This window comes from Streptomyces bauhiniae, assembly GCF_004784475.1.
Lineage (GTDB): Bacteria > Actinomycetota > Actinomycetes > Streptomycetales > Streptomycetaceae > Streptomyces > Streptomyces seoulensis.
Map to the genome: position 1 here is coordinate 679,097 of NZ_SRRT01000001.1, position 55,304 is coordinate 734,400.

At 70.6% G+C, this 55,304-nt stretch carries 53 protein-coding genes, 1 tRNA gene, 2 pseudogenes and 1 riboswitch (1 of these 57 cut by a window edge); of the genes and pseudogenes, 30 read left to right on the forward strand and 26 right to left on the reverse strand.

Annotated elements, in window-relative coordinates; all coding sequences use genetic code 11:
* Nucleotides 1-134: 134 nt before the first annotated feature.
* Both E5083_RS03240 and E5083_RS03245 read left to right on the forward strand, forming a co-directional pair.
* Nucleotides 135-1,967, forward strand: coding sequence for a tetratricopeptide repeat protein (locus E5083_RS03240; protein ID WP_208753935.1), 1,833 nt, complete (start codon nt 135-137; stop codon nt 1,965-1,967).
* Nucleotides 1,968-2,049: 82 nt separating this feature from the next.
* Nucleotides 2,050-2,123: transfer RNA gene (locus E5083_RS03245), tRNA-Met, on the forward strand.
* 69 nt (nt 2,124-2,192) lie between these two features.
* On the opposite strand, the gene E5083_RS03250 is transcribed toward E5083_RS03245, so the two are convergent.
* The 3 genes from E5083_RS03250 to hisN all read right to left on the reverse strand — a co-directional run bounded on the left by E5083_RS03250 (nt 2,193) and on the right by hisN (nt 4,076).
* The gene (locus E5083_RS03250; protein WP_030807398.1) at nt 2,193-2,609 is read right to left on the reverse strand and encodes a Fur family transcriptional regulator; all 417 of its coding nucleotides are present in this window, start codon (nt 2,607-2,609) and stop codon (nt 2,193-2,195) included.
* Between the two features lie 96 nt (nt 2,610-2,705).
* The gene (locus tag E5083_RS03255; protein WP_135784048.1) at nt 2,706-3,131 is read right to left on the reverse strand and encodes a CBS domain-containing protein; all 426 of its coding nucleotides are present in this window, start codon (nt 3,129-3,131) and stop codon (nt 2,706-2,708) included.
* Nucleotides 3,132-3,281: 150 nt separating this feature from the next.
* On the reverse strand, nt 3,282-4,076 hold the full coding sequence (gene hisN, locus E5083_RS03260) for a histidinol-phosphatase (RefSeq protein ID WP_135784049.1): 795 nt from the start codon (nt 4,074-4,076) through the stop codon (nt 3,282-3,284).
* 164 nt (nt 4,077-4,240) lie between these two features.
* On the opposite strand from hisN, the gene E5083_RS03265 reads away from it, so the two are divergent.
* Nucleotides 4,241-4,849 (forward strand): TetR/AcrR family transcriptional regulator, encoded by a 609-nt coding sequence (locus E5083_RS03265; RefSeq protein ID WP_135784050.1) that lies wholly within the window; start codon nt 4,241-4,243, stop codon nt 4,847-4,849.
* Here E5083_RS03265 and E5083_RS03270 read toward each other — a convergent pair.
* The 4 genes from E5083_RS03270 to E5083_RS03285 form a co-directional block, all read right to left on the reverse strand.
* Nucleotides 4,846-5,169, reverse strand: a complete 324-nt coding sequence (locus tag E5083_RS03270) for a DMT family transporter (RefSeq protein ID WP_086693118.1) — start codon at nt 5,167-5,169, stop codon at nt 4,846-4,848. The genes E5083_RS03265 and E5083_RS03270 overlap by 4 nt on opposite strands.
* Before the next feature lie 84 nt (nt 5,170-5,253).
* The gene (rsgA, locus tag E5083_RS03275; RefSeq protein WP_135784051.1) at nt 5,254-6,264 is read right to left on the reverse strand and encodes a ribosome small subunit-dependent GTPase A; all 1,011 of its coding nucleotides are present in this window, start codon (nt 6,262-6,264) and stop codon (nt 5,254-5,256) included.
* A gap of 17 nt (nt 6,265-6,281) precedes the next feature.
* Nucleotides 6,282-7,598, reverse strand: coding sequence for a 3-phosphoshikimate 1-carboxyvinyltransferase (gene aroA, locus E5083_RS03280; RefSeq protein ID WP_135784052.1), 1,317 nt, complete (start codon nt 7,596-7,598; stop codon nt 6,282-6,284).
* A 60-nt stretch (nt 7,599-7,658) separates the two neighbouring features.
* A complete protein-coding gene (locus E5083_RS03285; protein WP_135784053.1) occupies nt 7,659-8,381 on the reverse strand; it encodes a M50 family metallopeptidase in 723 nt (240 codons plus the stop codon).
* 50 nt (nt 8,382-8,431) lie between these two features.
* Here E5083_RS03285 and E5083_RS03290 point away from each other — a divergent pair, with 50 nt between their 5' ends.
* From E5083_RS03290 to E5083_RS03335, 10 genes are all read left to right on the forward strand, one after another.
* Nucleotides 8,432-9,286, forward strand: a complete 855-nt coding sequence (locus tag E5083_RS03290; protein ID WP_135784054.1) for an SOS response-associated peptidase — start codon at nt 8,432-8,434, stop codon at nt 9,284-9,286.
* 13 nt (nt 9,287-9,299) lie between these two features.
* Entirely contained in the window at nt 9,300-9,926 is a 627-nt protein-coding gene (locus E5083_RS03295; protein WP_135784055.1) for an alpha/beta hydrolase family protein, read from the forward strand.
* Between the two features lie 258 nt (nt 9,927-10,184).
* Nucleotides 10,185-10,880 carry a sigma-70 family RNA polymerase sigma factor gene (locus tag E5083_RS03300; protein WP_208753938.1) on the forward strand — a complete coding sequence of 232 codons (696 nt, stop codon included), beginning with the start codon at nt 10,185-10,187 and terminating at the stop codon, nt 10,878-10,880.
* Nucleotides 10,877-11,179, forward strand: coding sequence for a mycothiol system anti-sigma-R factor (gene rsrA, locus E5083_RS03305; RefSeq protein ID WP_030807430.1), 303 nt, complete (start codon nt 10,877-10,879; stop codon nt 11,177-11,179). Before E5083_RS03300 ends, rsrA begins: the two co-directional genes overlap by 4 nt.
* A gap of 109 nt (nt 11,180-11,288) precedes the next feature.
* The gene (locus E5083_RS03310; protein WP_135784057.1) at nt 11,289-12,599 is read left to right on the forward strand and encodes an HD-GYP domain-containing protein; all 1,311 of its coding nucleotides are present in this window, start codon (nt 11,289-11,291) and stop codon (nt 12,597-12,599) included.
* The gene (locus E5083_RS03315; RefSeq protein ID WP_425276685.1) at nt 12,596-13,837 is read left to right on the forward strand and encodes an HD-GYP domain-containing protein; all 1,242 of its coding nucleotides are present in this window, start codon (nt 12,596-12,598) and stop codon (nt 13,835-13,837) included. Before E5083_RS03310 ends, E5083_RS03315 begins: the two co-directional genes overlap by 4 nt.
* Nucleotides 13,838-13,947: 110 nt before the next feature.
* Nucleotides 13,948-14,928 carry a hypothetical protein gene (locus E5083_RS03320; protein WP_030807439.1) on the forward strand — a complete coding sequence of 327 codons (981 nt, stop codon included), beginning with the start codon at nt 13,948-13,950 and terminating at the stop codon, nt 14,926-14,928.
* A 127-nt stretch (nt 14,929-15,055) separates the two neighbouring features.
* Nucleotides 15,056-15,706, forward strand: coding sequence for a peptide deformylase (gene def / locus E5083_RS03325; protein ID WP_135784058.1), 651 nt, complete (start codon nt 15,056-15,058; stop codon nt 15,704-15,706).
* Nucleotides 15,707-15,961: 255 nt separating this feature from the next.
* Nucleotides 15,962-17,044, forward strand: a complete 1,083-nt coding sequence (gene cyc1, locus E5083_RS03330; RefSeq protein ID WP_135784059.1) for an epi-isozizaene synthase — start codon at nt 15,962-15,964, stop codon at nt 17,042-17,044.
* Nucleotides 17,041-18,411, forward strand: a complete 1,371-nt coding sequence (locus E5083_RS03335) for a bifunctional albaflavenone monooxygenase/terpene synthase (protein ID WP_135784060.1) — start codon at nt 17,041-17,043, stop codon at nt 18,409-18,411. Before cyc1 ends, E5083_RS03335 begins: the two co-directional genes overlap by 4 nt.
* A 28-nt stretch (nt 18,412-18,439) precedes the next feature.
* On the opposite strand, the gene E5083_RS03340 is transcribed toward E5083_RS03335, so the two are convergent.
* The 7 genes from E5083_RS03340 to E5083_RS03375 all read right to left on the reverse strand — a co-directional run bounded on the left by E5083_RS03340 (nt 18,440) and on the right by E5083_RS03375 (nt 26,741).
* Entirely contained in the window at nt 18,440-19,402 is a 963-nt protein-coding gene (locus E5083_RS03340) for a GlxA family transcriptional regulator (protein ID WP_135784061.1), read from the reverse strand.
* 262 nt (nt 19,403-19,664) lie between these two features.
* Nucleotides 19,665-20,681, reverse strand: coding sequence for a ribonucleotide-diphosphate reductase subunit beta (locus E5083_RS03350; RefSeq protein ID WP_135784063.1), 1,017 nt, complete (start codon nt 20,679-20,681; stop codon nt 19,665-19,667).
* On the reverse strand, nt 20,681-23,062 hold the full coding sequence (locus tag E5083_RS03355) for a ribonucleoside-diphosphate reductase subunit alpha (protein WP_135784064.1): 2,382 nt from the start codon (nt 23,060-23,062) through the stop codon (nt 20,681-20,683). Before E5083_RS03355 ends, E5083_RS03350 begins: the two co-directional genes overlap by 1 nt.
* Before the next feature lie 125 nt (nt 23,063-23,187).
* Nucleotides 23,188-23,313: riboswitch (cobalamin riboswitch) on the reverse strand.
* Between the two features lie 63 nt (nt 23,314-23,376).
* Nucleotides 23,377-23,883: a GNAT family N-acetyltransferase gene (locus E5083_RS03360; RefSeq protein ID WP_135784065.1), complete on the reverse strand. Its 507-nt coding sequence runs from the start codon at nt 23,881-23,883 to the stop codon at nt 23,377-23,379.
* An 81-nt stretch (nt 23,884-23,964) separates the two neighbouring features.
* Entirely contained in the window at nt 23,965-25,575 is a 1,611-nt protein-coding gene (mctP, locus tag E5083_RS03365; protein WP_135784066.1) for a monocarboxylate uptake permease MctP, read from the reverse strand.
* Nucleotides 25,572-25,835, reverse strand: a complete 264-nt coding sequence (locus E5083_RS03370) for a DUF3311 domain-containing protein (RefSeq protein WP_167513442.1) — start codon at nt 25,833-25,835, stop codon at nt 25,572-25,574. The genes mctP and E5083_RS03370 overlap by 4 nt, the downstream gene beginning before the upstream one ends.
* 141 nt (nt 25,836-25,976) lie before the next feature.
* A complete protein-coding gene (locus E5083_RS03375) occupies nt 25,977-26,741 on the reverse strand; it encodes a GntR family transcriptional regulator (RefSeq protein ID WP_030807463.1) in 765 nt (254 codons plus the stop codon).
* Nucleotides 26,742-27,070: 329 nt separating this feature from the next.
* Between E5083_RS03375 and E5083_RS03380 the strand changes: the two genes are divergently transcribed.
* From E5083_RS03380 to E5083_RS03395, 4 genes are all read left to right on the forward strand, one after another.
* On the forward strand, nt 27,071-28,345 hold the full coding sequence (locus E5083_RS03380; RefSeq protein ID WP_135784068.1) for an extracellular solute-binding protein: 1,275 nt from the start codon (nt 27,071-27,073) through the stop codon (nt 28,343-28,345).
* 86 nt (nt 28,346-28,431) lie between these two features.
* Nucleotides 28,432-29,421, forward strand: coding sequence for a carbohydrate ABC transporter permease (locus tag E5083_RS03385; RefSeq protein ID WP_135784069.1), 990 nt, complete (start codon nt 28,432-28,434; stop codon nt 29,419-29,421).
* On the forward strand, nt 29,418-30,260 hold the full coding sequence (locus E5083_RS03390) for a carbohydrate ABC transporter permease (protein ID WP_135784070.1): 843 nt from the start codon (nt 29,418-29,420) through the stop codon (nt 30,258-30,260). The genes E5083_RS03385 and E5083_RS03390 overlap by 4 nt, the downstream gene beginning before the upstream one ends.
* Nucleotides 30,261-30,269: 9 nt before the next feature.
* Complete coding sequence (locus E5083_RS03395) at nt 30,270-31,751, forward strand: glycoside hydrolase family 3 protein (RefSeq protein ID WP_135784071.1); 1,482 nt, start codon at nt 30,270-30,272, stop codon at nt 31,749-31,751.
* A gap of 46 nt (nt 31,752-31,797) precedes the next feature.
* Here E5083_RS03395 and nagB read toward each other — a convergent pair whose 3' ends face one another.
* On the reverse strand, nt 31,798-32,583 hold the full coding sequence (nagB, locus tag E5083_RS03400; protein ID WP_135784072.1) for a glucosamine-6-phosphate deaminase: 786 nt from the start codon (nt 32,581-32,583) through the stop codon (nt 31,798-31,800).
* A gap of 494 nt (nt 32,584-33,077) precedes the next feature.
* On the opposite strand from nagB, the gene E5083_RS03405 reads away from it, so the two are divergent.
* A complete protein-coding gene (locus E5083_RS03405) occupies nt 33,078-34,544 on the forward strand; it encodes a sensor histidine kinase (protein WP_208753973.1) in 1,467 nt (488 codons plus the stop codon).
* A gap of 238 nt (nt 34,545-34,782) precedes the next feature.
* Here the strand turns inward: E5083_RS03405 and E5083_RS03410 are convergent, their stop codons facing one another.
* Nucleotides 34,783-35,040 carry a WhiB family transcriptional regulator gene (locus tag E5083_RS03410; protein WP_016639615.1) on the reverse strand — a complete coding sequence of 86 codons (258 nt, stop codon included), beginning with the start codon at nt 35,038-35,040 and terminating at the stop codon, nt 34,783-34,785.
* Nucleotides 35,041-35,360: 320 nt separating this feature from the next.
* Nucleotides 35,361-36,329, reverse strand: coding sequence for a diacylglycerol/lipid kinase family protein (locus E5083_RS03415; RefSeq protein WP_135784074.1), 969 nt, complete (start codon nt 36,327-36,329; stop codon nt 35,361-35,363).
* Nucleotides 36,330-36,453: 124 nt separating this feature from the next.
* Between E5083_RS03415 and E5083_RS03420 the strand changes: the two genes are divergently transcribed.
* Nucleotides 36,454-36,918: a hypothetical protein gene (locus E5083_RS03420; RefSeq protein ID WP_135784075.1), complete on the forward strand. Its 465-nt coding sequence runs from the start codon at nt 36,454-36,456 to the stop codon at nt 36,916-36,918.
* Between the two features lie 18 nt (nt 36,919-36,936).
* Here the strand turns inward: E5083_RS03420 and E5083_RS03425 are convergent, their stop codons facing one another.
* The 3 genes from E5083_RS03425 to E5083_RS03435 form a co-directional block, all read right to left on the reverse strand.
* Complete coding sequence (locus E5083_RS03425; RefSeq protein WP_425276686.1) at nt 36,937-38,025, reverse strand: RNA polymerase sigma factor SigF; 1,089 nt, start codon at nt 38,023-38,025, stop codon at nt 36,937-36,939.
* A gap of 17 nt (nt 38,026-38,042) precedes the next feature.
* The gene (locus tag E5083_RS03430; RefSeq protein WP_018544439.1) at nt 38,043-38,459 is read right to left on the reverse strand and encodes an ATP-binding protein; all 417 of its coding nucleotides are present in this window, start codon (nt 38,457-38,459) and stop codon (nt 38,043-38,045) included.
* A 264-nt stretch (nt 38,460-38,723) separates the two neighbouring features.
* A complete protein-coding gene (locus tag E5083_RS03435; protein ID WP_031181152.1) occupies nt 38,724-38,984 on the reverse strand; it encodes a UBP-type zinc finger domain-containing protein in 261 nt (86 codons plus the stop codon).
* 60 nt (nt 38,985-39,044) lie between these two features.
* Between E5083_RS03435 and E5083_RS03440 the strand changes: the two genes are divergently transcribed.
* Nucleotides 39,045-40,640 carry a Na+/H+ antiporter gene (locus tag E5083_RS03440; RefSeq protein ID WP_135784413.1) on the forward strand — a complete coding sequence of 532 codons (1,596 nt, stop codon included), beginning with the start codon at nt 39,045-39,047 and terminating at the stop codon, nt 40,638-40,640.
* Here E5083_RS03440 and E5083_RS03445 read toward each other — a convergent pair.
* A complete protein-coding gene (locus tag E5083_RS03445; RefSeq protein ID WP_135784077.1) occupies nt 40,622-41,542 on the reverse strand; it encodes a 1-aminocyclopropane-1-carboxylate deaminase/D-cysteine desulfhydrase in 921 nt (306 codons plus the stop codon). The two genes, E5083_RS03440 and E5083_RS03445, sit on opposite strands and share 19 nt — an antisense overlap.
* Before the next feature lie 28 nt (nt 41,543-41,570).
* On the reverse strand, nt 41,571-42,164 hold the full coding sequence (locus tag E5083_RS03450; protein WP_208753941.1) for an N-acetylmuramoyl-L-alanine amidase: 594 nt from the start codon (nt 42,162-42,164) through the stop codon (nt 41,571-41,573).
* Between the two features lie 321 nt (nt 42,165-42,485).
* Between E5083_RS03450 and E5083_RS03455 the strand changes: the two genes are divergently transcribed.
* The 3 genes from E5083_RS03455 (at nt 42,486) to E5083_RS03465 (ending at nt 45,661) form a co-directional block, all read left to right on the forward strand.
* On the forward strand, nt 42,486-43,892 hold the full coding sequence (locus E5083_RS03455; protein ID WP_135784078.1) for a family 2B encapsulin nanocompartment shell protein: 1,407 nt from the start codon (nt 42,486-42,488) through the stop codon (nt 43,890-43,892).
* Nucleotides 43,893-43,968: 76 nt separating this feature from the next.
* On the forward strand, nt 43,969-45,090 hold the full coding sequence (locus E5083_RS03460) for a family 2 encapsulin nanocompartment cargo protein polyprenyl transferase (protein WP_135784079.1): 1,122 nt from the start codon (nt 43,969-43,971) through the stop codon (nt 45,088-45,090).
* 214 nt (nt 45,091-45,304) lie between these two features.
* On the forward strand, nt 45,305-45,661 hold the full coding sequence (locus E5083_RS03465; RefSeq protein WP_135784415.1) for a DUF952 domain-containing protein: 357 nt from the start codon (nt 45,305-45,307) through the stop codon (nt 45,659-45,661).
* A gap of 24 nt (nt 45,662-45,685) precedes the next feature.
* Here E5083_RS03465 and E5083_RS03470 read toward each other — a convergent pair whose 3' ends face one another.
* Nucleotides 45,686-46,729: a YihY/virulence factor BrkB family protein gene (locus E5083_RS03470; RefSeq protein WP_135784080.1), complete on the reverse strand. Its 1,044-nt coding sequence runs from the start codon at nt 46,727-46,729 to the stop codon at nt 45,686-45,688.
* A gap of 681 nt (nt 46,730-47,410) precedes the next feature.
* Nucleotides 47,411-47,815, reverse strand: a complete 405-nt coding sequence (locus E5083_RS03480; protein WP_135784081.1) for a hypothetical protein — start codon at nt 47,813-47,815, stop codon at nt 47,411-47,413.
* 180 nt (nt 47,816-47,995) lie between these two features.
* Here E5083_RS03480 and E5083_RS31955 point away from each other — a divergent pair, with 180 nt between their 5' ends.
* The 3 genes and pseudogenes from E5083_RS31955 (at nt 47,996) to E5083_RS03490 (ending at nt 50,614) form a co-directional block, all read left to right on the forward strand.
* Complete coding sequence (locus E5083_RS31955; RefSeq protein WP_279632432.1) at nt 47,996-48,118, forward strand: hypothetical protein; 123 nt, start codon at nt 47,996-47,998, stop codon at nt 48,116-48,118.
* Nucleotides 48,119-48,517: pseudogene (locus E5083_RS32195) on the forward strand (hypothetical protein); the annotation flags it as partial.
* Nucleotides 48,518-48,829: 312 nt separating this feature from the next.
* Nucleotides 48,830-50,614, forward strand: coding sequence for a DUF262 domain-containing protein (locus E5083_RS03490; RefSeq protein ID WP_135784082.1), 1,785 nt, complete (start codon nt 48,830-48,832; stop codon nt 50,612-50,614).
* Between the two features lie 77 nt (nt 50,615-50,691).
* Here the strand turns inward: E5083_RS03490 and E5083_RS03495 are convergent, their stop codons facing one another.
* The gene (locus tag E5083_RS03495) at nt 50,692-51,225 is read right to left on the reverse strand and encodes an NUDIX domain-containing protein (protein ID WP_135784083.1); all 534 of its coding nucleotides are present in this window, start codon (nt 51,223-51,225) and stop codon (nt 50,692-50,694) included.
* Between the two features lies 1 nt (nt 51,226).
* A complete protein-coding gene (locus tag E5083_RS03500; protein WP_135784084.1) occupies nt 51,227-52,582 on the reverse strand; it encodes a helix-turn-helix domain-containing protein in 1,356 nt (451 codons plus the stop codon).
* Nucleotides 52,583-52,804: 222 nt separating this feature from the next.
* On the opposite strand from E5083_RS03500, the gene E5083_RS03505 reads away from it, so the two are divergent.
* From E5083_RS03505 to E5083_RS03520, 4 genes and pseudogenes are all read left to right on the forward strand, one after another.
* Nucleotides 52,805-53,554, forward strand: a complete 750-nt coding sequence (locus E5083_RS03505; RefSeq protein ID WP_135784085.1) for a hypothetical protein — start codon at nt 52,805-52,807, stop codon at nt 53,552-53,554.
* Between the two features lie 76 nt (nt 53,555-53,630).
* Nucleotides 53,631-54,542: a phosphotransferase family protein gene (locus E5083_RS03510; RefSeq protein ID WP_135784086.1), complete on the forward strand. Its 912-nt coding sequence runs from the start codon at nt 53,631-53,633 to the stop codon at nt 54,540-54,542.
* 1 nt (nt 54,543) lies between these two features.
* Nucleotides 54,544-55,232, forward strand: a pseudogene (locus E5083_RS03515) (class I SAM-dependent methyltransferase).
* A gap of 32 nt (nt 55,233-55,264) precedes the next feature.
* On the forward strand, nt 55,265-55,304 hold the 5' end (the start) of the coding sequence (locus tag E5083_RS03520; protein WP_167513443.1) for an HAD domain-containing protein. The gene runs 569 nt beyond the window's last position; the window shows 40 of its 609 coding nt (coding positions 1-40); the start codon lies at nt 55,265-55,267; its stop codon lies beyond the right edge, outside the window.

Consider the following 55,304-nt stretch of genomic DNA (forward strand, 5'->3'; position numbering starts at 1 on the left):
CATCGGCCGCGCCGCCGCCCGGAGTTGGGCCAACTGTGTTTGACTTGTCTCTCTGTGGGCATGTCGACAAAACGCTGAAGTGACCTCACGGGCTGCGGTACACCGGGTGTACCCAGGTTGCAGGTGGTGCGACGATGGACGTTATGGGGGACAAGGCAACTCTGTTCGAGACAGGGCGATTTGTGCAGCCTTCGGGTGAGGAACCGTCCCGCGACGTGGACGAGATGGGGGAGGACGCCGAGGAGGTGCGCCTCGGGATGGCGGCGCGCACCGGCGACGCCGAGGCCGCCAGCGTCCTCGGGGCCATGCTGCTGCGCCGCGGCGACCTCGACGCGGCCGAACCCCAGCTCCGTGCCGCCGCGTCCGCCGGTGACCGGCCCGCCGCCAACAACCTGGGCGTCCTGCTGCACCAGCGCGGGTACGCCGACGAGGCCGCCGACTGGTGGCGGATCGCCGCCGTCGCCGGCTCGGCCGCGGCCGCGCACGCGCTCGGCCGCCACCACCGCGAGCGCGGCGACGAACCCGCCGCCGAGTACTGGCTGCGCCAGTCCGCCGAGCAGGGCCATGTGCTCGGCGCCTACGCCCTCGCCGACCTGCTGGAGCACCGCGGCGACTCCCGCTCCGCGTACTGGATGCGCGCCGCCGCCGAGCGCGGCCACCGCGAGGCCGCCTACCGGCTCGCCCGCTCCCTGGACGGCGGCGACACCGAGCCCGGCATGGGGCGCGAGGAGGAGGCCGGTGCGGCGAAGGCGTCCACCGAGGCCGAGCAGTGGTACCGCCAGGCCGCCGCACGCGGCCACCGCCGGGCCGCGCTGCACCTCGGCGCCATCCTGGAGAAGCGCGGCGAGCTGAAGGAGGCCGGGCGCTGGTACCTCACCTCCGCCAAGGACGGCGAGGCCCGAGCCGCCTGCGCGCTCGGCTTCCTGCTGCGCGACGCGGGGGACACCGAGAGCGCGGCCGTGTGGTGGCTGCGCGCCGCCCAGGACGGCGACGGCAACGCGGCCAACGCGCTGGGCGCCCTGCACGCCGAGCGCGGCGAGACCCAGACCGCCGAGCGCTGGTACCGGGCCGCGCTGGACGCCGGGGATGACAACGGCGCCTACAACCTCGGGCTGCTCTGCGCCGAGCAGGGCCGCACCGCCCAGGCCGAGCAGTGGTACCGGCGCGCCGCCTACGCGGGCCACCGGGAGGCGGCGAACGCGCTGGCCATCCTGCTGCTGCGGGGCGGCGACACCAGCGGCGCCGAGCCCTGGTTCTCCAAGGCCGCCGAGGCCGGCAGCGTGGACGCCGCGTTCAACCTGGGCATCCTGCACGCGGGCCGCGACACCGCGGAGGACAGCGAGGCCGCGGTGCGCTGGTACGAGCGGGCGGCCGCCGCCGGGCACACCGAGGCCGCCCTCCAGGTGGGCATCGCCCGGCTGCGCGAGGGCGACGAGCAGACCGCCGAGCGCCATCTGCGGTGCGCGGCCGGCGGCGGCAGCGCGGAGGCCGCGTACCGGCTGGCCACCGTGCTGGACGCGCGCCGTCCGCCGGAGCCCGCGCACGAGCTGGGCGAGAGCGTGCACGACAAGACCGAGTGCGAGGAGTGGTACGAGCGGGCGGCCGGCCAGGGCCACCGGCGCGCCCAGGTGCGGGTCGGCATGCTCGCGGCGGCGCGCGGTGACGTGGTCGAGGCGGCGCGCTGGTACCGGGCGGCCGCCGAGGCCGGGTCCCGCAACGGCGCCTTCAACCTGGGGCTGCTGCTGGCCCGCGAGGGCAGCGAGCCCGAGGCCGCCGTGTGGTGGACCCGGGCCGCCGACGCCGGGCACGGCCGGGCCGCGCTGCGCCTGGCCCTGGTGTACGCGCGCCGGGGCGAGCTGGCCGAGGGACAGCGCTGGGCGGCCCGCGCGATGGAGCTGGGCCCGAAGGAGGTCGGCGAGCGGGCGGCCCGGCTGGAGGGGGCGCTGCGCGAGGAGCTGTCGGCCTGAGCTGGGCGGACGGTGCGCGGAGGGATGCGAGGGAACGGATTTGCCTTCGCGGCCAGGGGTCCCGTAGTGTCGTGTTCACCGACGCGGGGTGGAGCAGCTCGGTAGCTCGCTGGGCTCATAACCCAGAGGTCGCAGGTTCAAATCCTGTCCCCGCTACTGAAGGCCGAGGGCCGGAATCCGAATGGATTCCGGCCCTCGGTCGTATGCAAGCCCCAAGGCGGTGCGTCAGGCGGCCGCGCACTCCGGGCACAGGCCCCGGTAGGTCACCTCGACGTCGGAGACGGCGAAGCCGAAGCGCTCGGTGTCGGGGAGGTCGGTGAGCGGGTCGCCGGTGGGGTGCACGTCACGGATCGCGCCGCAGCGGGAGCAGACCAGGTGATGGTGCGGGCGGTGCGCGTTGGGGTCGTACCGCTTGGCGCGGTGGTCCGTGCTGACCTCCAGCACCTCGCCGAGCGAGACCAGCTCGCCCAGGGTGTTGTAGACGGTCGCGCGGGAGATCTCGGGCAGCTTCACCACGGCGCGCGCGTGGACCTCGTCGGCCGTGAGGTGGACGTGTTCGCCGTCCAGCACCTCGGCCACCACTCGGCGCTGCGAGGTCAGCCGCCATCCGCGTCCACGCAGCCGGTCCAGAAGGTCACTCATGGCAGCCAGGGTAACAGCAGGCAGAACAGATCCCGAACAGGTGTGACTTTGGAATCGGAGCAGGATTGGACTCGGTCCAACCCGGCTCCGGCGGGGTCAGAGGGCCGGTTCGGGGGCGCGGGCCGGGGCCCAGCAGCGGATGATGTCGCGGACCGAGACGATGCCGGCGGGCTCGCCCCCGTCCAGGACGACCAGGTGCCGGAAGCCGCCGTGCGTCATGGCGCTCGCGGCCTCGCGCAGGGTCCAGGCCGGGGCGGCGAAGACCACGGACGTGGTGGTGTGGGCCTGGGCGGACTCCGCGTCCGGGTCCTGGCCGAGGCCGACGGAGTTGAGGATGTCCCGTTCGGTGAGGATGCCGATGCCGCCCGCGTCCGGGTCGAGCACCACGGCGGCGCCGACCCGGCGGGCGGACATCAGGGCTGCGGCCTGGCGGAGGGTGTGGGCGGGGCCGATGGTGAGGACCACCGTGCTCATGGCGTCCTTGACGAGCGTGGGGGGCGATGCGGGGGCGGGAACGAGCATGGGCTTCAGCCACCTCCTGCGGAACCCGCGCCGCACCAGCACGGATTCACGAATTCACAAGTGAGGGAGGCTTCAGAGTGCCAGGTAAAAGGGAGGTCAACAAGGGGGCGCGCGCGGCCTGTTGAGGGCGCGCGGCCCCGGCGGGTGCGCTCAGTCGCCGAGGCGTCCCAGCAGCGCGTCGTGCAGCAGGCCGTTGGAGGCCGCCGCGTTGCCGCTGTGCGGGCCCGGACGGCCGTCGAGGCCGGTGAAGGTGCCGCCCGCCTCGGTGACGATGATCGCGTTGGCCGCCATGTCCCACAGCGACAGCTCCGGCTCGGCGCACAGGTCCACCGAGCCCTCCGCCACCATCATGTACGGCCAGAAGTCGCCGTACGCGCGCGTGCGCCACACCTCGCGGGACAGCTCCAGGAAGCCGTCGAGCCGGCCGCGCTCCTCCCAGCCGGTGAGCGAGGAGTAGGCGAAGGAGGCGTCGGCCAGGTCGCTCACCCCGGAGGCGTGGATACGGCTCGCCGAGGTCAGGCTGCGCCCGGTGAAGGCGCCGTGGTCCTTCGCGGCCCACCAGCGGCGGCCCAGCGCGGGCGCCGAGACCAGGCCCACGACCGGATGGAACCCGCCCGGACCCGCCTCCATCAGCGAGATCAGGGTCGCCCACACCGGGACCCCGCGCACATAGTTCTTGGTGCCGTCGATCGGGTCGATCACCCAGCGGCGCGGGCCCGAGCCCTCGGCGCCGTACTCCTCGCCCAGTACCGAGTCACGGGGGCGGGCGCGCTGGAGGTGGTTGCGGATCAGCTCCTCGGCGGCCTTGTCCGCCTCGCTGACCGGGGTCATGTCCGGTTTCGTCTCGACCTTCAGGTCGAGGGCCTTGAAGCGCTCCATGGTGGTCGCGTCGGCGGCGTCCGCGAGGACATGGGCGAGGCGCAGATCGTCGAGATAGTCCGGCATGTGACGACCGTATCGGCCGCGGGTGTCCGGAAGCCACCAGGGGGAGCGCGGGCGCGGCGCACGGCGCACTGGCCGAACCGCGCCCCCGGTACGCCCCCGGACCCTTGACAGCGCCGGTGGGCGAGTCAAATCTAAGCGCCACAGCTCGCCCCAGGGAGGCGAAGATGCCCGCAGCCCGCGAATCGCTGCTGGACGCCGCTGGCAGAGCGCTCGCCCATCGGCCGTGGTCGACGGTACGGATGGTCGACGTGGCCGCGGCCGCCGGAGTGTCCCGGCAGACGCTCTACAACGAGTTCGGCAGCAAGGACGGCCTGGCCCGCGCCCTGATGCGGCGCGAGGCCGACGGCTACCTCGCCGGCGTGGAACGCGCCCTCGCCACCCACACAGACCCCCGCGACCGGCTCGCCGCCACCGCCGAGTGGACCGCCACCGCCGCCCGCGGCAACGCGCTGGTACGGGCCATGCTCACCGGAAGCTGGACCGAACGGCTCCCCGAGCCCGCCCGCCCCGGCGTGCCCTCCACCTCCACCGTGCCCGCGCAGCGCCGGGCCGACGGGCCGCTGCCCGCGCCCGGAGACTTCCTGCGGATGGTGCGCGACCGGGCCGTGGCCGTCCTCGCCGCACCCGGCGTCCCCGCGTCCGACACCGCGAAGCTGGCCTTCGCCTGCGAACTCGCCCTCCGGCTCGGCCTGTCCTGCGTGGCGGCACCGGCCGGCGAGGGCGGCACCGCGGCCCTCGTCCACCACGCCCTGCACCGGGACCTCGACAGTTAGTGCGCCGACCCCGACAACTGGAGGCCGATCACCCCGACGATCACCAGGGAGATGGAGACGATCTTCAGGGTGGAGACCAGGTCGCCGAGGAAGACCATGCCGTAGATCGCGGTGCCCGCCGCGCCGATGCCGGTCCACACCGCGTAGGCCGGGCCGACGTCGAGCTTCTTCAGGGCCAGGGTCAGCAGGCCGAAGCTGCCGAGGGCGAAGGAGGCGAAGGCGATGGTCGGCCAGAGCCGGGTGAACCCGTGGGACAGCTTCAGGCACACGGCGAAACCGGTCTCCAGCAGCCCGGCGACGATGACCAGCAGCCACGCCATGCGCTGTCCTCCCCTAGGTCCGGATCTCCGGCTCGGTGCGATTATGCACTTACCGAACCCGCGCTCCGGCAAACCACGCGAGCCTCAGTCGCCCTCGCGGCGCTCCCTGGTCGCCAGCAGCCGGCGCAGCGAGTACAGCCGGGCCTGGCGCGCGTGGCCCTCGGCCACCCAGGCGTCCAGCGCGCAGTCCGGCTCGTCGTGGCTGCACGCGCGCGGGCAGCCGGCCGTCCCCGGCACCAGGTCCGGGAAGGCGTTGATCACCCGTGAGGGGTCGATGTGCGCCAGCCCGAAGGACCGTACGCCCGGTGTGTCGACGACCCAGCCCTCGCCGTCGCCGAGCGGCAGCGCCAGCGCGGAGGTGGTGGTGTGCCGGCCCCGGCCGGTCACCGCGTTGACGTGTCCCGTGCTGCGCCGGAGGTCCTTCGGGACCAGGGCGTTGACGAGGGTGGTCTTGCCGACGCCGGAGTGGCCGACGAACGCCGTTATCTTCCCGTCCAGTTGCTCGCGGACCCGGTCGGCCGCGTCGCCGTTCTCCAGCTCCTCGCGGCTGGTCACCACGTAGGGGATGTCCAGGTCGCCGTACAGCTCCAGCAGCTTGTCCGGGGAGGCCAGGTCCGACTTGGTCATGACCAGCAGGGGCGTGAGGCCGCCGTCGAAGGCCGCGACCAGGCAGCGGTCGATCAGCCGGGGGCGGGGCTCGGGGTCCGCGAGGGCGGTGACGATGGCGAGCTGGTCGGCGTTGGCCACCACGACGCGCTCGTAGGGATCGTCGTCGTCGGCGGTGCGGCGCAGCAGGGAGGAGCGCTCCCCGATGCGCACGATCCGCGCGAGGGTGTCCTTCTGGCCCGACAGGTCACCGACGATCGAGACCCGGTCGCCCACCACGGCCGCCTTGCGGCCCAGCTCGCGGGCCTTCATCGCGGTGATGGTCCGCCCCTCGACCAGACAGGTCAGCCGGCCCCGGTCGACGGTGAGGACCATGCCCTCCGCCGCGTCCTCGTGCTTGGGCCGGATGTTGGTCCGCGGGCGGTTGCCCTTGCGGTTGGGACGCGTGCGGATGTCGTCCTCGTCGGTGTGCTTGCCGTAGCGGCGCATGATCTCGTCCCGACCGTTCAGTTACCGAGCATCCCGGCCCACAGCTCGGGGAAGTCCGGGAGGGTCTTCGCCGTCGTCGCCACGTTCTCGATCCGCACCCCCGGCACGGCCAGGCCGATGATCGCGCCCGCCGTCGCCATCCGGTGGTCGTCGTAGGTGTGGAACACCCCGCCGTGCAGCGCGCGCGGCCGGATGTGCAGGCCGTCGGCGGTCTCGGTGACGTCGCCGCCGAGTTCGTTGATCTCCTTGGTGAGCGCGGCCAGCCGGTCCGTCTCGTGCAGCCGGAGGTGGGCCACGCCGCGCAGGGTGGAGGGGGAGTCGGCGAGGGCGGCGACCGCGGCGATGCCGGGGGTCAGCTCGCCGACGTCGCCCAGGTCCACGTCGATGCCGTGCACCGCGCCGGAACCGGAGAACACCAGCCCGTACTCGGTCAGCTCGCAGGAGCCACCCATCTCGGTGAAGATCTCCCGCAGCCGGTCACCCGGCTGGGTGGTGCGCTCCGGCCAGTCCGGGATCGTCACCTTGCCGCCGGTGACCAGGGCGGCCGCCAGGAACGGCTGGGCGTTGGACAGGTCCGGCTCGACCGTGAGGTCCCGGCCCAGCAGCGCGCCCGGCGTCACCCGCCACACGTTGGGCTCGCCGCCCGACTCCGGGGTGTCGACCTGGGCGCCGACCGCGCGCAGCATGTCCACCGTCATCCGGATGTGGGGGAGCGAGGGCAGGGTCGCGCCGGTGTGGCGGACCTCCACGCCCTGGTTGAAGCGCGGCGCGGACAGCAGCAGCGCCGAGACGAACTGGGACGACGAGGACGCGTCGACCGACACCGGGCCGCCCTCCAGCGCCCCGCCGCCGTGCACGGTCAGCGGCAGCGCGCCCCGGCCGTCGTCGTCGATCCGGGCGCCCAGCACGCGCAGCGCGTCGATCACGCCGTGCAGCGGGCGCTCGTAGGAGCGGGGGTCGCCGTCGAAGCGGACCGGGCCGTCGGCCAGCGCGGCGACCGGCGGCAGGAAGCGCATGACCGTGCCCGCGTTGCCGACGTCCACCGTGGCCGGGCCGCGCAGCCCCGTCGGCAGCACCCGCCACGCCTCGCCGGACCCGTCCGGGCCGACGCCCTCCTCGATCTCCACGCCCATCGCGCGCAGCGCCCCGGCCATCAGCAGGGTGTCCCGCGACCGCAGCGGACGGCGCAGCCAGCCCGGCTCGGAGGCGAGGGCGGCCAGCACCAGGGCCCGGTTGGTGACCGATTTGGAACCGGGCACGTGGACCGTCGCGTCGACGGCCCCGGTCGCGTGCGGGGCGGGCCAGAGGGCGGTGTGAGCGGGGTTCACGGTCATGCGCCCCACTTTAGTGGCTGGGACCGCACCCAGATCTTGATCGAACCCGCCCGGCGGCGCTCAGAGCCGCAGCAGCCACTGCCCGCCGCCGATCAGCGAGCACAGCGACACCGCGTGGAACAGGAACAGCCACAGCCCGGCCGGCACATGGGTCAGCCGGGAGAGCTGGTCCGCGTCGGAGTCCCCGGCGCCGCCCCGCATCCGCTTGGCCTGCAGCTCGAAGGGCGGACGCACCCCGCCCAGCAGCAGGAACCACACCACCGCGTACGCGAACGCCGCCTGCACCTGCGGTCCCGCCAGCCACGACACCAGCAGGAACGCCCCGCCGGTCAGCACCACGGTCAGCACCCCGTAGGCGTTGCGGATCATCACCAGCATCGCCAGCAGCAGGGCGGTCGCCACCCACAGCAGCAGGGTGATGCGCCCGGCGGCCAGCAGCGCGGCCCCGCCGAGCCCGAGCAGCGAGGGCGCGGTGTAGCCCGCGGCGGCCGTCAGGATCATGCCGAGCCCGTACGGCTTGCCCCGGCTCACCGTGAGGCCGCTGGTGTCGGAGTGCAGCCGTATCCCGGTCAGCTTGCGGCCGGTGACGAGCGCGATCAGCCCGTGGCCGCCCTCGTGCGCGATGGTGATCGCGTTCCGGGCCACCCGCCACACCGGGTGCGGGGCGACCACGGCGAGCGCGGCGGCCAGGGTGGCGAGGACCACCCACAGGTCGGGACCGGACTGGGTGCCGCTGAGCCGGTCCCAGAGATCGGGCAGCGCGGTGGTCGTGTTGCTGTCCATGTCTGCGGGTGGCTCCCTGTCGTCGGACGGACTCTGGCACTGTGGCTGGTATGTGCGGACGGTATGCGGCCAGTCGTAGCCCAGAGGATCTCGCGGGAGTCTTCGACATCGAGGTGGGGGTCCCCCCTGCCCCGGCGGACGGGGGCGACCGTACCCCGGAACCCGAGGAGACCCTGGCGCCGGACTGGAACGTGGCCCCGACCAAGGAGGTCTACGCGGTCCTGGACCGTCCGCTGAAAGACGCCGCCGACCGCCGTCCGGTTCGCCAGTTGCGCCGGCTGAAGTGGGGACTGGTGCCGTCCTGGGCCAAGACCCCCGAGGGTGCCGCCCGGATGATCAACGCCCGCGCGGAGACCGTGCACGAGAAGCCGGCCTACCGCCGCGCCTTCGCCGCCCGCCGCTGCATCCTGCCCGCCGACGGCTACTACGAGTGGGTCACCGGCGAGCAGGAGCGCGACCTGGAGGTGGAGGGCAAGAAGAAGCGGGCCCGCAAGCAGCCGTACTTCGTGACCCCCGCCGACGGCTCGGTGTTCGCCATGGCCGGGCTGTACGAGTTCTGGCGCGACCGCACCCTGCCCGACGACCACCCCGGCGCCTGGTGGGCGACCTGCTCGGTGATCACCACCGAGGCGGAACAGGGTCCGCTCGCCGTCGCCCCCGCCGAGGGCCCCGGCTCGCTCGCCGACATCCACCCCCGGATGCCCCTGATGCTCACCCCGGACCGCTGGGACGCCTGGCTGGACCCCGCCCGCACCGACCCCGAGGAGCTGCGGGAGCTGCTGGCCCCGCCGCCGGAGGGCCTGATGCGGGCCTACCCGGTGCCGACGGCCGTCAGCAACGTCCGCAACAACGGGCCGGAGCTGCTGAAGGAGCTGGAGGGGCCCGAGGAGGGCACACTCTTCTGATGTGATCCCCAGCATGATCGAGACCGTCGAGACCGAGGCCGGGACCGCCCGCGTCACCTGGCACCACGCGCCCGAACCCCGCCTCGTCCTGGCCGTGAGTCACGGCGCCGGGGGCGGCATCGAGGCCCGCGACCTCCAGGCACTCGCCGCCGCGCTGCCCGCGCACGGGGTGAGCGTCGCCCTGGTCGAACAGCCCTGGCGGGTCGCCGGGCGCAAGGTCGCCCCCGCGCCGAAGACGCTGGACACCGGCTGGCGTGGCCTGTGGCCCGCGCTGACCCGGCCCGGCCTGCCGGTGATCTCCGGCGGGCGCAGCGCGGGCGCCCGCGTCGCCTGCCGCACCGCCACCGAGCTGGGCGCCCACGCGGTGCTCGCGCTGAGCTTCCCGCTCCATCCGCCGGGCAAGCCCGAGAAGTCCCGCGCCGACGAGCTGCTCGGCGCCGGGGTGCCCACGCTCGTCGTGCAGGGCGGGAACGACCCCTTCGGCCGCCCCGAGGAGTTCCCCGAGGGCGGATTCGAGCTGGTCGAGGTGCCCTACGGCGACCACTCCTTCGCGGTGCCCAAGCGGGCCCCCGTGACGCAGGAGGCCGCGCTGCAGACCGTGACGGACGCCGTCACCAGGTGGGCCGCGTCACTCGGGTGACCCTCGGGAATGCCGGACGGGGCACCGCTGTTGTGGCGGACAGAAGTACTGGAGCGCCGGTGAGGCGTCGTCGCGGGAGAGGAAGTCAGCCGCATGGGTTCGACCGCATGTCCGAGTCGCAGCAGCCGCACTGACCTGGACTGGACGGTGCTGCACGCGGCCAAGACCGCTCCGATTCGAGCGGCGGCGGGTACGGGTCGTGTTCTATCCTCCGAAACGAGTGGGGCCGGTCTCGGCCTCGCGCGGGAACTTGAGGAGGTGGGTCCGGTCACCGGTACCGACGCAGGGGCCGGCAGCGGCCAGGCGGAGCAGCCCGAGGGCCAGGGCGTGAGCGCGGAGACGGGCGCCGAGAGCAGCACGGAGCGCAGCGCGCGCTTCGAGCGGGACGCGCTCGAATTCCTCGACCAGATGTATTCGGCCGCCCTGCGCATGACGCGCAACTCGGCCGACGCCGAGGACCTGGTGCAGGAGACGTATGCCAAGGCGTACGCGTCGTTCCACCAGTTCCGCGAAGGCACCAACCTCAAGGCGTGGCTGTACCGGATTCTCACCAACACCTTCATCAACTCGTACCGCAAGAAGCAGCGCGAACCCCAGCGCAGCGCGGCCGAGGAGATCGAGGACTGGCAGCTCGCGCGTGCCGAGTCGCACATGTCGACGGGGCTGCGCTCCGCCGAGTCCCAGGCGCTGGACCACCTGCCGGACTCGGACGTGAAGTCCGCGCTCCAGTCGATCCCCGAGGAGTTCCGCATCGCGGTCTACCTCGCGGACGTAGAGGGCTTTGCGTACAAGGAGATCGCGGACATCATGGGGACACCCATCGGTACGGTGATGTCCCGGCTGCACCGGGGCCGTCGCCAACTGCGCGGCATGCTGGAGGACTACGCGCGCGAGCGCGGCCTGGTCCCCGCGGGCGCCGGAGAGTCGAACGAAGCGAAAGGCTCGGGCTCATGAGCTGCGGAGAGCCGCACGAGACGGACTGCAGTGAGGTCCTGGACCATCTGTACGAGTTTCTCGACAGCGAGATGCCGGACGTCGACCGCGACAAGTTCCAGCACCACTTCGAGGAATGCCACCCGTGCCTGGAGAAGTACGGCCTGGAGCAGGCCGTCAAGAAGCTGGTCAAGCGGTGCTGCGGACATGACGACGTCCCCGCCGACCTGCGCGCCAAGGTCATGGGCCGGATCGAGCTGATCCGCTCCGGCGGCACCGTCCCCGAGCATGACGTGACCGCGGCCGCCCGCGAGAGCTGACCGCCGCTTCCGTCACCCGAACGTGCTAATCCCAGCGGACTAGCCCCCGCCTCCCCCGTACCCCGTCCTACGCTCCACCCCGGACGGGGCACGGTCGGGGAGGGCGTCAATGGAGGCGGTTCCGGCAAGAGCACGGGTCTGCGTGGCCGGTGCCGCCCTGCTCGCCGCGCTCTGCGCACTGCCCGCCCTCGGCGGCCCCACCCCCTGGGGCGCCCTCGGACTCCTCGCCGCGCTCTACGCGCTCTGCGACCAGGTCGTCCGCCGCCGGTTCGGCGGCACCTTCTACCCCGTCCTGCTCGCCGCGGCCTTCCTCCTGACCCCGGCCGCCGCCGCGCTCGTCCCGCTGCCCGCCGCCCTGCTCTCCCCGGTCGAGCACACGCCGGCCCTGCCGCGCCGCGTCTGGCGCGCCGCCCGGCCCGCCCTCGCCGTGTGGGCCGCCGCCCGGACACATCACGCGCTCGACGGCGGCGCGGCCGTCGACGACTCCGTCTTCCCGTACGCGCTGCTGCCGGCCGGCGCGGCCGTGCTTGCCTTCTGCCTGGTGCTCACCCTGCTCGACGGCGCCATGCACGCCGCCGCCGACCGGGTGCCGCTCCGCCGGGCCTGGCGCGGGCTGTTCACCCGCTCCCTCGCCCCGGTCGGCGTGCACGGGCTGGCCGGACTGATGACCGCCGTGCTCTGGCGCAGCCCCTACGGGCCCGTCGCAGCCCTGCTGGTGCTGCTGCCGATGGGCGTCTCCTGCTGGGTGTTCGCCCAGTACCACCGCGAGCGCGCCGCCCACCAGGCCACCATCCGCGCCCTGGTCCAGGCCGTCGACATCAAGGACGGCTATACGCGGGGCCACAGCGAGCGCGTCGGCCGGGCGTCCGTGATGATCGCCCGCCAGCTCGGCCTGGACGACGAACGCGTGGAGGTGCTGCGCTTCGCGGGCATCCTGCACGACGTCGGCAAGCTCGGCGTCCCCACCCGGCTGCTGCGCAAGGACGGCCCGCTCACCCCCGAGGAACGCCGGATCATCGAACTCCACCCCGAGTACGGCCACGAGATGACCCGTGGCATCTCCTTCCTCGGGGAGGCCCGCGCGGCGATCCTGCACCACCACGAACGCCTCGACGGCAGCGGCTACCCCTACGGGCTCGCCGGCACCCAGATCCCCGAGTGCGCCCGCGTGGTCGCCGTCGCCGACGCCTTCGACGCGATGACCTCCACCCGCTCCTACAGCCGGGCCCGCCCGGTCGAGGCCGCCGTCGCCGAGCTGGAGCGGTGCGCGGGCGCCCAGTTCGACCCCCGGATGGTCGGCGCGCTCGCCGCCGCCCTGCGCCGGCACGGCTGGCGGCCCGAGGTCACCGCCGACGAACCCGCCCCCGGCGTCCCGCCGCGCCAGCGCACCCACGGCCGGACCACCGGGGCCCATCGGTGACCGCCCGCCTGACCGCTCGCCGCCTGATCCACGGCGCCGCCGCGCTCCTCGCCGCCGTCGCGTTCGGCGCCACCCTGTGGAACGGCGTCGACGAGCGGGGCACCGCGCTCGCCTTCGGCGTCCTCATAGCCGTCGGCGAACTCACCCGCTGGCAGGGCGGCGGCTCCCGCCGCGCCGCACCGCTCGGCACCGCGGGCTCCCTCTCGTACGCCCTGCTCGGCGCCGACGCCGGGCACCCCGCCGAGCACGGCGCCGATCAGATCCTCACCGTGGTGCTGGTCGCCTCGCTGCTCGGTGGGGTGCCGCACATCTGGCGCGGCAGCAGCCCCACCCTGGACCACCTCGCCCGCCGCGTCCTCACCGTCGGCTTCGCCGCCGTCTGCTTCCAACCCCTGTACAGCCGGGGGGTGTTCGAGCACTGGGACGGCTCCGCCTACGCCCTGACGCTCGTCGCGCTGCTCGTCCTGACCGCGCTGTGCGACGCCGTACTGGCCGCCGCGCTCGCCCGCTCCCGCACCGGCTGGCCCTTCGGTCCGCTGCTGCGCGAGGAGCTGCGCGGGCTGCTCGGCATCGGGTCCGCCGTCTGCGCGACCGGCGCGGTGATGGCGCTCGCGGTCGCCGTCGCCGGACTCTGGGCGCTGCCGGTGTTCTGCCTCCCGCTGCTGCTCACCCAGTTGTCGCTGCGCCGGTACGCGGCCGTGCGCGCCACCTACCGGCAGACCATCACCTCGCTGGCCCGCGCCACCGAGATCGCCGGGTACACCCCGGCCGGCCACGCCCGCCGGGTCGCCGCCCTCAGCCTCGCGGTGGGCCGGGACCTCGGGCTCACCGGCACGGAGCTGACCGTGCTGGAGCACGCGGCGCTGATGCACGACATCGGCCAGCTCAGCCTGGTCGACCCGGTCCCCGCGGGCGCCACCGCGGAGCTGCCCGGCGCGGAGCAGCGCCGGATTGCCCTGCTCGGCGGGGCCGTGGTCCGGCAGACCGGGGTGGCGGCGGCCGTCGCCGTAGTGGTGGAGCGGCAGGCCGACCCCTACCGGGACCAGCCGGTCGCCGCCCGCATCGTGCGCGCGGTCAACGCCTACGAGGAGAAGTCCCGCGACGCCGGGGTGGAGGGCCCCCTGCGCGCACTGGAGGAACTGCGGCTGGCCACGGCCGGGGACTACGCCCCCGAGGTGGTGGAATCACTGGCGCGGGTCCTGTCCCGCGACTGTCTGACCCTGCCGGTTGCTGGGTAACCGATGGGTAATGAGCGCCTCTCCCATGCGACGTGGTTGGATGCGAGGGAGAGGCAGTCCGGGGGCAAAAGCCAGCCCACTGAGCGGAACGGAACTGGCAGGCGGGAATCGTGAGGATCTTCGGCAAGGTACGGAACCGGCCCTCCGCCTCCTGGCGGCAGGCCACCGACCGGGCGTTCACGCTCATCGGCGACGGCCGGTACGAGGACGCGGGCGAACTGCTGACCCGCGCCGCCGATCTGGAGCCCTGGCTCGCCGAGTCCTGGTTCAACCTGGCCCTCCTGCACAAGTTCCGGCACGACTGGGAGCAGGCCCGCGCCGCCGGGCTGCGCGCGGTCGCCCTGCTGGACCGGGAGACCGGCGCGCCCGACTGGTGGAACGTCGGCATCGCCGCCACCGCGCTCCAGGACTGGCCGCTGGCCCGCCGCGCCTGGCAGGCGTACGGACTGAAGGTGCCCGGCGGCGCCACCGCGCTCGGCGAGCCGCTCGGCATGGAGCTGGGCAGCGCGGCCGTACGGCTCTCCCCGGAGGGTGAGGCCGAGGTGGTCTGGGGGCGCCGGCTGGACCCGGCGCGGATCGAGGTGCTGTCCATCCCGCTGCCGTCCTCGGGGCGGCGCTGGGGCGAGGTCGTGCTGCACGACGGGGTTCCGCACGGTGAGCGGACCACGTCCACCGGGCACTCCTATCCGGTCTTCGACGAGATCGAGCTGTGGGCGCCCTCGCCGGTGCCGACCTGGGTGGTGCTGCTGGAGGCGGCGACCGAGGCGGACCGGGACGCGCTGGAGCAGCTCGCCGCGGACGCGGGGTTCGCGGCGGAGGACTGGTCCTCTTCCGTGCGGTTGCTGTGCCGGATGTGTTCGGAGTCGCGGATGCCGTCCGACGAGGGGGAGGGTGTGCATCTCGATCCCCACGATCACAGTGAGCCGGGTCATCCCGGTCCGCTGGGGCATCGGACCGATGGGCAGCTTTGGGTACCGGAGCGGGAGTGTGGGATTGCTGCGCCGGCTTCGCTGGTTCGGGGGTTGCTGGACGGGTGGGTTGCGGACAGTCCGGACTCGCGGGACTGGCGGGATCTCGAAGAGGTTTGTTGATCGGCGTTGCCGGGTGCGGGTGCGTCGTGGCTGGTCGCGCAGTTCCCCGCGCCCCTGACAGGGCGCTACCCGTACCCTGTATCAGCATTCACCCCCCAGTTTTTGTGCAGGAAGGCGTCACTCGGTCATGGCTCAGCAGGACACCGATCAGCAGCGCGTGGGCGTGCTCCCCGTCGATGACGAGGGCTATGTCGTCGACACGGAGGACTGCGAGGAGCGCGAGGCCGGCTGGCGCGAGCGCGGGACCTCGCGGCCGATCACGGTCGTCGGGAACCCGGTGCTGCACAAGGAGTGCGCGGACGTCACCGAGTTCGGCCCCGAGCTGCAGGAACTGGTCGCGGACATGTTCGCCAGCCAGCGCACCGCCGAGGGTGTGGGCCTGGCCGCCAACCAGATCGGCGTCAGCAAGAAGGTCTTCGTCTACGACTGCCCGGACGACGACGGCGTGCGCCACACCGGCGTGGTCGTCAATCCCAAGCTGGTCGAACTCCCCGCCGCCGCCCGCCGCCTGGACGACAGCAACGAGGGCTGCCTGTCCGTGCCCACCGCGTACGCGCCGCTCGCGCGCCCCGACTACGCCGAGGTGACCGGGCAGGACGAGCAGGGCAACCCCATCAAGGTGCGCGGCACCGGCTACTTCGCCCGCTGCCTCCAGCACGAGACCGACCACCTGTACGGGTACCTCTACATCGACCGTCTCTCCAAGCGGGACCGCAAGGACGCGCTGCGGCAGATGGCCGAGAACGAACCGCGCTACGACGTGGTCGCCAACGACTGACGCGACCGCGCGGAACCGGCGCCACCGCACCGAACAGCCACGACGCCCGGCCGGAGACCATTCCGGCCGGGCGTCGTGGCTGTTCGTTCATCTGTTCGCCGAAAGAATCCCGGCGACTTGGGGTAGTGAAAGGAGCAAATCCGTTCCCCAGACGGTCAGTTGTAGTGCTGAATAGGGGTGCGGGGATACGCAACGGCGCACGCCCGGCACGGCAGGGAGGGGCGTGTGCTCCTGGCGGTCGAGAGGGGACTGTTCGTGCATGCTTTCTCACGCGGCACCACATCGGCGACTGCGGTCGCGGTACCACCGTCCCTCGCGCTCCCGGTGATCGAGGACGCCTTTCCCCGGCGGCTGCACCCGTATTGGCCGAGGCTCCAGGAGAACACCCGGCGGTGGCTGCTGGAAAAACGGCTGATGTCCCCGGACAAGGTCCGCGAGTACGCCGACAACCTGTGCTACACGGACCTGATGGCCGGCTACTACCTGGGCGCGCCCGACGACGTCCTCCAGGCCATCGCCGACTACAGCGCGTGGTTCTTCGTCTGGGACGACCGGCACGACCGGGACATCGTGCACGGCAGGACCGAGGACTGGCGGCGGCTGCGGCAGCGTCTCCATACGGCGCTCGACGCACCCGAGGACCATCTGCACCACCAGGACGCGCTGGTAGCCGCTTTCGCGGACAGCGTGCTGCGGCTCTACGCGTTCCTGCCGCCCGCCTGGAACCAGCGGTTCGCCCGGCACTTCCACGAGGTGATCGAGGCGTACGACCGGGAGTTCGGCAACCGGGTCGCGGGCCGGGTGCCCGGTGTGGAGGAATACCTCGCGCTCCGGCGGCTCACCTTCGCGCACTGGATATGGACCGATCTCCTGGAACCGAGCGCCGGATGCCAACTCCCGGACTCGGTACGGAAGAACCTGGCCTTTCGGCGCGCGGCCCTGCTGAGCCAGGAATTCGCCGCCTGGTACAACGACCTGTGCTCGCTGCCGAAGGAGATAGCGGGCGACGAGGTGCACAATCTCGGAATAAGTCTCATCACTCATTCCGGGCTCACCCTCGAAGAAGCCGTCGAAGAACTCAGGCGGCGCATCGAGAATTGCATCGCGGAATTCATCGAGGCCGAGCGCGAGGCGCTGGAGTTCGCCGGGGAACTCGACGACGGCACCGTGCGCGGAAAGGAACTGAGCGCCGCCGTACGGACCTGCGTCGGCAATATGCGGAACTGGTTCAGCACCGTCTACTGGTTCCACCACGAGTCCGGCCGCTACATGGTCGACACCTGGGAGGACCGGTCCACACCCCCGTACGTCAACAACGAAGCGGCAGGTGAGAAATGACCGTCGACGCCATCGATCCCGAGACGCGGGAAGTGGCCGAACTCAAGGACCCGCCCCTCGCCGGGGGCGCCGTCCCGGTGCTCGGGCACGGCCTGAAACTGGCCCGCGACCCGCTCGCGTTCATGTCCCAACTGCGCGACCACGGCGAGGTGGTGCGCCTGAAGCTCGGCCCCAAGACGGTGTACGCCGTCACCGCGCCGGCGCTCACCGGCGCACTCGCGCTGAGCCCCGACTACAAGATCGACGGACCGGTGTGGGAGTCGCTGGAGGGGCTCCTCGGCAAGCAGGGCGTGGCCACCGCCAACGGCCCGCTGCACCGGCGGCAGCGGCGCACCATCCAGCCCGCGTTCCGGCTCGCCGCGATCCCCGCCTACGGGCCGATCATGGAGGAGGAGGCGCACGCCCTCACCGAGCGCTGGCGGCCCGGCGTGCCCGTCGACGCCACCTCGGAGTCCTTCCGGGTCGCGGTGCGCGTCGCGGCCCGCTGCCTGCTGCGCGGCCAGTACATGGACGAGCGCGCCGAACGCCTCAGCACCGACCTCGGCGCCGTCTTCCGGGGCATGTACCGGCGCATGGTGCTGCCGCTGGGACCGCTGTACCGGCTGCCGTTCCCGTCCAACCGCGAATTCAACCGGGCACTGGCCGATCTGCATCTGCTGGTGGACGAGATCATCACCGAGCGGAGGGCATCCGGTCAAAAGCCGGACGATTTGCTGACGGCTTTGCTGGAGGCGAAGGACGACAATGGCGATCCCATCAGCGAACAGGAGATCCACGACCAGGTCGTCGCCATACTCACCCCCGGAAGCGAGACAATCGCCTCCACGATCATGTGGCTGTTGCAGATCCTCGCGGACCATCCCGGGCACGCGGAGAAGGTGCGCGCGGAAGTTGAATCGGTAACCGGCGGTGCGCCGGTCGGATTCGAGCACGTACGCAAGCTGAGCCACACCAACAATGTCGTCGTCGAGGCCCTCCGACTCCGGCCGGCGGTATGGATATTGACGCGTCGCGCGCTCACCGACACGGCACTCGGTGCCTATCGCATTCCGGCCGGGGCGGACATCATCTACAGCCCCTACGCGATTCAGCGCGACGCCCGCTCCTACGCCCGTCACCTCGACTTCGACCCCGACCGGTGGCTGCCGGAGCGGGCCGAGGAGGTGCCGAAGTACGCCATGGCGCCCTTCAGCATCGGCAACCGCAAGTGCCCCAGTGACCACTTCTCGATGGCCCAGCTCAGCCTGATCGTCGCGGCGATCTCGGCGAAGTACCGGTTCCGTCAGGTGGAGGACTCGGACGCCAGCACCCGTGTGGGCATCACCCTGCGTCCCCACCGGCTGCTGGTCGAGCCCCTGGAGTGGTGAGGAGCGGTACGCCCCGACCGGCGTGCGTTCAGGCGGCCTGCGGGCCCCGGAACGCACGCCGGTAGGCGTTCGGGGTGGTGCCGAGCGCCCGGACGAACTGGTGGCGCAGCGCGGCCGCGTTGCCGAACCCGGTCCGCCAGGCGATCGAGTCCACCGTCTCGTCCGTCCCCTCCAGCAACCGCTGGGCCAGCAGCACCCGTTGGCGCAGAATCCAGCGGTACGGGGTGGTGCCGGTCTCCTGCTGGAAGCGGCGGGCGAAGGTGCGCGGGGACATGTGGGCGCGGGCGGCGAGCTGCTCGACGGTGACCTCCTGGTCGAGGTGCTCCTCCATCCACACCAGCACCTCGCCGACCGTGTCGCAGGGGCCCTTGGGCAGCGGGCGCTCGATGTACTGGGCCTGGCCGCCGTCCCGGTGCGGGGGTACGACCATCCGGCGGGCGATCTTGTTGGCGACCTCGGGCCCCTGCTCCTTGCGGACCAGGTGGAGGCAGGCGTCGATCCCGGCCGCCGTGCCGGCGGAGGTGATCACCGGGTCCTCGTCGACGTAGAGCACGTCCGGCTCGACCGTGACGCGCGGGTGGCGCCGGCTCAGCTCCTCGGCGTTGTGCCAGTGCACCGCGCACCGGCGTCCGTCCAGCAGTCCGGCCTCGGCCAGCACGAACACCCCCGTGCACACGCTGAGCACCCGCGCGCCGCGGGCCACGGCCCGGCGCAGGGCGTCCAGCAGGGCGGGGGGATAGTCGCGGGAGGTGTAGGACTCGCCGGCCGGGACGGCGATCAGATCGGCCTCCTCCAGCCGCTCCAGACCGTGCGGGGTGGAGACGGTGAAGCCGCAGTGGGTGCGCAGGGTGGGCCCCTCCGCCGAGGCCACGGCGAAGTCGTACACCGGGAGTCCGTCGTCGCTGCGGTCGATGCCGAACACCTCGCACACCACCCCCAGCTCGAAGGGGTGCACTCCGTCCAGCAGGACCGCGACCACGTTCTTCAGCATGCTGCCAGTGTGCCTCGGCGCTGGCAGGAATTCGAGGGCCCACGGCAGTCCTGCCAGTGTTGGACAGGAGCGTTCAGCGCGAGGCTGATGACATGAACGGAAACCAGATCGAAGGTCTCATCGGAATGGTCGCCACGCTCGGCATCCTGGTCCTCCTGGTCCTGCCCTCGGTGATCGGCATCGTGCGCGAACGGCGCGTCGACCGACAGCTCGGGCAGGCCCAGAAGGACCGCGGACGTCAAGGCTCAGTGCGAGAGGAGGCTCAGAAGTCCTCGTCCAGGTCCACGGTGCCCTCCACCGCGACCTGGTACGCCGACGGACGGCGCTCGAAGAAGTTCGTCAGCTCCTGAACACCCTGCAGCTCCATGAAGGAGAACGGGTTCTCCGAGCCGTACACCGGGGCGAAGCCGAGGCGCGTGAGGCGCTGGTCGGCGACGCACTCCAGGTACTGCCGCATCGACTCGGTGTTCATGCCGGGCAGGCCCTCACCGCACAGGTCGTGGCCGAACTGCAGCTCGGCCGCGACGGCCTCCCGGATCATGTCCGTGACCTGCTGCTCCAACTGCTCGTCGAACAGCTCCGGCTCCTCCTTGCGGACGGTGTCGACCACGTCGAAGGCGAAGGACATGTGCATCGTCTCGTCGCGGAACACCCAGTTGGTGCCGGTGGCGAGGCCGTGCAGCAGGCCCCGGCTGCGGAACCAGTAGACGTACGCGAAGGCGCCGTAGAAGAACAGGCCCTCGATGCACGCGGCGAAGCAGATCAGGTTCAGCAGGAACTTGCGGCGGTCCGCCTTGGACTCCAGGCGGTCCAGCTTGTCGACCGAGTCGATCCACTTGAAGCAGAACTCGGCCTTCTCGCGGATGGAGGGGATGTTCTCCACCGCCGCGAACGCGGCCGCGCGGTCCTCCGGGTCGGGCAGGTAGGTGTCGAGCAGCGTCAGATAGAACTGGACGTGCACGGCCTCCTCGAAGAGCTGCCGGCTCAGGTAGAGCCGCGCCTCGGGGGAGTTGATGTGCTTGTACAGCGTCAGCACCAGGTTGTTCGCCACGATCGAGTCACCCGTGGCGAAGAACGCCACCAGGCGGCCGATCAGGTGCTGCTCCTCGGGGGAGAGCTTCGCCAGGTCGGCGACGTCCGAGTGGAGGTCGACCTCCTCGACGGTCCAGGTGTTCTTGATCGCGTCCCGGTAGCGCTCGTAGAAGTCCGGGTAACGCATGGGGCGCAGCGTCAGCTCGAAGCCGGGGTCGAGCAGATTCTTGGTGGTGGCGTCGGACATTACTGGCAGGCCTCGCAGGACTCGGGGTTCTCAAGGGAGCAGGCGACGGCGTCGGGGTCGGCCGCCTGCTGGACGGGGATGGTCTTGGTCTCCTGGGCGCGGCCGGCCGCACGGGCGATCCGGGTCGCCGGGCGCGAACGCAGGTAGTACGTGGTCTTCAGACCCGACTTCCAGGCGTAGGAGTACATCGAGGAGAGCTTGCCGATGGTCGGCGTCTCCAGGAACAGGTTCAGCGACTGCGCCTGGTCGAGGAACGGGGTACGGGCGGCGGCCATGTCGATCAGGCCGCGCTGCGGGATCTCCCACGCCGTGCGGTACAGGTTCCGCACGTCCTCGGGAATCCACGCGAAGCCCTGCACCGAGCCGTTGGCCTCGCGCAGCTCCTCCCGGGTGCGGGCGTCCCACACGCCGAGGTTCTTCAGCTCCTGCACGAGATACGCGTTGACCTGGAGGAACTCGCCCGACAGCGTCTCGCGCTTGAACAGGTTGGACACCTGCGGCTCGATGCACTCGTACACGCCCGCGATGGAGGCGATGGTGGCCGTCGGCGCGATCGCCAGCAGCAGCGAGTTGCGCATGCCGGTCTCGGCGATCCGGGCGCGCAGCGCGGCCCAGCGCTCCGGCCAGGTCAGCTCGACGCCGTAGTGGTCGGGGTGCAGCACGCCCTGGGCGGTACGGGTCTGCTCCCAGGCGGGGAGCGGGCCGTTGCGCTCGGCGAGGTCGGCGGACGCCTCGTAGGAGGCCAGCATGATGCGCTCGGCGATCTTCGTGGACAGCGCCTTCGCCTCGGGGGAGTCGAAGGGGATGCGCAGCTTGAAGAAGACGTCCTGCAGGCCCATCGCGCCGAGGCCCACGGGGCGCCACTTGGCGTTGGAGCGGCCCGCCTGCTCGGTCGGGTAGAAGTTGATGTCCACGACCCGGTCGAGGAAGGTCACGGCGGTGCGGACGGTGTCGTCCAGCCGCTCCCAGTCGATGTCACCGTCCGCCACGAAGGCGCCCAGGTTCACCGAGCCGAGGTTGCAGACCGCGGTCTCCCCGTCGTCGGTGACCTCCAGGATCTCCGTGCACAGGTTGGAGGAGTGGACCACGTTGCCCGGCAGCGCCGTCTGGTTGGCGGTGCGGTTGGCGGCGTCCTTGAAGGTCATCCAGCCGTTGCCGGTCTGCGCGAGGGTGCGCATCATGCGGCCGTACAGCTCGCGGGCCGGCATGGACTTCTTCGCCAGGCCCGCCTCCTCGGCCTTGCGGTAGGCCGCGTCGAACTCCGGGCCCCACAGGTCGACCAGCTCGGGCACGTCGGCCGGGGAGAACAGCGACCAGGGCTCGTCGGCGTTGACCCGGCGCATGAACTCGTCCGGAATCCAGTGCGCGAGGTTCAGGTTGTGCGTACGGCGCGCGTCCTCACCGGTGTTGTCGCGCAGCTCCAGGAACTCCTCGATGTCGGAGTGCCAGGTCTCCAGGTACACCGCGGCCGCGCCCTTGCGCCGGCCGCCCTGGTTCACCGCGGCCACCGAGGCGTCCAGCGTCTTCAGGAACGGGACGATGCCGTTGGAGTGCCCGTTGGTGCCCCGGATCAGCGAACCCCGGCTGCGGATGCGGGAGTACGAGAGGCCGATGCCGCCGGCGTGCTTCGAGAGGCGGGCGACCTGGTGGTAGCGGTCGTAGATCGAGTCCAGCTCGTCCAGCGGGGAGTCCAGCAGGTAGCAGGACGACATCTGGGGGTGCCGGGTACCGGAGTTGAACAGGGTGGGGGAGGACGGCAGGTAGTCCAGGCGGCTCATCAAGCCGTACAGCGCGGCCACTTCGTCCACGGCGGGGGCGCTGTCGTTCTCCGCCAGACCGCTCGCCACGCGCAGCATGAAGTGCTGGGGGGTCTCGATCACCTTGCGGGTGATGGGGTGGCGCAGCAGGTAGCGGCTGTGCAGGGTGCGCAGGCCGAAGTAGCCGAACCGGTCGTCGGCGCCGGTGTCGATCAGGGCGTCGAGGCGGGCGGCGTGCAGCGCCACGAAGTCGGCGGTGCGGTCGGCGACCAGGCCCTCGCGGTGGCCCACGGCCACCGACTCGGTGAAGCGGGTCACGCCCTGCGAGGCGGCCTCGGCGCGGATGGAGAGCGTGAGCAGCCGGGCGGCCAGCCGGGAGTACGCGGGGTCTTCCGAGATCAGACCGGCGGCGGCCTCGGTGGCCAGCTCGCGCAGCTCCGCCTCGTCGGCGCGCGCCGACCGGCCGCGCAGCGCGGCGGCCGCGACCCGGCCGGGGTCCGCGTCGGGGAGGTCGGCGGTCAGCTCGGTCAGGGTCCGCAGCAGCGCGGCACCGGGGCCGTCGTTCTCCACAGAAGCCTCGGTCGCCGGGGTGGCTGAAGCCGGATCGGCAGGCGCGATGGTCACGTGGGGCTCTCCCTCGCTGGGCACGGGGGCCTGGCGGAGGGTAGGAGAGGGCACGAGCGCACACGGCGTCGCGTCCACCGGCCCACTCCACGAGGCCCGGACGTCTTCGAGCACCCGGACCGGACGGCCGGGCGCCGCTGTCGGCAGGTCCTCGGACTGACGCTGGCATGCACGAAGCACGCGAGTACACCGTTGCGGGACAGTTCCGGATTCGCACCGGATTCCCCTGCGACGACAGCGAGCACGAGCATACATCTAGTGCCGCCCTGTCACGTCACCCCCAGATGTTGTGTCTGTTGTGTGTCCCGACGGCTTCAGAGGGTCAACTCGTAGGTGAGCAGGGCGAGGTCCAGGACGCCCGGCAGAGGGTTCCAGTCGCGGTGCGGGGTGCGGTGGAAACCGAGGCGTTCGTAGATGCGGTGGGCGGCGTGCATCGTGGGCTGCGTGGAGAGGACGAGGCCGGGGCAGCCCGCCAGGGCCCGTGCCCGGTCCGCACAGGTCCGTACGAGCGCCTCCCCGGCCCCCTGGCCCCGGCCGGCCCGTGCGACCGCCAGCATCCGGATCTCGGCCTCGCCCGGTCCCGCGATGTCGGCCATGGGTCCGCCGGCCGGGACGAAGGTGACCCCGCCCAGCAGGACGTCCCCGCGCACGGCCACCAGGATCTCCGCGTCCGCCGCCCGCCGGGCCACGTCCCGCAGCTCACCCAGATACGCGTCGCTCTCCCCGAAGTCCAGCAGGCCGTCCTGGAGGTACGCCTGCGCGGTGATCTCACCCAGGGCGGTGTACTCGGCCGGGTCGGCGGGTCTGATGACGAGGTCCATGCCCGGCAGTGTGGACGACAACGCGACGGGCCGCCGTCGCTTTTCGCGTGACGGCGGCCCGTGGCCGGAAGGCGGGAACTGCTAGTGGCTGGTGCCCGCTGTCGCCGGGGGGAGTTCGACCTCCACGCCGGGGTCGCCGGCGTCGGCGGTGTAGTCGGCGGGGGTGGTTTCGTCGATGCCGTCGGGGGCCTTCACGGCCTTGAGGACGAAGGTGAGGATCACGGTGACGACGACGTTCAGGACGAAGGCCGTCAGGCCGATGTAGCCGATCTCACCGATGCCGGGGATCTCCTTGGCGGAGCCGCCGAAGTGCTTCTGGGTGGGGGAGGCGACGCCGTAGGCGGCGAGGGTGCCGTAGAGCATGCCGACCGCCCAGCCGGCCAGCAGGGCCCAGCGGTGGAACCAGCGGGTGAAGAGGCCGCCGACCAGGGCGGGGAAGGTCTGGAGAATCCAGATGCCGCCCAGGAGCTGGAAGTTGATGGCGACCGTCTTGTCCATGGTGAGGACGAAGACCAGCGCGCCCACCTTCACCAGCAGCGAGACCAGCTTGGAGACCTTGGTCTCCTGCTCGGGCGTCGCGTCGGGCTTGATGAAGTCCTTGTAGATGTTGCGGGTGAACAGATTCGCGGCCGCGATCGACATGATCGCCGCCGGCACGAGCGCACCGATACCGATGGCGGCGAAGGCCACGCCCGCGAACCAGTCCGGGAACATGTCCTCGAACAACTGCGGGATGGCGAGCTGCCCGTTGGTCACCTTCACCCCGGCCGCGATGGCCATGAACCCCAGCAGGGCCAGCAGGCCCAGCATCAGGGAGTACAGCGGCAGGATCGTGGTGTTGCGCCGGATGACCTCGCGGCTCTTGGAGGAGAGCGTCGCGGTGATCGAGTGCGGGTACATGAACAGCGCGAGCGCCGAGCCCAACGCCAGCGTGGCGTACGTCCACTGGCCCGCCGGGGCCGGGACCAGGCCGCCCGCACCGGCGGCGGTGTACTTCTCGCCCGCCTTGGCGAAGATCTCGTCGAACCCGCCCAGCTTGATCGGGATGTAGATGATCGCCACCGCGATGACGATGTAGATCAGCGTGTCCTTCACGAACGCGATCATCGCGGGCGCCCGCAGACCCGAGGAGTACGTGTACGCGGCCAGCACGCCGAACGCGATCAGCAGCGGCAGGTCCTTCACGAACCAGTTGGTGTCCTCACCGCCGCCCACGCCCATCACGTCCAGCACCGCCTGGATGCCGACCAGTTGGAGCGCGATGTACGGCATGGTCGCCAGGATGCCGGTGACCGCCACCGCCAGCGAGAGCCCCTTGGACCCGAACCGCCCGCGCACGAAGTCGGAGGTGGTGACGTACCCGTGCCGGTGCGAGACCGACCACAGCCGGGGCAGGAAGGTGAAGATCAGCGGGTACACCAGGATCGTGTACGGCACCGCGAAGAACCCGGACGCGCCGGCCGCGTAGATCGCCGCCGGCACCGCGACGAAGGTGTACGCCGTGTACAGGTCGCCGCCGAGCAGGAACCAGGTGATCCAGGTGCCGAACGACCGGCCGCCCAGGCCCCATTCGTCCAGCGAGTGCTCGTTCTCGGCCTTGCGCCAGCGCGAGGCGAGGAACCCCAGGACCGTGACCGCGAGGAAGAAGAAGACGAAGACGCCGAGCGCCACGCCGTTGACGCCGTCCTTCACTGGGAGACACCCCCGCTCCGGGCCTTGCGGGAGCGCTGGTCACGCTGCCAGAGCTGGTACGCGGTCATGGTGAGCGACGTGGAGACCAGCACCCACAGCATCTGGTACCAGTAGAAGAACGGGATGCCGATGAACGTCGGGTCCACCTTGGAGAACGAACCCACCCACAGCATCGCCACGAACGGCGCCACGAGACACAGCCCGATGACCACTCGGACCGGTGTCACCACCGGTTGCCTCACTTCAGAATCTTCGGGCATGCCGGACTCCGTCCCCTCGTTGATCACGCGTAATGCGCACGCAATCTAGGTGACGGCACGGCGGAGCGGAAGCCCTCGTCCGGGTATCGATATGGCGATGTGAGCTGGTGGGGCCCCGAGAAGCGGGAGAAACGGAGCCGGTCAGTCCTGCGGACGCCGCAGGCGGGCCACGAACTTGTACCGGTCACCCCGGTACACCGAGCGCACCCACTCCACCGGCCGGCCCTCCCGGTCCACCGAGTGCCGGGACAGCAGCAGCATGGGCAGCCCCACGTCGGTGCCGAGCAGGCTCGCCTCGCGCGGGGTGGCCAGCGAGGTCTCGATGGTCTCCTCGGCCTCGGCCAGATGGACGTCGTAGACCTCGGCGAGCGCGGTGTACAGCGAGGTGTACTTCACCAGTGAACGGCGCAGCGCGGGAAAGCGCTTGGCGGAGAGATGGGTGGTCTCTATGGCCATCGGCTCGGCGTTGGCCATGCGCAGCCGCTCGATGCGCAGCACCCGGCCCCCGGCGCTTATGTCCAGCAGCCCGGCCAGCCGGTCGTCGGCCGTGATGTACCCGATGTCCAGCAGTTGCGAGGTGGGTTCGAGCCCCTGGGCCCGCATGTCCTCGGTGTAGGAGGTGAGTTGGAGCGCCTGGGCGACCTTGGGCTTGGCGACGAAGGTGCCCTTGCCCTGGATGCGCTCCAGCCGCCCCTCCACCACCAGCTCCTGGAGGGCCTGGCGGACGGTGGTGCGGGAGGTGTCGAACTCGGCGGCCAGCGTGCGCTCGGGCGGCACCGGCGTGCCCGGCGGAAGCGTCTCCGTCATCTCCTGGAGATGCTTCTTCAGGCGGTAGTACTTGGGCACGCGCGCGGTACGGACGGTCGCGCCGGCCTCGTTCTCCGCCCTGCTGACGTCGGTGCTCATGGCTGCCTTCCCGGCTCCGGTTCCGTGATCTCCCTGTATACCGCCGCACCCCTGGTTGGTCTAGTCCACCCGTGCCCGGCGGGTCAGTGGTCCACCGGAACTGGGCCGTCCGAACTGTCTGTTGCGCAATGAAAGGTCCCTGCATATCTCGGTCGCGTCACGGACGCCCGGAGCCCACCTGAACACCCTTGACAGCCCTTTTGGTCTGGGCCAAGCTCCCCGTGCTGGTCTACACCATTGGTCCAGTCCCGGCTCCGAGGGCGGTACGACGCGCAAGTGTGACACCGCGGGGAGGCAGGGGGGTTGTGGGCATCCCTGAGGAGGATGGCGTGAAGCGCAGACTGATAGCCGCGATCGGCGTCGCGGGCATGATCGTCTCCATCGCCGCGTGCGGCAGCGACGACGGCGAGGGCAAGGGGGGCGACAGTGACGCGCTGACCGTCTGGCTCACCGTCGACGCGCAGAACAACTGGCCGAACCTGGTCAAGGCCGCCGACGCCGCGGTGGTGAAGAAGCACCCGGGCCTGAAGATCAAGCACGAGTACTACGGCTGGCCGGACAAGAACACCAAGCTGGACGCCGTCCTCGCCACCGACAAGGCCCCCGACGTGGTCGAGATGGGCAACACCGAGATGCTCGGCTACATGGTGAAGGGCGCCTTCGCCCCCCTGGAGCCCGGCAAGTTCGAGAACTCGGACGCCTGGCTGGACGGCCTGAAGGCATCGGTCACCTACGACGGCAAGACCTACGGCGTGCCGTACTACGCCGGTGGCCGCGTCGCCAACTGGCGCAAGGACGTTGCCGCTTCGGTCGGTGTCAAGACCCCGCCGAAGACCTACGCCGAGCTGACCTCCGCCCTGGACAAGATCCAGAAGAAGGAGGGCGACAAGTTCAACGCCTGGTACCAGCCCACCCGTGACTGGTACGCGGCCATGTCCTTCGTCTACGACGCGGGCGGCGCCATCGCCAAGGAGGAGGGCGGCCAGTGGAAGGCGTCCCTCTCCTCCCCGGAGTCGGTCAAGGGCCTCACCGCCTACAAGCAGGTCCTCGACAAGTACATGCACGGCGACAAGACCAAGGACGAGTCCGACCGTTACCTCGTGTACGGCCAGGGCAAGTCGGCCATGATCTTCGGCGCGGCCTGGGAGGGCGCGACCTCCGCCGACCCGAAGAACGACAAGACCGGCAAGCTCAAGGACAACCTCGAGAACTTCGTGATGCCCGGTCCGTCCGGCAAGAACATGCCGGTGTTCCTGGGCGGTTCCGACCTCGCCGTGCCGGTGAAGTCCCACAACCAGGACATCGCCGCCGAGTGGATCAACGCCTTCACCGGTCCCGAGGGCCAGAAGGGCCTGATCGCCAAGGGCAACCTGCCCAACAACAAGACCGACCTCGCCACCCTGAAGAACGACCCGGCGACCGCCGTGCCGGCCACTGCGGCCGAGTCCAACTGGTTCGTGCCGATGGCGCCGGGCTGGGGCCAGGTCGAGAAGGCGCAGGTCCTGCAGACCATGCTCCAGCAGATCGGCACCGGCAAGAAGTCGGTCCAGGACGCCGCCAAGGAGGCGGACGCCGCGATCGACAAGGTCATCAACACCAAGTGACCCCGGTGCGCCGCGCGGGCCGTAAAAGCCCGCGCGGCGCCCGCCGTACCGCTCGCACAGGTTTTAAGGGATCGCCGAGGAGCGCGATGAGTGCCGCAGACACGACCACGCCTGCAAAGGTGCCGCCGCAGCGGCAGGCGCCCCCGCCCGGCCCGCCGCCCCGGCCCCGCCGCCCGGCCTCCGCCAAGGGCGGCGCCACCACTCCCTGGCTGCTCCTCGCGCCCTGTCTGCTGATCCTCGCCGGTGTCATGGGCTACCCCCTGGTCCGGCTGGTCACCCTGTCGTTCCAGAAGTTCGGCCAGTCCCAGCTCTGGGGCTTCCAGGAGCCGGAATCGGTCGGCTTCGCCAACTTCTCCAAGGTGCTGAGCGACTCCGACTTCTGGCAGGTCGTGCTGCGCACCATCGGCTTCACCGCCGGCGCCGTCGTCTTCACGATGGTCATCGGCATGCTGATCGCCCTGCTGCTCCAGCGGGTCTCCGGCTGGGTGAAGACCCTCATCAACATCGCGCTGGTGGCGAGCTGGGGCATGCCCGTCATCGTCGCCACCACGGTCTTCAAGTGGCTCTTCGACGCCGACTACGGCATCCTCAACGCCCTCATCAGCAAGCTGCCCGGCGTCGACCTGATCGGCCACAACTGGTTCGCCAGCGGCCCCGAGGGCCTCGCGGTGATCATGCTGCTGGTGGTCTGGGGCGCGGTGCCCTTCGTGGTCATCACCCTCAGCGCCGGACTCACCCAGGTTCCCGCCGAGCTGGAGGAGGCCGCCCGGCTGGACGGCGCCGGCTCCTGGGGCGTCTTCCGGTACGTCACCCTGCCGGTGCTCAAGCCGGTGATCGTCATGCTGACGACCCTCTCGGTCATCTGGGACATGGGCGTCTTCCCGCAGGTCTTCGTGATGCGCAACGGCCACCCCGAGGCCCAGTTCCAGCTCCTCACCACCTACTCCTACGACCGCGCCTTCGTGGTCAACGACTACGCCCAGGGCTCCGCCATCGCCCTCATCACCGTGGTGCTGCTGCTCGGCGTCGTCGCCGTCTACATGCGCCAGATGCTCAAGATCGGAGAGGTCGAGTGACCAGCACGGCTTCCCCCGCCCGCCGGACCTCCAAGGCCGGCTGGAACATCCTCGGCCTCCTCGTCGCCGCCACCGCGGGCTTCCCCGTCTACTGGATGCTCAACACCGCGATCAAGCCGGCCAAGGACGCCATCGACCCCGACCCGAGCCTGCTGCCCACCGGGTTCACCCTGGACAACTTCAGCCGGGCCTTCGACATCGCCGACTTCTGGGGGCCGGTCGGCCGCAGCCTGGTCGTCTCGCTGTCCGTGGTCCTCATCGGCGTGATCGTCGGCATGCTCGCCGCGCTCGCCATCTCCCGGTTCGCCTTCCGGGGCCGGAAGATCGTGATCGTCGGCATCCTCGCGGTGCAGATGGTCCCGCTCGTCGCCATGATCATCCCGGTCTTCCTGCTGCTGAACGACCTGCATCAGTACGACAAGCTCACCGGCCTGATCATCACCTATCTGACCTTCATCCTGCCGTTCACGGTGTGGACCCTGCGCGGCTTCATCGTCAACATCCCGCGCGAGCTGGAGGAGGCGGCCATGGTCGACGGCTGCTCCCGCACCGGCGCCTTCATCCGCGTGGTCTTCCCGCTGCTCGCCCCCGGCATGGTCGCCACCTCGGTCTACGGCTTCATCCAGGCGTGGAACGAGTACCTCTACGCCCTGATGCTGCTCAGCCAGGAGAACCAGACGGCCACCGTCTGGCTCGGCAACTTCACCACCAAGCACGGCACCGAATACGCCCCGATGATGGCCGGCGCCACCATGATGGCCGTGCCGATCGTCGTGCTGTTCCTCCTCGTCCAGCGCAAGATGGCCGCGGGGCTGACCGCGGGCGCCGTGAAGGGATAACGCCACCCGATGACGACAATCGCCCGCGGTACGGACACCCTGACGCGCGACGCGCTCACCGTCCTCCAGCCCGGCTTCACCGGCACCACCGCCCCCGACTGGCTGCTGCGCCGGCTCGGCGAGGGCCTCGCCTCGGTCGGCCTGTTCGGCCGCAACATCGTCTCGCCCGGGCAACTGGCCGCGCTCACCGCCCAGTTGCGTACCGAGCGGCCCGACGTCCTGGTGGCCATCGACGAGGAGGGCGGCGACGTCACCCGCCTGGAGGCCCGTACCGGTTCCTCCTTCCCCGGCAACCACGCCCTCGGCGCGGTGGACGACGTGGCGCTGACCCACGCCGTCGCCCGGGAACTCGGCCGCCGTCTCGCCGCCTGCGGGGTGCACCTCAACTGGGCGCCCTCCGCCGACATCAACTCCAACCCCGACAACCCGGTCATCGGCGTCCGCTCCTTCGGCGCCGACACCGGCCTGGTCGCCCGGCACACCGCCGCCTATGTCACCGGCCTGCAGTCCGCCGGGGTCGCGGCCTGCACCAAGCACTTCCCGGGCCACGGCGACACCGCCGTCGACTCCCACCACGCGCTGCCCCGCATCGACGTGGCCGCCGACGTGCTCCAGGCCCGCGAACTCGCGCCCTTCCGGGCCGCCCTCGCGGCGGGCACCCGCGCGGTGATGAGCGCCCACATCCTGGTCCCCGCCCTGGACCCGGACCGCCCCGCGACCCTCTCCCGGCCGGTCCTCACCGACCTGCTGCGCGGCGAACTCGGCTACCAGGGGCTGATCGTCACCGACGGCATGGAGATGCGCGCCGTCTCCGGCACCTACGGCATCGAGCACGGCAGCGTCCTCGCCGTCGCGGCCGGCGCCGACGCCATCTGCGTGGGCGGCGGCCTCGCCGACGACGAGACGGTACGGCGGCTGCGCGACGCCCTGGTGGGTGCCGTGCGCTCCGGTGAACTCCCCGAGGAGCGCCTCGCGGACGCGGCCCGCCGGGTGCGCGAACTGGCCGCCTGGACGGCGAACGGCACCACCGGGGACACCGCCCCCGACCCCGAGGCCGGACTGCGCGCCGCCCGCCGGGCCCTGACGGTGACCGGCGGCGAGGCGTTCACCCCGCTCACCGAGGCGCCCTACGTCGCCGCCTTCACCCCGGTCGCCAACATCGCGGTGGGCGACGAGACCCCGTGGGGCGTCGCCGCCGAGTTGTCCAAGCTGCTGCCGGGCACCCTCACCGGAAGCTTCACCGGCGACTCGGCCGGCTCCGACGCCCTCGCGGCGGCGGGGGAGCGCCGGCTGGTCGCGGTGGTCCGGGACGAACACCGGCACCCCTGGATGGCCAAGGCCCTGACCACCCTGCTGACCGCCCGCCCGGACACCGTGGTCGTCGAGATGGGCGTCCCCCAGTCCCCGCCCCGGGGCCACCTCCACCTCGCCACCCACGGCGCGGCCCGCGTCTGCGGCCGGGCCGCGGCGGAGGTCATCGCGGGGGTGTGACCTGGCGCTCGGTCCCCGTGGTGCGCCCACGGGGACCGAGGCGTTTCTACAGGCCCTGCCACTCCGGCTTGTGGGCGTACGTGTGGCGGAAGTAGTCGGCCAGCTTCAGCTTGGAGGCGGCGGCCTCGTCGGCGACCACCGTGGCGTGCGGGTGGAGCTGGAGGGCGGAGGCGGGACAGATCGCCGCGACCGGGCCCTCGACGGTGGCCGCGACCGCGTCCGCCTTGCCCTCGCCGGTGGCGAGCAGGACCAGGTGGCGGGCCTCCAGGATGGTGCCGATGCCCTGGGTGATCACGTGGTGCGGTACCTGGTCGATGTCGCCGTCGAAGAAACGGGCGTTGTCGATCCGGGTCTGCTCGGTCAGCGTCTTGATCCGGGTGCGCGAGGCGAGCGAGGAGCACGGCTCGTTGAACCCGATGTGCCCGTCGGTGCCGATGCCGAGGAGCTGGAGGTCCACGCCCCCGGCCGCCGCGAGCGCCCGGTCGTACTCCGCGCACGCCGCCTGCACGTCGTCGGCGGTGCCGTCCGGGCCGGTGAAGGCGTCCATGGGGATACCGAGCGGCTCCAGCACCTCGCGGCGCAGCACCGAGCGGTAGGACTCGGGGTGGTCGGCGGGCAGCCCCACGTACTCGTCGAGCTGGGCGATCCTGGCCCGGTGGGTGTCCACCGCGCCTGCGCGCACCTTGGCCGCGAGGGCCTGGTAGACGGGCAGCGGGGTGGAGCCGGTGGCCACCCCGAGCAGGGCGTCGGGCTTGCGGCGAAGCAACTGGGCCATGGATTCGGCTATCAGCTCGCCGCCCGCCGCGGCGTCCGGGACGATGACAACTTCCACGCTGGGCCTGCCGATCTGGAAGAGGGCCGACGGTCGCTGGGGACCGGGGGAGCGCTGGCTATGTGGTTTAGACCAATCTAGCAGAGCGCCCCCCGCCGTACGTGGCGGAAATCGCCAGGCCGACGACCTCCCACGCGCCCCCCGGCCGGGCTAGGCTGCCGGTACGGTGCGGCCCCGCCGCCCACCGGTTCGGGCCCCTCGGGCCATGGACACGCCCGCGTGGTCTAGTCCAGAATGCGGAGAGGCTCCACGCAGGACGACAAGCTGACAAGCCTCCGTCTTCCCCGCACAGGAAGGCGGATCGAGGAACCGGCGCTCTCTGCCCTGACTGCTCCGGCTCCTCGGCCTTCGGCCGACCGGGACCGCACACCCCACGGCCGATGATGCTCCGGGCTGCGGCGCGGGGAGGGCTGAGGGTCCCTCTCAGGCGCCGCGGCCCGCGGGTGTCTTTCCGGCCGGTGACGCGCCCCCGGTACGCTCGCAGCGTGCCCTCCATGAACGAACTCGTCCGCCAGCACACCGCCCTCGGGGACACCGACCTCGAGTGGCTCCATCTGCTGGTCTCGGAGTGGCAACTGCTCTCCGACCTCTCCTTCGCCGACCTCGTCCTGTGGGTCCCCACCAGCGACGGCACCCGGTACGTCTCGGTCGCCCAGATGCGCCCGAACACCGGCCCGACCTCCTACCAGGACGACATGGTCGGCCACCTGGTCCCGCGCGGCCGCCGCCCCCTGCTGGACGCGGCCCTGGACGAGGGCCGGATCGTGCGCGAGGGCGACCCGGAATGGCGCGAAGAGGTCCCCGTACGGGTCGAGTCCATCCCGGTCCGGCGTGAGGGCCGCGTCCTCGGGGTGATCGCCCGCAACACCAACCTGCTGACCGTGCGCACCCCGAGCCGGCTGGAACTCACCTACCTGCAGAGCGCCTCGGACCTCGCGCAGATGATCGCGGCCGGTTCCTTCCCCTTCCCCGACCAGCAGGTCGACATGGACGCCTCCCCGCGCGCGGGCGACGGCCTGATCCGGGTGGATGCCGACGGCATCGTCCAGTACGCCTCCCCGAACGCGCTCTCCGCCTACCACCGGCTCGGTCTCGCCGCCGACCTGGTCGGCCACCACCTCGGCCGCACCACCGCCGAACTCGCCCCGACCAGGGGCCCGGTGGACGAGGCGCTCGCCAAGGCGGCCAGCGGCTACGCGCCCCGCGAGTTCGAGATCGAGGCGAACGACGGGGTCATCCAGTTCCGGTCCATCCCGCTCAAGCCCAAGGGCACCCGCATCGGTTCCCTGGTGCTCTGCCGGGACGTCACCGAACTCCGGCGCCGCGAACGGGAGTTGATTACCAAGGACGCCACCATCCGGGAGATCCACCACCGGGTGAAGAACAACCTCCAGACGGTGGCCGCCCTGCTGCGGCTCCAGGCCCGCCGCATCGACTCCGAGCGCGGCCGGGAGGCGCTGGAGGAGGCCGTGCGCCGGGTCGGCTCCATCGCCATCGTGCACGAGACGCTGTCTCAGAACCTGGACGAGCGCGTGGAGTTCGACGACATCGCCGACCGCGTGCTGGCGATGGTCGCGGAGATCTCGCCGGGCAAGGTGACCGGCCGGCGCAGCGGCCGCTTCGGCTGGCTGGACGCCGAGGTCGCCACCCCGCTGTCGATGGTGCTGACCGAGGTGCTGCAGAACGCCCTGGAACACGGCTTCCGCGAGGGCGACACCGGCACGGTCGAGGTCTCGGCGGTGCGCGGCGGCACCACCAAGGAGGCCCGGCTGCTGGTCACCGTCCAGGACGACGGGGTCGGCCTGCCCGAGGGCTTCGACCCGCACACCGCGGGCAACCTCGGCCTCCAGATCGTGCGGACGCTGGTGGAGGGCGAGTTGGGCGGCACCTTCGACATGATCCCGGCGCCGGAGCGCGGTACTCGGGTCATCCTCGACATTCCGGTGCGGCCGCAGAAGTGAGGCGGGTGTCTGAGCCGGCGCGGGCAAGCGAAAAGCCCCGGACCGGTGACGGTCCGAGGCTGGTGCTCGTTGCTGAGCTGCTCCGCTGAGGCGGAGCCCCCCAGGTCGGTGACCCGGGGAAAGCATCGGGGGTACTGCGCGCTGCGGCTCGGGGGCGGGAGAAGCGTGGTGCCCGGTACGGGAGTTACCCGTCGGGCCCACGCGCCGCCAAGCTCAGGCTGTCAGCAGGGGTGACTCGTCAGGCAGAAGCCTGGCGAGCACGGTTGCGGGCGGCGCGGCGCTTCATCGCGCGACGCTCGTCCTCGCTCAGACCACCCCAGACGCCGGAGTCCTGACCGGACTCGAGCGCCCACTGCAGGCACTGCTCCATGACGGGGCAGCGGCGGCAGACGGCCTTGGCTTCCTCGATCTGCAGCAGCGCGGGACCGGTGTTGCCGATGGGGAAGAACAGCTCGGGGTCTTCCTCGCGGCAAACGGCGTTGTGACGCCAGTCCATGGCTGCTACCTCTCCTTGGTATTACATGCAGATTGCTTGTGAATGTGAACGCTTTCACGAGTCCCTCAACAAGTGAAGGGCCGATCACCGGGTCTCCCCGGCGTGGACCTGTGTTTTGAAGAGGGGTTCTGGCGACCACTGGAAGCCGGTCTTGCGGGCCGTCCCGATCGCCATGTAGAGACTCGCAAACCTCGGCGGCGGATACAACCCCTTCCGGAAGATTTTTTTTGATTCCTCGGTGTCGACTAGGTCACAGCCGTACTTCCATGGGGTGGACGGTGGCCTAAACGTTCGAGTGAAAGGACTTTCGCCCGTTCCGCTCACACAATCACACGCAGTGCACGGCGAACGCCTGTGAACGTCACGCTCGTCCGCAGCCCCAGGTGGTCACCGTCCATCTGAAGGGGCAGAGGGACCTTCGAATGCAAGGTGAAGCGGTCCAGGTCGTGCAGCGAGACAGCGTGTCTCCCATGGGGTCCACGCTCGGGGGACGAAGTGAGCAACTGGGTCGCATACCGGGCAACCGCGGCCGTGGAGAGTCGCTTCAGCCCGAGCACGTCGATGCCTTTATCGAACGACGCCTTAGGCGATGTGTACATCGGGCGATTGCCGAGATACGTCCACGGCGACGTGTTCGAGACTATGGCGACGGCGAGCTCCGACACCGGTTCCGCACCCGGTCGTTCCAGGGTGATGGTGCCGTGTCTGCGATTCGGTTCACCCATGAACTGCCTTGCTACTTGGCGGACATAGAGCGCGTGCGTCGACTTCTTGCCGCGCTCCCGTTCCCTTTCGACCCTGCCCACAACTCCGGCGTCGAAGCCGAGTCCGGCATTGAAAGTGAACCAGCGTTCCGGCACCGCCTCGTCCGCCGTGCCCGGCGTACCCGAGGTGAGACCGAGGCCCACCACGCGTTCCCGGCGCTCGCGCAGGGCGTCCAGCAGGGCGCCGGTCGCCTCGACGGGGTCGTTGGGCAGGCCGAGCGCGCGGGCGAACACGTTGGTCGAGCCGCCGGGGACCACCGCGAGACCGGGCAGCCGCTCGGGGTCGGGGCCGGCGTGCAGCAGGCCGTTGACCACCTCGTTCACGGTGCCGTCGCCGCCGAGGGCCACCACCATGTCGATGTCGTCACTCTCCGCAGCCGACCGCCCCAGATCGCGCGCGTGGCCGCGGTACTCGGTGTTGACGACCTCCAGCTTCATCTCGCTGGCGAGGGCGTGGATCAGTACGTCGCGTCTGCGGGCGCTTGTGGTGGTTGCCGCCGGATTGACCACGAGAAGTGCACGCATGCATGGCAGCGTACCTACTGGGGGGTATCCGGCCCAGGGAGAGCCGGAGATCCATGGACGAAGAGGGCGTGAGCCTCACCACGCACCCTCCGGGGCCCGTCGCACACGGGGCTACCCTTCTCGGGTGAGCAGTGAGCAGACCCCCGCGCAGACGCCCCTGGCGGAGACCGCCGACACCGCCCCGGCCGCCGGAGAGCGTCCGCGCCGCCTGACGTACGCCGCCGGGCTGGCCGCGCTGGAGGGGATCGCCCTCGTCGTGGCGGGCGGCTGGATTCTCGCGCTCGGTCTCGCCGGCAGCCCCGACGACCGTCAGCAGGCCGTCACCGGGGGGATCACCCTGCTGGTGCTCGCGCTGCTGCCGCTGCTCGCCGCGCGCGGACTGTGGCAGGTACGCCGCTGGAGCCGGGGCCCCGCCGTCATCACCCAGATCCTCGCGCTGCCGGTTGCCTACAACCTGCTCCAGGCCGACAGCATCGCCATCGGGGCGGGCATCGCCCTCGCCGTGGTCTCGGTGACCGCGCTGGTCCTGCTGGTCAACCCGGCCACGACCCGCGCCCTCGGGATCACCGGGCCGGGCCGCGCCGAATAACGCCCCGCTCGGGCGCCGCTACTCCTCCACCAGGAGCTTCTCCCGCAACTGGGCCAGGGTGCGGGCCAGCAGCCGGGAGACGTGCATCTGCGAGATGCCGACCTCCTGCGCGATCTGCGACTGGGTCATGTTGCCGAAGAAGCGCAGCAGCAGGATGCGCTTCTCGCGCGGCGGGAGGTCCTCCAGCAGCGGCTTGAGCGACTCCCGGTACTCCACCCCCTCCAGTGCCTCGTCCTCCGCGCCGAGGGTGTCGGCGACCGCCGGGGACTCGTCGTCGGTGTCGGGGACGTCCAGCGACAGCGTCGAGTACGCGTTCGCCGACTCCAGCCCCTCCAGCACCTCCTCCTCGGAGATCGCCAGCTTCTGGGCCAGCTCGTGCACCGTGGGGGAGCGGCCGTGCAACTGCGACAGCTCGGCCGTCGCCGTGGTCAGCGCGAGCCGCAGCTCCTGGAGCCGGCGCGGCACCCGCACCGCCCAGCCCTTGTCCCGGAAGTGCCGCTTGATCTCACCGACGACCGTGGGCGTGGCGTACGTGGAGAACTCCACGCCCCGCTCCGGATCGAACCGGTCCACCGACTTGATCAGGCCGATCGTGGCGACCTGGGTGAGGTCGTCCAGCGGCTCGCCCCGGTTGCGGAAGCGGCGCGCCAGATGCTCGACGAGCGGCAGATGCATGCGGACCAGCCGGTTGCGCAGCTCCGCGTACTCCGGGCTGCCGTCCTTCAGGCCGCGCAGCTCCACGAAGAGCGCCCTCGCGCCGCTGCGGTCGTGCGGGTCGTGCCGTGCCGCCCGGACGGTCTCCGCGCCGGGCGCGGTGTCCTCGGCGTATCGCTCGTGCTCGCTCATCGTCCCGCCCGTAGCCCTTCCCCGAGCCCTCGCCCCCGCGCGGTCGGCGGGCTGCTCCCCGCCGCGCTCCCCCGGAGGCGCGCTCCGCACGGCACCCTCGCCGCCGGCCCGCGCGGAGTCGTCCTCCGGGTGGGGCCGGGCCTGCTCGGGGATGCCGTCGACGCCGTCGGCCATGTGCCGGGGGCCGTCCTGGGGGACCGCCCGCAGGCTCTCGGCCTGCTTGGCCGGCAGTTCTCGCGCGCCGCGCTCTTCGTCCCGCACCGGACCGTCCCCGTTCCTCACGCCGGGCCGGGGCCCGCGCCGCGCTGTTTGTAGAGACTGATCGACACGGTCCGGTCCTCGTCGACGGCGGAGGACACCTTGCCCGCCAGGGCCGACAGCACGGTCCAGGCGAACGTGTCGCGCGACGGGGCGTGGCCGTCGGTGGTCGGAGCCGACACCGTGACCTCCAGCGAGTCGTCGACGAGGCGGAAGACGCAGCTCAGCACGGAGCCCGGCACGGCCTGCTGGAGCAGGATCGCGCAAGCCTCGTCGACCGCGATGCGCAGGTCCTCGATCTCGTCCAGGGTGAAGTCCAAGCGGGCCGCCAGACCGGCCGTGGCCGTCCGCAGCACCGACAGGTAGGCACCCGCGGCCGGAAGCCGGACTTCCACGAAGTCCTGGTTCGCCGTGGGCTCGCCTGCGATCTGGGACACCCTCACCTCCATGGTGGTACAAGCTTCACGGGGCCGAGGGTCGCCCCCCGGGGTAACGCGTACGTGGTTCCGCGGTGACGCTATCGCGCTCGGAACGTTCCTGTCCCCGCGCCCCCGGCCCCCTGGCGTTACTCACAGTAAAGCTCCGTATACGCTCCGTGTCTAGGGGGTGGGGCGGATTCAAATGGGAAGAGCGCGCGCCGGGTTGACGTACCCAGGCATCGGGCGCTCGAACCACCCGGAACACCGCCGTGCCGTCCACTTTCACACGAGTACGTGGTCCACGAAACACCACCGCCAGTCGTCTCCGGGTTCGAACGTCCGCATCACCGGATGACCCGAGTCCGCGTGGTGCTTCGTGGCGTGCCGGTTCGGCGAGGAGTCGCAGCAGGCGACATGGCCACAGGTGAGGCAGAGCCGCAACTGCACCGGGTCGGTCCCTTCCGCGAGACACTCCAGGCACGTCTCGCTCAGCGGGCCGGGTTCCGGGAGCGGCAGCGCGGCGACGTGCGTGCACTGTTTCATGATTGCCAGATTACGTCGGGAGCGCGGGGACCCGCGCGGAGAACGAGGGTGGGCGAGGACATGGACGTGATGCCGCTCCTGCTGCTGATCGCGGGGAGCGCGGCCGTCGCGGGGATCGCCCGGCGCGGGCCGGTGCCCGCGCCGCTGTTGCTGGTCGGCGTCGGCCTCGCCGCGTCCTATCTGCCGGGCGTGCCGGACTACACCCTCGACCCCGAGGTCGTCCTCCCGCTGCTGCTGCCCCCGCTGCTCTACACCTCGGCCGGCGACAGCTCCTACCTGGACCTGCGCGCCCAGGTGCGGCCGGTGGCGCTGCTGTCGGTGGGCTACGTCCTCTTCGCCACCGTCGTCGTCGGCTGGGTCGCGCATCTGATCGTGCCCGGCCTGCCGCTGACCGCCGCGCTGGTGCTGGGCGCGGTGGTGGCGCCGCCCGACGCGGTCGCGGCCACCGCGGTCGCCCGCCGGCTCGGGCTGCCGTCGAGGATCACCACGATCCTCCAGGGCGAGTCCCTGCTGAACGACGCCACCGCCATCACCGCGTACAAGGTCGCGCTCGCCGCCGCCATCGGGGAGGGCGCCACCTGGGCGGGCGGGCTGGTCGAGTTCCTGATCGCGGCGGTCGGCGGTGTCGGCGTCGGGCTCGTGCTCATGGCGCCGCTGCACTGGCTGCGCACGCATCTGCGCGAGCCGCTGCTGCAGAACACCCTGTCGCTGCTGATCCCGTTCGTGGCCTACAGCGTGGCCGAGCAGTTCCACGCCTCCGGGGTGCTCGCGGTCGTGGTCGTCGCGCTCTATCTCGGGCACCGCGCGTGGGAGGTCGACTTCGCCACCCGGCTCCAGGAGGAGGCGGTGTGGAAGATGGTCGCCTTCATCCTGGAGTCCGCCGTCTTCGCCCTGATCGGGCTCCAACTGCGCATCGTCGTCGAGGGACTCGGCGCCAACGAGGGCATGCGGGCGGTCCTGTACGCCGCGATCCTCTTCGTGGTCGTCGTCCTGGCCCGGCTCGCCTGGGTCTACCCGGCCGCCTTCGTGCCCCGCCTGCTCTCCGCCCGCATCCGGGAGCGCGAGGAGAACCCCACCTGGCGGGGCGCGCTGGTCACCGGCTGGGCCGGGATGCGGGGCGTGGTCTCGCTCGCCATCGCCTTCTCCATCCCGCTCACCGTGCACGGCGGCCACCCCTTCCCGCAGCGCAACCTGATCCTCTTCCTGACCTTCACCACCGTGATCGGCACCCTGGTCATCCAGGGCCTCAGCCTGCCCCCGCTGATCCGTGCCCTGCGCTTCCCGTCCCGCGACCCGCGCGCGGACACCCTCGCCGAGGCCAACGCCCAGGCCCAGGCGTCCCGCGCGGCCGAGTCCCGGCTGGACGAACTCCTCACCGACGAGCGCAACGCCCTGCCCACGCCGCTGGCCGAGCGGCTCCGCGCGGTCATGGAGCGCCGCCGCGACGCCGTCTGGGAGCGCCTCGGCCAGGCCAACCCGGTCACCGGCGAGTCCGTGGACGACACCTACCGCCGGCTCTCCCGCGAGATGATCAGCGCCGAGCGCGATGTCTTCGTACGCCTGCGCGACCACCGCTACATCGACGACGAGATGCTCCGCGCCCTGCTGCGCCGGCTCGACCTGGAGGAGGCGGCCGCCTACCGAGAAGTGGCCTGAAACGTACTGTCCGGGAAGGGCCGCCCGGTGATCACCGCGGCCACGGCGGTCCCGCGCGGGAAGGCGCCCTCCTCGGCCAGCGCGGTGAGCGCGTACAGCAACTTGGCGACATACAGCCGCTCCACGGGCACCCCGTGCCGGTCCTCGAAGTCCGCCGCGAAGGCGTCCAGTTCCGGGGTCGTACGGGCGTAGCCGCCGAAGTGGAAGCGCTCCTCCAGCGACCAGTCGCCGGTACGGGCGCCGAACGCGCGCTCCTGGAGCGCACGTACCTCGGCCGCCAGGAAGCCGCCCTTGAGCACGGGTACGCCCAGCGCGCGCTGTCCGGGGGCGAGTCCGGCGGCAAGGCCGGCGAGCGTGCCCCCGGTGCCGCAGGCCACCGCAACGACCTCCGCGCGGCCCGCCAGCTCCTCGCCCAGCGCCACGCAGCCGCGTACCGCCTCGGCGTTGCTGCCGCCCTCCGGGACGACGTACGCGCCCTCCGCGCGGGCCGCGCGCAGGAGCGCGGCCAGGGTCTCCGGCTCGCCCTTGCGGCGGTACGCGGCCCGGTCGGTGAAGTGCAGTCGCATGCCGTCGGCCACGCACCTGGCCAGCGACGGGTTCAGCGGGCGGCCGGCCAGTTCGTCGCCGCGCACCACGCCGATGGTAGGCAGCCCGAGCAGCCGCCCGGCGGCCGCGGTGGCGCGCAGATGGTTGGAGTACGCGCCACCGAAGGTGACCAGCGCCCGGCCGTGTGCCGCCTCGATGTTGGGCACGAGCTTGCGCCACTTGTTGCCGGTCAGCTCCGGGTGGATCAGATCGTCCCGCTTGAGCAGCAGCCGTACGCCGTGCCGGGAGAAACGGTTGTCCCGTGCCTCCGCGAGGGGGGAGGGGAGTGCCGGGGCGAGGGGGTCGGCGCTGGTCATCCGGCCATTGTCGCCCCTTCAGGGGGCCTCAGCCCTTCAGTTGTGCCTTGATCCGCGAGCGGAGCGAGGCCATGGTGAAGCCGCGCGGGTCGATCTTGCCGGGCTGCCATTCGAGGTGGCCGATGACCGAGCGTTCCGTCCAGCCGTGGTGGCGGCAGATCGCGGCGGCGGCCCGCACGATCGCCTCCATCTGGGCGTCGGGCCAGGGGTCCTTGCCGTCGCCGAGGTTCTCGCACTCGAAGCCGTAGAAGTACCGGTTGCCGTCGGTGTTGGCCTCGTTGTCGGGCGGCAGGCCCTTCTCGGCGATGACCGCGCGGAGCACGTCGTCGTCACCGAGACCGGCGTGGTTGGCGCGGCCGTAGCCGACCAGATGGACCTTGCCGTCCTTGGTGATGACGCCGTGGCAGAGCGGGCCGGGAAGCTCGTCGTAGCCCTCGCGGCACAGCTCCACGGTGCGGGCGCTGCCGCTGGTCACCGTGTGGTGGATCATGACGCCGTGCATCGGGCCCCAGGGACCCTTGTGGTTGCGGTTGTGGGTCCGCCAGGCGCCGACCTCCACGACCTTGACGCCCTCGGCCTTCAGCGCGCTCAGAAAACCGCTCGCGGACATGGGTGGGGACATGGCCGCCTCCTTCGTACCGTTCGGGAAGTTTTGGACGGACCGGCCGTCCCGGCCCACCCGTCACGGTGCTTGTACCGACGTACGGGGGCGGCAATCACATCGTTCGCTCGGTGTGCGAGCCGATCCGGCCATTTTCCTCGGCCGGGATCGTGCCGCTCGGGCGGCGGAGGTCAACAAGGTCGCCCAGTCTGCCCAGTAGTCCGATGATCCATTCCCCTTCTTTCGGGTAATGGTGCGAGCACGCTCCGTGATGAAAGGCTCAGCCTCGAGACCGGTGCCAGGCGAGATTCGGCACGGGCAAACATGGGAGGGCAATTCCTTATGTCGGTAGGCGAAGAGGTCCGCACGGAGCAGGGCAAGCCGCAGCAGTCCCTGGGCACGGCGGCCGCGCGGAACCTGGCCACCACCACCAAGTCCGCACCCCAGATGCAGGAGATCAGCTCCCGCTGGCTGCTGCGCAACCTGCCCTGGGTGGACGTCCAGGGCGGCGCGTACCGGGTGAACCGGAGGCTGACCTACGCCGTGGGGGACGGCCGCATCACCTTCGTGAAGACGGGGGACCAGGTCGAGGTCATCCCGGCCGAGCTGGGCGAACTGCCCGCGCTGCGCTCGTACGAGGACGAAGAGGTGCTCGGCGAGCTGGCCCGGCGCTGCCGGCAGCGCGACATCGCCGCGGGCGAGGTGATCAGCTCCTTCGGCACCCGCACCGAGGAGGTGTACCTGCTCGCCCACGGCCGCGTCGAGAAGATCGGCACGGGCCCGTACGGCGACGACGCGGTGCTCGAAGTCCTCGCCGACGGCGCCTACTTCGGGGAGGCGGCGCTGATCGACCCCGACGCCATCTGGGAGTACACCGCCCGCGCCGCCACCGCGTGCGTGGTGCTGGTGCTCAGCCGCTCGGACTTCGAGCAGGTCGCCGAGCGCTCCGACTCCCTGACCGAGCACGTGGGCCGGCTGCGCGCGCTCCCGGACCAGCGGACCAACAAGTACGGCGAGAAGGAGGTCGAGCTGGCGGCCGGCCACTCCGGCGAGCCCGACATCCCGCACACCTTCGTCGACTACGAGGCGCGTCCGCGCGAGTACGAACTCAGCATCGCCCAGACCGTGCTGCGCATCCACTCCCGCGTGGCCGACCTCTACAACCAGCCGATGAACCAGACCGAGCAGCAGTTGCGGCTCACGGTCGAGGCGCTGAAGGAGCGCCAGGAGCACGAGCTGGTCAACAACCGCGAGTTCGGCCTCCTGCACAACTGCGAGTACGACCAGCGGCTCCAGCCGCACGACGGCGTCCCCGGCCCGGACGACCTGGACGAGCTGCTCAGCCGCCGCCGGGGCACCAAGTTCCTGCTCGCCCACCCGCGCGCCATCGCGGCGATCGGGCGCGAGCTGAACAAGCGCGGACTGGTCCCGGAGACCATCGACGTGGGCGGCAACCGCATCCCCACCTGGCGCGGGGTGCCGATCTACCCGTGCAACAAGATCCCGGTCAGCGAGGCCCGGACCACCTCCATCATCGCGCTGCGCACCGGCGAGGCCGAACAGGGTGTCATCGGCCTCCGCCAGTCGGGCCTCCCGGACGAGATCGAGCCCAGCCTGTCGGTGCGCTTCATGGGTATCAACGAGCAGGCCGTCATCAACTACCTGGTGACCGCCTACTACTCGGCCGCCGTCCTGGTGCCGGACGCGCTGGGCGTGCTGGAGAACGTGGAGATCGGCCGGTGGCGGTGACGCGATCACCTGCCTCCCGCCCCGGCGGCCGACGCCGGGGCGGGGGCCCCACCGTGATCGCCGGTAAGGGGGAACCATGAGCGAATCCATCGTGGAGACCGGGGAGTGCCCGGCGCCGGTCCCGTCGGACGGGGTGCCCAGGCCGCGCCGGGCGGCGGAGGACACGCCGGGGCACGAGGCGGTCGTCCTGCTGGAGCGCACACGGGGTGTCGTGGACCCCGAACTGCGCGCCGCCGTCGAGTCGTTGCCCGAGCGGTTGCGCCGGATCGCGCTCTACCACTTCGGCTGGAGCCACGCGGACGGCACCCCGGCGGCGGGCAACGCGGGCAAGGCGATCCGCCCGGCCCTCGTCCTCGCGGCGGCGTCCGCGCTGGGCGGCACGGAGGCGCGGACGGCGGCCGTGCGGGCCGCCGCGGCGGTCGAACTGGTCCACAACTTCACGCTGTTGCACGACGACGTGATGGACCGCGACACCACCCGCAGACACCGGCCCACGGCCTGGACCGTGTTCGGCGACCCCGACGCGATCCTCGCCGGGGACGCCCTGCAGGCCCTGGCACTGCGGCTGCTCGCCGCTGATCCGCACCCCGCCTCCGGCAGGGCGGCGGCCCGGCTCGCGGAGTGCGTGATCGAACTGTGCGCCGGACAGCAGACCGACACGGCCCTGGAACAGCGCGCCCCCGGCGAGGTCGCCCTCGACGAGGTGCTCGCCATGGCCGAGGCGAAGACCGGCGCCCTGCTGGGCTGCGCCTGCGCCCTGGGCGCGCTGTACGCGGGCGCGGAGGACGAGGTGGTGGCGGCGCTGGACACCTTCGGCCGGCAGGCCGGACTGGCGTTCCAGCTCATCGACGACGTGATCGGCATATGGGGCGACCCCCGTCGCACCGGCAAGCCGGCCGGCGCCGACCTCGCCGTCCGCAAGAAGTCCCTGCCCGTGGTCGCCGCGCTGACCTCCGGCACCCCGGCGGGGGCCGAACTGGCCGCGCTGTACGCCCGCCCGCACACGGCGGGGGACGGCGCGGAGATCGCCCGGGCGACGGTCGCGGTGGAGCAGGCGGGCGGCCGGGACTGGGCCCAGGCGGAGGCGGCGGACCGGATGGCCCGCGCGGTGCAGGAACTGGCCCGTGCGGTCCCGGCGCCGGAGGCGGCGGGGGGTCTGCTGGCCCTGGCGGAGTTCGTCACGCGGCGCAGTAGCTGAGCATCTCCACCGGGTCCCGCGCATCCCCACGGTGCGCGGGGCCGACCCGGCCTACCCTGGGCATATGGACAGAGAAGCCCACGTCTGCCCCACCTGTGGCGAGTCCGTCGACACGGTCGCCGGCCGCCGCAAGACGCTGGGGGCGTGGGTGCCGGTGTGGAAACCGGGCCCGTGCCACAACCCGGCCTGCGCCTCGGCCCGTACCGTGACCCCCATGCCGCAGCAGCCCGAGGTTCAGCAGCCCGAGATCCTCCACCTCACCGAACGCGCCCTCTGGGACGCGGCCCGCGAGCAGGGCTCGTACGAGATCTCCACCCGAGGCCGCACCCTTCAGGAGGTCGGCTACATCCACTTCTCCACCCGCGCCCAACTCCCGCGCGTGGCCGCCTTCCTGTACGGCGAGGAGCCCGACCGGGACGACCTGGTGGTCCTGGTCGTCGACCCCGCCTTGCTGGACGCCCCGCTGAAGTACGAGGCGATGCCACCGGCGGGGGAGGAGTTCCCGCATGTGTACGGGGCGGTGCCGGTGTCGGCGGTGGTGGACGTGGAGCCGTGGAAGGCGGCCGGCTAGGTCCTGCCCCGGTCCGTCCTCGGGTCAGCCGAGCCGCTTGCGGTCCTCCTCGTCCCAGGTGCGGGTGTCGCGGGGCTCGACGTAGGGCTCCTCGTCGGCCGGGTGACCGCCGGCGATGGCGCGGTGGCGGCTCATCTCGGCGTCGAACTCCAGGCCGAGCAGGATCGCCAGGTTGGTGAGCCACAGCCACACCAGGAAGACGATCACGCCCGCGATGGCGCCGTAGGTCTTGTTGTACGAGGAGAAGTTCGCGACGTACAGCGCGAAGGCCGCCGAGGCGATCAGCCAGACGACCAGGGCGAGGAAGCTGCCCGGAGTGATCCAGCGGATGCTGCGGATCTTGGCGTTCGGGGTCGCCCAGAACAGGATGGCGATCATGAGCGTGACCAGGACGGCGAGCACGGGCCACTTGGCGATCGACCACACCGTCAGGAACGTGTCGCCGACGCCCAGCGTGGTGCCCACCTGCCGGGCCACGCTGCCGGTGAGGACCACGATCAGCGCGCTGATCACGGCGATGACCATGAGCACCACGGTCACCCCGAGCCGTACGGGCAGCAGCTTCCACACCGGACGGCCCTCGGGCACGTCGTACACGGCGTTGGCGCTGCGGATGAAGGCGGCCACGTAACCGGAGGCCGACCAGATCGCGAGCGCCAGACCCACGAGCGCCATGACCGAGCCGATCCCGCCCTTGCCCTGCATCTGCTGCACCGCGGCGCGCAGGACGTCGCGGGCGGGGCCGGGGGCGAGCTGCTGGATGTTGTCCAGCACCTTCTGGGTCGTCGACCGGCCGGCCAGCCCCAGCAGCGAGACCAGCGCCAGCAGCGCCGGGAACAGCGCGAGGACGCCGTAGTAGGTCAGCGACGCCGCCCGGTCGACCAGCTCGTCCTTCTGGAACTCCTTCAGGGTGCCCTTCAGCACCGCACCCCAGGATTGCGCGGGCAGATCCGTCAGGGAGTCCGGCGCCCGCCGCTCCACCTGCTCCGTCGGACCGAACTCCGTGTCCTGCCCGGCCGACGCGTCTTCTTCGTCACGGGACCCGAATCCCCTCAGCGATTTCTCCATGCCTGCCGGTTGTCCCGTGAGCGGCGAGCTATGTCGGCGCGGCTCGTCTCACCGGCCACCGGAGGACCGCACACGGCCCCTCGAAGGCGAGGCGGCAGTCGGACCTCGGGCGCCGGTGCCGTGAACAGGGAACCCGGCTCAGCACGGTCTCCAGCGGTCCCAACCTTCTGCGGCTGCATCGGCACCGACCCCCTCCTCCCGGTCAACGTCGGCCTTCAAGGGCAATCACGTCTTGAAGGCCGACGTCACGCCGAAAACCGGATGAGGAAACGACGCCCGAATCCGGACTGGGACCCTGGGAGTTACCGCTCGGACCGCGCCTTACGTGCCCTGCGCACTCGGGCGGGGTCGAAGGCGTCAACGGCCCCCGCGCCCTGGCCCGGCGTCGCGTCCCAGCCGATGATGCGACGGGCGAGGCGCTCCAGCCGCGGGTCACCGGGGCGTACACCGATGTGGAAGTGGGACTCCTTGACCGGCGTCAGCTCGCCACCCCAGGCGACGACACCTGCGCAGCTCTCGAAAGGGGCTCCAACACTGCGGTCGGTGTATGCCCTTGGAGGTCACCGACGCGCAGCGTGTCGATCTCGTAGGAGAAACGGCGCGAGAGCACCACTCCGGCCGTCAGGCCGGTGCCGAGCAGGAGGGCCTGCCGACGGGTCAGACGGAGTGTCGACGCCTCGTTCACGATGTGTGTCCGTTCCTGTATTGGTCGCGGATGGCCATGGCGGCACAGATGAGGGTGATGGCGATGCAGGCGTAGATCAGCGGGTTGGCGAAGGCCGGGACGAAGCTGTAGCTGTGCCCGTCGTCCCAGTGGCAGGTGGCGGTCAGCGGAAAGGCACTCTGCTCGAACCAGTCCGCGTTGCGCGGAGGCTGGACCGCTTCCCGGCCGCACCCCTTGGCGAAGTCGACGGGGACGACGAACCAGAGGAGGGTGGCCGCGTAGACGAGCACCGAGCCCGTCGTCGAGAAGAGCAAGCCGGCCGGCCAGCGACTCCCACGGCGCCACAGGGTGATTCCACGCCCGACGAGGAAGACGGGTGCGAGAAGGGCCATGAGGATCACCATGGCGATGACAGTCAGCATTACGTCTCCAGGCCAGGACGCCTCAGGCGCTCTCCAACGCGGCCCGTGAAACGAGCACATCGGCGAAGCCCTGGCAGAACTCGGTCAACTTGTCGGTGGGGAGGGTGCCGGGCGGCTGAAGAACGCCGTGCCGGACGTGCTCTTGACGCCCTGCGCTGGCTCGACGAGGTCACGTCCAACATGGTCACCGGCCAAGACGTCGACGTCGTCCGCGTCATGACGGCAACTGTGAACGACAAGGCCATGGCCTCCAGTCCGTACCGCCGGATCACCGTCCCGGTCGTGCACCAAGTCACGGCGTAGGTTCCGGTCGGCGACGTCGTCACCGACGCGCTGCTCACGCATCTCGCCGCGTGTCCGTCATGGAGGAGGGCGAGCCGCTCAACTATCCGGCGGTGGAAGACCGAGGGGAACAGGGCTCGCGAGGCATTCCAGGCGGCCGAGGGCGGGCCGGGGAGCGGCGCGAGCGTCACGCAGGTGCAGCTCGTCCTCGGGCATGCGTCCGCCGGCATCACGCTGCGGATCTATGCCCACCCGTGGCCGGGCGAAGACGACCGCACCCGGGCCGTCATGGACGCCGTGCTCGGCGGCCTGCGGACCGGGTGCGGTCACATAGCTAGAAAAGCTGGACCCAAAGGATCAAGCCTTCTTCGTCTCCAAGTAACGGGGCGGGTCGGTGACCTGCGGGGATCTTCCCTGTAGGTCACCGACCTGGGCTTTTTGCTGATGGCTGGCGATGGGGTGCGACGGCTTTGATCGGGTGTCTTGCGGACTGGGAGAGAAGCGCCACCGGCGCGAGGAGAGTCGAGGCATCAACCCCCGGCGGGTGACCGGTGACGCTTCTCAACCACAGGGATAGGCCACCCGGCGGCTGCCAACCTGTCAGGCCGAAGCCCGCATGTGCCCCTTTGCGCGACTGGATTGCTCATCACCAGCAACGACGTGAAGCCCCAGGCTTATACAGTTCTGCCATTTGTGGAGTAGTTCGTGGCTCCGTGGACTACTGTGACCCGCATGCAGAGCTCAGAACTTTCCGTGCAGGGGCAGAACCTGATTCAACTTTACAATCAGTATTGCAAGAATAAGCTAATTGTCGATCGTCGATATCAAAGGAAATTGGTTTGGACGCGCGACGAAAAAGAGAAGCTAATCGACTCTGCGGTCAATAGGCTTCCTATTCCGCTAATCCTTCTCGCTCAGAGGAAAAAATCTGGCAGTGAGATTTTCGAACTAATTGACGGCCTTCAGCGCCTAGAAGCCTTCTTCTCCTTTATGGAAAATAAGTACCCGTATAAAGGTGAGTACTTTGACCTAGCGACCACTGGCGACACCCTTGACAAGCTGCACTCCGGGGATCTGGAGCAGCATCAGCCCGTAATGTCCCGAGAAGCGTCATTGGAGATTGTCAACTACCAAATTCCCGTCTCGGTTTATCGAGACGCTGCCACCTCGTCTATCGATGAAGTGTTCCGTCGGATTAATAGTGGCGGAAGGCGGTTGAGTTTGCATGAAATTCGACAGGCCGGGGTCACCGGGCCCCTGGTCGATGTCGTCCGGCGTGCCAGTGCAACCATTCGGGGTGATGGTACTTTTTCTGAAAGTCTTACTCTCGGGGAGATGGAGAAGCTTTCTATCTCCAGGAAAGATCTTGAATACGGTCTCGACCTTGATCGCATATTCTGGACGAGGCATGACATTATCGGGGCAGAAGATATCCGCTCCTCCGGCGATGAAGAGGTTGTCCTAGATCTGATCCTTGACGCCGTTCTCGATCCCTGGCCGACGAGCGGGTGGCAGAACCGCGATGTGGCCTATGGTCTGCCTCGAAGGATCAAGTCGGCATCCCCCGCAGAGGTTGAGGCAGCTATCAACGCTGTGGGTGTCGAGAACTTGCAGCAACGCATCGTTGCCATTGTCGAGTTGATCGACGATGTCATGCGCGACCATGGCTCCCTTGGTCGCCACATGGTCCATTTGGAGACCTATGAGAAGGGGACTCAGCGGCAGTTCCAGGCTGTGTTCGCCGCTCTCTATGAGCTCGTATTTATAGATGAATTGCAGCCGCTTTCCACGGAGGCAATCCGGGATGTCTTGGATAATTTCTGGGGTGCTGGCCTCTCGATCCCCACTGGGGGTAGTGCATGGGGGAAGGACGGGAAGGCGAAACTCTACCCTGAAGTGAAACGGCGTCTTAGGAGGGCATTTTTTAAGCCTGAGCCTAGGAGTGCCGCCAAGCAGCTTAACTCTCGGCTGTTGATCGAAAGCTACCTACAAGGTCCCGTCAATGAAGCTCCGCTTGCCGAGTTGAAGCAAGGCTTCTGTGTACTTTCGGACCCGCCGATCGAAAACGTTGGGCTTTTCGATGAGGTGATGCAAACTGCCGTTGGAATGGCTAATTGGGGTAGGGATGCCAGTGGATTCATTCTTATCGGTGTCGCAGATAAAGCCTCAGCGGCTGCGCGGCTTGAGGATCTCTTCGGTGTTCCATCCGTCGAGGTCCAAGGTCAAAAAATCGTAGGGACGCAGGAGCAGATTGCCCACTTGGGGCATGATGTCGACTCATGGTGGCTTAAGTGGCAAAGTAAGATTCGTTCCGCTCCAGTGGACTCTGATTTTTCCACCGCCTTGGCTCACAGCTTCAGCCCGATTGTATGCGATGGGAGGGTCCTTTGGATTATGAAGCCGCGATCACTTGGGAAGCCCATCACATACGATGGGAGATTCTTCGTGAGGATTGGTGCATCAACGCATGAGATGGGCGCTGATGAATTCCTGACTCACATCGCGCTTAACTTCTAGCCACCTATGCTTCATGGAGCGGCGTGCGACTGATATTGCCGAGCAGTGGCGCCCTACCTTAAAAAGGAATTTAATCCCTAGCCCCAGCCATTCAATGAGACTTCTGAGCCGCCCGCTAGGTACCCGTGGAGGGCGCTTGAGGTGGTGTCCACGAAGCTCTTGGGGATGGCGGTGGCGTCGACCCATCGGACCTGGGAGTGCTTGCGGGGCTCGCGGTTCTCGGGTTCGCCGGCCCATTCTTGGGCGGCGAAGACGACAGTGAGGAAGCCGTTGGGGGCTTCGACGCCCCAGGCGCCGTGGATGATGTGGGCGACCTTTAGGGACTCGGGCTTCACCGTGAGGCCCGTCTCCTCGTAAAGCTCGCGGACTGCGGTTTCCGTAATGGGTTCGCCCGGTTCGCTCTTGCCGACCGGGAGGTCCCACATGCCCTGGGCGAACTTGGCATTGTCGCTGCGCTGGAGGAGGACGACGCGGTTCGTGGCCTTGTCGTGGACGATGACGGCGGCGACCAGGAGGGTCATCGATTCGAGCGCTGGCTTGAGGGCCTTCGGCTGAGCGTCGGTTGTCGGCTGAACCACGGTCATCCCTTCGTTGGGCGGGTTGTTGGGCATGTTAGGCGAGCGCTTCGCGGGCTCGGTGGGCGAGATCGGCGGCGCCGGGAACGCGGCGGCGCTGGTAGACCGCGAGCGTGGAGCGGATCGAGGTGATCGCCTTGCGGGTGCGGTCCGAAGTCATGCCCTCCATGAGGAGCAGGGCCTGCGACCAGGCGGCGATAGCTTCGTCGGCGCGGGCCTGGGCGGCGAGGCTGTCGCCGAGGTCGGCGTGGGTGAGGGCGTGGACGCGCTTGTACTTCTCCGGGTCCCAGCGGGTCAGGGCGTCGCGGTGCTGCTGTTCGGTGCCGATGTGGTCGGCGAGGTCGGTCAGGGTGCGGGCGGTGTGGCTGGCCACGGTGCCGGCGGCGGGGCCGCTCACGCGGGAGTAGCTGGGCTGGGGGGCGTCGTCTCGTAGGAGGGCGTCTTCGGCGGCGAGGAGGGCCTGCGCGGCCAAGGAGTGCTCGTTGACGGCTGCGTAGGCGCGGGCGTGGGTGATGTGGAGCAGGGCTTCGGTCCGGCCGTCGACATGGCCGAGGCCGCGTCGCAGGGCGCCTTCGACGAGGTCGACGCAGTGGTGCGGCTGTTTGAGGCTGAGGGCCTGGTGGGCGAGGGCGCGCATCATCCAGGCGGCGTGGCCGTGGGGGTCGGCTTCGCAGGCGAGCTGGTAGCCGACCTGGTAGTAACGCTGGGCGGCGCCCTCCTGGCCGAGGTCATGGTGCTTCCACCCTGCGAGGTAGGCGAGTTCGGCGACCGCCCCGAATGCGGCCCGCCGTAAGGCATCGCTGGGGAAGCGTCCACGCAGCATGGGGGCGGCAGTGTCAGCGAGGTACGCGGTCACCGTAGTCAGACCGTGGCCGCCCCCGAGGCGTTCGTCAGCCGCACTGAAGGCTGCGGTGATCTGCCGGACGACCTCAACGTCCTCCACCCCGACCAGGGACGTGCCGGTGCGGGCGCGGAGCATGCGGGCGGTGGCTTCGTGGTCGTAGCCGAGTGGCATGGCGACGCCGGCTGTGGTGAAGGCCGCGATGGCGAGGAAGCGGCGGCGCTCGACGTCGGCCCGGCCCAGGTCGGTAGCCGCGAGGACGGGGTCGGATTCCGCCGGCGCTTCGTCATCGCCGGCTTGGAGGCCGATCTCGGTCTGGGCGATCGTGCGTCCCATCCGGCGGGACAGCGCTTCGGCGAGGTACTGGGCTACCCGGCCCGAAGGGGCACGGGTGCCGTTCACCCAGTGCGAGATGGCTGACTTGTTGGTCTGGAGGATCTCGCCGTTCTCTGCGGCGATCCGCCGCACGTCCCTGGCAAGGGCCTCGTAGGTGCAGCCAGCCGCGTCGATGGCGTCGCGCAGACGGGAGTTGGGGTCTCTCTGCGCCGCCACGATCGCCTCCGCCCTGGAGCTGTAAACCGCGTATACCGCTTCAACTGCCGTCCACCGTACCCACTGAGCGTGACCACCGGTTCACTAATCATCAGCCGCCCGGCACGCGCAACCGTGAGCCAGGCTCCCCCCTGGGTCCGGTCGGCACCCGAAGTTCCGTACGCCCACACCGGGCTCGGGCATTCCTGTGCCCGGACCCGGCCGATCAGAGACGGAGACACGGTGACCACCATCGACACCACGGCCATCACGGTCGAGCTGCCCGAAGCGTTCGACCCGCGCTGGAACCGCCTGCCCGGCATCCAGGCCGACGGCCGGCGCATCACGATCGACCCGGCCGAGTACTTCTTCCGCTTCGAGTCGAACACCTGGCTCGTCGCCGACTGGGACCTGGTCAAGGCCCAGCTCCTGGACGTGGAAGAGACGACCGAGAGCGCGGTCGAGCAGCTCGCACTCGACTTCATCAAGCAGCACAGCGAGTCGACCTCCGACGCGGTCTGCGTCCTGGCCACCGCGTACGAGGTGTACGCGTACCTCTTCCGCGACGAGCACCTGGCCGGCCTCGGCCTGCCGCAGATCACCGCCGACCACCTGCGGATGCTCCGTGAGGCGGCCACGCTCATGGCGCTCAACAAGGTCGAGCTGGACGGGCACATCTCCAACGTCGGCCCGTGCTGGTTCTTCCCCGCCGCCACCTCCGTCGTCTTCGACCTGGACGACGAGATGGGCGGGATGCTCGACGAGGTGTACCACGGCGGCTGGTTCAACGAGCACCGTCGGATCGAGTCCATCAAGGCCCACGCCGCGCTCGGCGGAAGGTTGGTGCACGGCTGCCAGTCCGTGCCGGACCAGACCGGCGGCGTCGTCGCGCCCTACGGCGCATCGATGGCCAACTTCCGTGACGACCTCGCCGCGTTCAAGGCGGGCTGGATCGAGCAGGTCTACGCCCATCGCGTGAACCCCTCCGCGTAACCCACCACCGATCAGGCTCCGGGGCGGGCCGGCACCTCTCGCCCGCCCCGGACGCCCCCCACCGACCGGAGCCTCCATGAGCCCGAATCCCAGCGCCGAACTTCTCGACGACCTGCTCACCGCGGCCGACCAGTCCACCGCTGCACGAGAGGAGGTGCGCGTGTGGTCCATGTCCGGCGTTGAGCGCGTGACCTTCCCGGACGGCACCACGGCCATCTTCAAGTACGCCAAGAAGCCGTTCGACACGGAGGACCAAGCCCTCCGCCTGGCCCGCACCCTGGGTGTTCCCGTCCCCAGGGTCCACGCCTCTGCGGTACGGGACGGCTGGCTCGGCATGCTCATGGCGGACCTCGGGCCGTCCGCCCGCCAGGCCGATGACCTGGACGGTGCCGTCGCGGCTGTCGTTCTGCACGGCACCCACAGGGCCCCGTCTCTGCCCGTGCTCGACGAGGAACGGCTGCGCACGCTGCCGAGCCGGTCCCTGGAGCATCTCGAACGGCTGCGCAAGGCCGACCGGTGGCAGGACGCCGACGACGTCGAGGACGCGCTCGACCGGATCGCCAAGGCCGCCGAAGCCCGCTCGGCAGGAGCAACACGGGAACCGTTCGGCTGGGTGCACTCCGAGTTCCACCCCACCAGCCTCCACATCGGCGAACGCGGCTGGCGGCTCCTCGACTTCGCCCGCGCCTTCACCGGCCCCGGCCTGCTCGACCTCGCGAGCTGGCACGGCACCATCGATCCGCCGCACCCCGTACGCCTGCGCGTCCTTCTGGAGCAGTACGTCACCGCCGGCGGCACCCCCGACGCCCTCGCCCCGCGCGGCGGGCTCGCCGCTGAGAACTGGGCCCTGGGCTGGCACCGCATGTGGGCCGTCGAGTGGTTCATGGAGCAGGCCGTTCGCTGGATCAACGACCCGGCCACCGACCCCGCCTACATCAAGACCGTCCGCCGCCACCTCACGGACGTCCTCCACCTCCTGGAGATCTGACGTGCCCGCCCAGGCATCCCCCTGGCACGCCCACGCCCTTCAGCGCACCGCCGGACTCGCCGAACCTCTCTCCGTACCCGCCCGGATGGAATGGACCACGAGACCGGGCCAAGGTCCCGGCGCCGAGATCCTCGGCCCCGACCTGCGTGGCAGGCGACTCCTGGAACTCGGCTGCGGCCCCGGACACAACGCCGCCCACCTCGCCACCCTCCAGGGCGCTCATGTCACCGCCGTCGACCTGATCGGCCTCCAGGTCCGTAGGGCCCGCTCCCACTACGGACGGCTGAAAACCTCACCTTCGTCGCCGCCCATGCCTTGCAGTTTCTGCGAGCGTCCGACGAACAGTTCGACGCGATCTACTCCGTTTTCGGCGCCGTAGGGCTCGTCGCCCCCGAGCTCCTGCTCCCCGCCATTGCCCGGCACCTCACACCTGGGCGAGTACTCGCCTTCTCCGTCCCCCACCCGCAGCGCGGCGGACAAGCATCGTCCGGTGATGACGGCCCCCGTCGCGACTTCGTCAGCCTTCCTGACGGGACACGGCGTCCCATCGCCCGCTGGGAGTTCACCACCGACCGGTGGGAGCGGCACCTCAGCCGGGCGGGTTTCCGGCTCACCTCGGCCCAGGAGTTTCACGACTCCCGCCTGGGCCACTGGCCCACCACCCTGCTGATCCGCGCCCGCAGGATCTGACCGTCATCCGCCCGGCTTCCCCTGGAGGACCGATGCGCCCGCCCTACCTGCTGCTCGACGTCGACGGCGTCC

Excerpts from the sequence above, each read along its gene's own strand:
- E5083_RS03445 (WP_135784077.1), bottom strand. The coding sequence starts at position 41,542 with ATGACCAGCGCCGACCCCCTCGCCCCGGCACTCCCCTCCCCCCTCGCG.
- E5083_RS03470 (WP_135784080.1), bottom strand. The coding sequence starts at position 46,729 with ATGGAGAAATCGCTGAGGGGATTCGGGTCCCGTGACGAAGAAGACGCG.
- E5083_RS03385 (WP_135784069.1), top strand. The coding sequence starts at position 28,432 with ATGAGTGCCGCAGACACGACCACGCCTGCAAAGGTGCCGCCGCAGCGG.
- E5083_RS03295 (WP_135784055.1), top strand. The coding sequence starts at position 9,300 with ATGATCGAGACCGTCGAGACCGAGGCCGGGACCGCCCGCGTCACCTGG.
- E5083_RS03490 (WP_135784082.1), top strand. The coding sequence starts at position 48,830 with ATGCAGAGCTCAGAACTTTCCGTGCAGGGGCAGAACCTGATTCAACTT.
- E5083_RS03310 (WP_135784057.1), top strand. The coding sequence starts at position 11,289 with ATGGAGGCGGTTCCGGCAAGAGCACGGGTCTGCGTGGCCGGTGCCGCC.
- E5083_RS03395 (WP_135784071.1), top strand. The coding sequence starts at position 30,270 with ATGACGACAATCGCCCGCGGTACGGACACCCTGACGCGCGACGCGCTC.
- E5083_RS03335 (WP_135784060.1), top strand. The coding sequence starts at position 17,041 with ATGACCGTCGACGCCATCGATCCCGAGACGCGGGAAGTGGCCGAACTC.
- E5083_RS03250 (WP_030807398.1), bottom strand. The coding sequence starts at position 2,609 with ATGAGTGACCTTCTGGACCGGCTGCGTGGACGCGGATGGCGGCTGACC.
- E5083_RS03375 (WP_030807463.1), bottom strand. The coding sequence starts at position 26,741 with ATGAGCACCGACGTCAGCAGGGCGGAGAACGAGGCCGGCGCGACCGTC.
- E5083_RS03510 (WP_135784086.1), top strand. The coding sequence starts at position 53,631 with ATGAGCCCGAATCCCAGCGCCGAACTTCTCGACGACCTGCTCACCGCG.
- E5083_RS03405 (WP_208753973.1), top strand. The coding sequence starts at position 33,078 with ATGAACGAACTCGTCCGCCAGCACACCGCCCTCGGGGACACCGACCTC.
- E5083_RS03495 (WP_135784083.1), bottom strand. The coding sequence starts at position 51,225 with ATGCCCAACAACCCGCCCAACGAAGGGATGACCGTGGTTCAGCCGACA.
- hisN (WP_135784049.1), bottom strand. The coding sequence starts at position 4,076 with ATGCCGGACTATCTCGACGATCTGCGCCTCGCCCATGTCCTCGCGGAC.
- E5083_RS03255 (WP_135784048.1), bottom strand. The coding sequence starts at position 3,131 with ATGCTCGTTCCCGCCCCCGCATCGCCCCCCACGCTCGTCAAGGACGCC.
- E5083_RS03450 (WP_208753941.1), bottom strand. The coding sequence starts at position 42,164 with ATGTCCCCACCCATGTCCGCGAGCGGTTTTCTGAGCGCGCTGAAGGCC.
- E5083_RS03370 (WP_167513442.1), bottom strand. The coding sequence starts at position 25,835 with ATGCCCGAAGATTCTGAAGTGAGGCAACCGGTGGTGACACCGGTCCGA.
- E5083_RS31955 (WP_279632432.1), top strand. The coding sequence starts at position 47,996 with ATGGTCACCGGCCAAGACGTCGACGTCGTCCGCGTCATGACGGCAACT.
- E5083_RS03270 (WP_086693118.1), bottom strand. The coding sequence starts at position 5,169 with ATGGCGTGGCTGCTGGTCATCGTCGCCGGGCTGCTGGAGACCGGTTTC.
- def (WP_135784058.1), top strand. The coding sequence starts at position 15,056 with ATGGCTCAGCAGGACACCGATCAGCAGCGCGTGGGCGTGCTCCCCGTC.
- E5083_RS03350 (WP_135784063.1), bottom strand. The coding sequence starts at position 20,681 with ATGTCCGACGCCACCACCAAGAATCTGCTCGACCCCGGCTTCGAGCTG.
- E5083_RS03455 (WP_135784078.1), top strand. The coding sequence starts at position 42,486 with ATGTCGGTAGGCGAAGAGGTCCGCACGGAGCAGGGCAAGCCGCAGCAG.
- E5083_RS03440 (WP_135784413.1), top strand. The coding sequence starts at position 39,045 with ATGGACGTGATGCCGCTCCTGCTGCTGATCGCGGGGAGCGCGGCCGTC.
- rsgA (WP_135784051.1), bottom strand. The coding sequence starts at position 6,264 with ATGCGCCGCTACGGCAAGCACACCGACGAGGACGACATCCGCACGCGT.
- E5083_RS03415 (WP_135784074.1), bottom strand. The coding sequence starts at position 36,329 with ATGCGTGCACTTCTCGTGGTCAATCCGGCGGCAACCACCACAAGCGCC.
- E5083_RS03285 (WP_135784053.1), bottom strand. The coding sequence starts at position 8,381 with ATGGACAGCAACACGACCACCGCGCTGCCCGATCTCTGGGACCGGCTC.
- E5083_RS03290 (WP_135784054.1), top strand. The coding sequence starts at position 8,432 with ATGTGCGGACGGTATGCGGCCAGTCGTAGCCCAGAGGATCTCGCGGGA.
- E5083_RS03465 (WP_135784415.1), top strand. The coding sequence starts at position 45,305 with ATGCCGCAGCAGCCCGAGGTTCAGCAGCCCGAGATCCTCCACCTCACC.
- E5083_RS03410 (WP_016639615.1), bottom strand. The coding sequence starts at position 35,040 with ATGGACTGGCGTCACAACGCCGTTTGCCGCGAGGAAGACCCCGAGCTG.
- E5083_RS03435 (WP_031181152.1), bottom strand. The coding sequence starts at position 38,984 with ATGAAACAGTGCACGCACGTCGCCGCGCTGCCGCTCCCGGAACCCGGC.
- E5083_RS03240 (WP_208753935.1), top strand. The coding sequence starts at position 135 with ATGGACGTTATGGGGGACAAGGCAACTCTGTTCGAGACAGGGCGATTT.
- E5083_RS03265 (WP_135784050.1), top strand. The coding sequence starts at position 4,241 with ATGCCCGCAGCCCGCGAATCGCTGCTGGACGCCGCTGGCAGAGCGCTC.
- aroA (WP_135784052.1), bottom strand. The coding sequence starts at position 7,598 with ATGACCGTGAACCCCGCTCACACCGCCCTCTGGCCCGCCCCGCACGCG.
- E5083_RS03340 (WP_135784061.1), bottom strand. The coding sequence starts at position 19,402 with ATGCTGAAGAACGTGGTCGCGGTCCTGCTGGACGGAGTGCACCCCTTC.
- E5083_RS03480 (WP_135784081.1), bottom strand. The coding sequence starts at position 47,815 with ATGCTGACTGTCATCGCCATGGTGATCCTCATGGCCCTTCTCGCACCC.
- rsrA (WP_030807430.1), top strand. The coding sequence starts at position 10,877 with ATGAGCTGCGGAGAGCCGCACGAGACGGACTGCAGTGAGGTCCTGGAC.
- E5083_RS03460 (WP_135784079.1), top strand. The coding sequence starts at position 43,969 with ATGAGCGAATCCATCGTGGAGACCGGGGAGTGCCCGGCGCCGGTCCCG.
- E5083_RS03360 (WP_135784065.1), bottom strand. The coding sequence starts at position 23,883 with ATGGACCTCGTCATCAGACCCGCCGACCCGGCCGAGTACACCGCCCTG.